The organism is Arthrobacter senegalensis (assembly GCF_059091765.1).
The window spans coordinates 113,346-168,036 of record NZ_JBNHGZ010000002.1 but is presented as its reverse complement, the minus strand read 5'-3'; the positions used below and the strand labels follow the sequence as shown (position 1 = coordinate 168,036).

The 54,691-nt window shown below is 67.8% G+C and carries 53 protein-coding genes and 1 pseudogene (2 of these 54 only partly in view); 21 read left to right on the top strand and 33 right to left on the bottom strand.

The features are described from left to right. Both AC5RVG_RS06205 and AC5RVG_RS06200 read right to left on the bottom strand, forming a co-directional pair. A protein-coding gene (locus tag AC5RVG_RS06205; RefSeq protein ID WP_494013134.1) for an aldehyde dehydrogenase family protein crosses the window boundary here: on the bottom strand, nt 1–1,448 show its 5' portion. Its footprint begins 58 nt before the window's first position; only the first 1,448 of its 1,506 coding nucleotides appear in the window; its start codon is at nt 1,446–1,448; its stop codon lies off the left edge, out of view. 207 nt (nt 1,449–1,655) lie between these two features. Then, nucleotides 1,656–1,838 (bottom strand): hypothetical protein, encoded by a 183-nt coding sequence (locus AC5RVG_RS06200; protein WP_493977043.1) that lies wholly within the window; start codon nt 1,836–1,838, stop codon nt 1,656–1,658. A gap of 78 nt (nt 1,839–1,916) precedes the next feature. Between AC5RVG_RS06200 and AC5RVG_RS06195 the strand changes: the two genes are divergently transcribed. Both AC5RVG_RS06195 and AC5RVG_RS06190 read left to right on the top strand, forming a co-directional pair. After that, a complete protein-coding gene (locus AC5RVG_RS06195) occupies nt 1,917–3,380 on the top strand; it encodes a protein adenylyltransferase SelO (protein ID WP_494013133.1) in 1,464 nt (487 codons plus the stop codon). Between the two features lie 229 nt (nt 3,381–3,609). Next, nucleotides 3,610–4,311, top strand: a complete 702-nt coding sequence (locus tag AC5RVG_RS06190; protein ID WP_494013757.1) for an endonuclease/exonuclease/phosphatase family protein — start codon at nt 3,610–3,612, stop codon at nt 4,309–4,311. 148 nt (nt 4,312–4,459) lie between these two features. Here the strand turns inward: AC5RVG_RS06190 and AC5RVG_RS06185 are convergent. Next, nucleotides 4,460–5,275, bottom strand: a pseudogene (locus AC5RVG_RS06185) (EamA family transporter); the annotation flags it as partial. Between the two features lie 46 nt (nt 5,276–5,321). On the opposite strand from AC5RVG_RS06185, the gene AC5RVG_RS06180 reads away from it, so the two are divergent. After that, complete coding sequence (locus AC5RVG_RS06180; protein ID WP_494013132.1) at nt 5,322–5,816, top strand: MarR family winged helix-turn-helix transcriptional regulator; 495 nt, start codon at nt 5,322–5,324, stop codon at nt 5,814–5,816. A gap of 202 nt (nt 5,817–6,018) precedes the next feature. Continuing rightward, the gene (gene treS, locus AC5RVG_RS06175) at nt 6,019–8,382 is read left to right on the top strand and encodes a maltose alpha-D-glucosyltransferase (protein ID WP_494013131.1); all 2,364 of its coding nucleotides are present in this window, start codon (nt 6,019–6,021) and stop codon (nt 8,380–8,382) included. A 4-nt stretch (nt 8,383–8,386) separates the two neighbouring features. On the opposite strand, the gene AC5RVG_RS06170 is transcribed toward treS, so the two are convergent. From AC5RVG_RS06170 to AC5RVG_RS06160, 3 genes are all read right to left on the bottom strand, one after another. Next, nucleotides 8,387–9,298, bottom strand: coding sequence for a hypothetical protein (locus AC5RVG_RS06170; RefSeq protein ID WP_494013130.1), 912 nt, complete (start codon nt 9,296–9,298; stop codon nt 8,387–8,389). A 96-nt stretch (nt 9,299–9,394) separates the two neighbouring features. After that, nucleotides 9,395–9,742: a GNAT family N-acetyltransferase gene (locus AC5RVG_RS06165; protein WP_494013129.1), complete on the bottom strand. Its 348-nt coding sequence runs from the start codon at nt 9,740–9,742 to the stop codon at nt 9,395–9,397. Nucleotides 9,743–9,776: 34 nt separating this feature from the next. Continuing rightward, a complete protein-coding gene (locus AC5RVG_RS06160; RefSeq protein WP_494013128.1) occupies nt 9,777–10,790 on the bottom strand; it encodes a pirin family protein in 1,014 nt (337 codons plus the stop codon). Between the two features lie 84 nt (nt 10,791–10,874). Here AC5RVG_RS06160 and AC5RVG_RS06155 point away from each other — a divergent pair, with 84 nt between their 5' ends. After that, the gene (locus AC5RVG_RS06155) at nt 10,875–11,498 is read left to right on the top strand and encodes a DedA family protein (RefSeq protein ID WP_494013127.1); all 624 of its coding nucleotides are present in this window, start codon (nt 10,875–10,877) and stop codon (nt 11,496–11,498) included. Nucleotides 11,499–11,542: 44 nt separating this feature from the next. Here the strand turns inward: AC5RVG_RS06155 and AC5RVG_RS06150 are convergent, their stop codons facing one another. From AC5RVG_RS06150 to AC5RVG_RS06140, 3 genes are all read right to left on the bottom strand, one after another. Further along, nucleotides 11,543–12,817 carry an ArgE/DapE family deacylase gene (locus tag AC5RVG_RS06150; RefSeq protein ID WP_494013126.1) on the bottom strand — a complete coding sequence of 425 codons (1,275 nt, stop codon included), beginning with the start codon at nt 12,815–12,817 and terminating at the stop codon, nt 11,543–11,545. A 134-nt stretch (nt 12,818–12,951) separates the two neighbouring features. After that, a complete protein-coding gene (locus AC5RVG_RS06145; RefSeq protein WP_494013125.1) occupies nt 12,952–14,280 on the bottom strand; it encodes an MFS transporter in 1,329 nt (442 codons plus the stop codon). Between the two features lie 186 nt (nt 14,281–14,466). Then, entirely contained in the window at nt 14,467–15,663 is a 1,197-nt protein-coding gene (locus AC5RVG_RS06140; RefSeq protein ID WP_494013124.1) for a helix-turn-helix domain-containing protein, read from the bottom strand. 162 nt (nt 15,664–15,825) lie between these two features. Here AC5RVG_RS06140 and AC5RVG_RS06135 point away from each other — a divergent pair, with 162 nt between their 5' ends. Together AC5RVG_RS06135 and AC5RVG_RS06130 are read left to right on the top strand one after the other, a co-directional pair. Then, nucleotides 15,826–17,529, top strand: coding sequence for an amidohydrolase (locus AC5RVG_RS06135; RefSeq protein ID WP_494013123.1), 1,704 nt, complete (start codon nt 15,826–15,828; stop codon nt 17,527–17,529). Continuing rightward, the gene (locus AC5RVG_RS06130; protein WP_494013122.1) at nt 17,526–18,779 is read left to right on the top strand and encodes a M20 family metallo-hydrolase; all 1,254 of its coding nucleotides are present in this window, start codon (nt 17,526–17,528) and stop codon (nt 18,777–18,779) included. Before AC5RVG_RS06135 ends, AC5RVG_RS06130 begins: the two co-directional genes overlap by 4 nt. Before the next feature lie 27 nt (nt 18,780–18,806). Here the strand turns inward: AC5RVG_RS06130 and AC5RVG_RS06125 are convergent, their stop codons facing one another. From AC5RVG_RS06125 to AC5RVG_RS06110, 4 genes are read right to left on the bottom strand one after another with little or no spacing between them, the layout of a single operon-like run. Continuing rightward, on the bottom strand, nt 18,807–19,247 hold the full coding sequence (locus AC5RVG_RS06125) for an ATP-binding protein (protein ID WP_494013121.1): 441 nt from the start codon (nt 19,245–19,247) through the stop codon (nt 18,807–18,809). Further along, the gene (locus AC5RVG_RS06120) at nt 19,240–19,572 is read right to left on the bottom strand and encodes an STAS domain-containing protein (RefSeq protein ID WP_494013120.1); all 333 of its coding nucleotides are present in this window, start codon (nt 19,570–19,572) and stop codon (nt 19,240–19,242) included. Before AC5RVG_RS06120 ends, AC5RVG_RS06125 begins: the two co-directional genes overlap by 8 nt. Then, on the bottom strand, nt 19,556–21,508 hold the full coding sequence (locus tag AC5RVG_RS06115) for a glycosyltransferase family 2 protein (protein WP_494013119.1): 1,953 nt from the start codon (nt 21,506–21,508) through the stop codon (nt 19,556–19,558). Before AC5RVG_RS06115 ends, AC5RVG_RS06120 begins: the two co-directional genes overlap by 17 nt. Beyond that, nucleotides 21,505–22,617, bottom strand: a complete 1,113-nt coding sequence (locus AC5RVG_RS06110; protein WP_494013118.1) for a response regulator — start codon at nt 22,615–22,617, stop codon at nt 21,505–21,507. Before AC5RVG_RS06110 ends, AC5RVG_RS06115 begins: the two co-directional genes overlap by 4 nt. Before the next feature lie 58 nt (nt 22,618–22,675). On the opposite strand from AC5RVG_RS06110, the gene AC5RVG_RS06105 reads away from it, so the two are divergent. Then, entirely contained in the window at nt 22,676–24,433 is a 1,758-nt protein-coding gene (locus AC5RVG_RS06105; protein WP_494013117.1) for a sensor histidine kinase, read from the top strand. A gap of 221 nt (nt 24,434–24,654) precedes the next feature. On the opposite strand, the gene AC5RVG_RS06100 is transcribed toward AC5RVG_RS06105, so the two are convergent. Further along, on the bottom strand, nt 24,655–25,878 hold the full coding sequence (locus AC5RVG_RS06100) for a glycine cleavage T C-terminal barrel domain-containing protein (RefSeq protein WP_494013116.1): 1,224 nt from the start codon (nt 25,876–25,878) through the stop codon (nt 24,655–24,657). 427 nt (nt 25,879–26,305) lie between these two features. On the opposite strand from AC5RVG_RS06100, the gene AC5RVG_RS06095 reads away from it, so the two are divergent. After that, nucleotides 26,306–26,827 (top strand): CarD family transcriptional regulator, encoded by a 522-nt coding sequence (locus tag AC5RVG_RS06095; RefSeq protein WP_494013115.1) that lies wholly within the window; start codon nt 26,306–26,308, stop codon nt 26,825–26,827. Nucleotides 26,828–26,922: 95 nt separating this feature from the next. Here the strand turns inward: AC5RVG_RS06095 and AC5RVG_RS06090 are convergent, their stop codons facing one another. Together AC5RVG_RS06090 and AC5RVG_RS06085 are read right to left on the bottom strand one after the other, a co-directional pair. After that, nucleotides 26,923–27,606: a pullulanase X25 domain-containing protein gene (locus AC5RVG_RS06090; protein WP_494013114.1), complete on the bottom strand. Its 684-nt coding sequence runs from the start codon at nt 27,604–27,606 to the stop codon at nt 26,923–26,925. Between the two features lie 99 nt (nt 27,607–27,705). After that, nucleotides 27,706–28,758, bottom strand: a complete 1,053-nt coding sequence (locus AC5RVG_RS06085) for an NAD(P)-dependent alcohol dehydrogenase (protein WP_494013113.1) — start codon at nt 28,756–28,758, stop codon at nt 27,706–27,708. A gap of 102 nt (nt 28,759–28,860) precedes the next feature. Between AC5RVG_RS06085 and AC5RVG_RS06080 the strand changes: the two genes are divergently transcribed. Then, the gene (locus AC5RVG_RS06080) at nt 28,861–29,583 is read left to right on the top strand and encodes a TetR/AcrR family transcriptional regulator C-terminal domain-containing protein (RefSeq protein WP_494013112.1); all 723 of its coding nucleotides are present in this window, start codon (nt 28,861–28,863) and stop codon (nt 29,581–29,583) included. A 212-nt stretch (nt 29,584–29,795) separates the two neighbouring features. Here the strand turns inward: AC5RVG_RS06080 and AC5RVG_RS06075 are convergent, their stop codons facing one another. Continuing rightward, nucleotides 29,796–32,390, bottom strand: coding sequence for an ATP-dependent Clp protease ATP-binding subunit (locus tag AC5RVG_RS06075; protein ID WP_494013111.1), 2,595 nt, complete (start codon nt 32,388–32,390; stop codon nt 29,796–29,798). A 211-nt stretch (nt 32,391–32,601) separates the two neighbouring features. On the opposite strand from AC5RVG_RS06075, the gene AC5RVG_RS06070 reads away from it, so the two are divergent. Then, nucleotides 32,602–32,976, top strand: coding sequence for a LexA family protein (locus AC5RVG_RS06070; protein ID WP_494013756.1), 375 nt, complete (start codon nt 32,602–32,604; stop codon nt 32,974–32,976). After that, nucleotides 32,969–34,327: a Y-family DNA polymerase gene (locus AC5RVG_RS06065; RefSeq protein ID WP_494013110.1), complete on the top strand. Its 1,359-nt coding sequence runs from the start codon at nt 32,969–32,971 to the stop codon at nt 34,325–34,327. Before AC5RVG_RS06070 ends, AC5RVG_RS06065 begins: the two co-directional genes overlap by 8 nt. A 108-nt stretch (nt 34,328–34,435) precedes the next feature. Here the strand turns inward: AC5RVG_RS06065 and AC5RVG_RS06060 are convergent, their stop codons facing one another. From AC5RVG_RS06060 to AC5RVG_RS06035, 6 genes are all read right to left on the bottom strand, one after another. Further along, the gene (locus tag AC5RVG_RS06060; protein ID WP_494013109.1) at nt 34,436–34,651 is read right to left on the bottom strand and encodes a hypothetical protein; all 216 of its coding nucleotides are present in this window, start codon (nt 34,649–34,651) and stop codon (nt 34,436–34,438) included. A gap of 75 nt (nt 34,652–34,726) precedes the next feature. After that, nucleotides 34,727–35,206, bottom strand: coding sequence for a hypothetical protein (locus AC5RVG_RS06055; protein WP_494013108.1), 480 nt, complete (start codon nt 35,204–35,206; stop codon nt 34,727–34,729). A gap of 62 nt (nt 35,207–35,268) precedes the next feature. After that, nucleotides 35,269–35,487, bottom strand: a complete 219-nt coding sequence (locus AC5RVG_RS06050; protein WP_494002222.1) for a hypothetical protein — start codon at nt 35,485–35,487, stop codon at nt 35,269–35,271. 82 nt (nt 35,488–35,569) lie between these two features. Then, nucleotides 35,570–36,640: an NAD-dependent epimerase/dehydratase family protein gene (locus AC5RVG_RS06045; protein WP_494013107.1), complete on the bottom strand. Its 1,071-nt coding sequence runs from the start codon at nt 36,638–36,640 to the stop codon at nt 35,570–35,572. Between the two features lie 140 nt (nt 36,641–36,780). Beyond that, complete coding sequence (locus AC5RVG_RS06040) at nt 36,781–38,430, bottom strand: catalase (RefSeq protein ID WP_494013755.1); 1,650 nt, start codon at nt 38,428–38,430, stop codon at nt 36,781–36,783. A 426-nt stretch (nt 38,431–38,856) separates the two neighbouring features. Further along, complete coding sequence (locus tag AC5RVG_RS06035; protein WP_494013106.1) at nt 38,857–40,083, bottom strand: MFS transporter; 1,227 nt, start codon at nt 40,081–40,083, stop codon at nt 38,857–38,859. A gap of 225 nt (nt 40,084–40,308) precedes the next feature. Here AC5RVG_RS06035 and AC5RVG_RS06030 point away from each other — a divergent pair, with 225 nt between their 5' ends. Next, nucleotides 40,309–40,788: a TetR family transcriptional regulator gene (locus tag AC5RVG_RS06030; RefSeq protein ID WP_494002225.1), complete on the top strand. Its 480-nt coding sequence runs from the start codon at nt 40,309–40,311 to the stop codon at nt 40,786–40,788. A gap of 160 nt (nt 40,789–40,948) precedes the next feature. On the opposite strand, the gene AC5RVG_RS06025 is transcribed toward AC5RVG_RS06030, so the two are convergent. Next, a complete protein-coding gene (locus tag AC5RVG_RS06025) occupies nt 40,949–41,305 on the bottom strand; it encodes an iron chaperone (protein WP_494013105.1) in 357 nt (118 codons plus the stop codon). A 71-nt stretch (nt 41,306–41,376) separates the two neighbouring features. Further along, nucleotides 41,377–42,312 carry an NADP-dependent oxidoreductase gene (locus AC5RVG_RS06020; protein ID WP_494013754.1) on the bottom strand — a complete coding sequence of 312 codons (936 nt, stop codon included), beginning with the start codon at nt 42,310–42,312 and terminating at the stop codon, nt 41,377–41,379. A gap of 169 nt (nt 42,313–42,481) precedes the next feature. Here AC5RVG_RS06020 and AC5RVG_RS06015 point away from each other — a divergent pair, with 169 nt between their 5' ends. Then, nucleotides 42,482–43,108, top strand: coding sequence for a malonic semialdehyde reductase (locus AC5RVG_RS06015; RefSeq protein WP_494002227.1), 627 nt, complete (start codon nt 42,482–42,484; stop codon nt 43,106–43,108). Nucleotides 43,109–43,302: 194 nt separating this feature from the next. Here AC5RVG_RS06015 and thiD read toward each other — a convergent pair whose 3' ends face one another. Continuing rightward, nucleotides 43,303–44,136, bottom strand: a complete 834-nt coding sequence (thiD, locus tag AC5RVG_RS06010; RefSeq protein ID WP_494002228.1) for a bifunctional hydroxymethylpyrimidine kinase/phosphomethylpyrimidine kinase — start codon at nt 44,134–44,136, stop codon at nt 43,303–43,305. A 121-nt stretch (nt 44,137–44,257) separates the two neighbouring features. Next, nucleotides 44,258–44,710, bottom strand: coding sequence for a hypothetical protein (locus AC5RVG_RS06005; RefSeq protein WP_494013104.1), 453 nt, complete (start codon nt 44,708–44,710; stop codon nt 44,258–44,260). 199 nt (nt 44,711–44,909) lie between these two features. Here AC5RVG_RS06005 and AC5RVG_RS06000 point away from each other — a divergent pair, with 199 nt between their 5' ends. Further along, on the top strand, nt 44,910–45,617 hold the full coding sequence (locus AC5RVG_RS06000) for a queuosine precursor transporter (protein WP_494002230.1): 708 nt from the start codon (nt 44,910–44,912) through the stop codon (nt 45,615–45,617). On the opposite strand, the gene AC5RVG_RS05995 is transcribed toward AC5RVG_RS06000, so the two are convergent. After that, nucleotides 45,584–45,820 carry a hypothetical protein gene (locus AC5RVG_RS05995; protein ID WP_494002231.1) on the bottom strand — a complete coding sequence of 79 codons (237 nt, stop codon included), beginning with the start codon at nt 45,818–45,820 and terminating at the stop codon, nt 45,584–45,586. The two genes, AC5RVG_RS06000 and AC5RVG_RS05995, sit on opposite strands and share 34 nt — an antisense overlap. Nucleotides 45,821–46,141: 321 nt before the next feature. Between AC5RVG_RS05995 and AC5RVG_RS05990 the strand changes: the two genes are divergently transcribed. The 3 genes from AC5RVG_RS05990 to AC5RVG_RS05980 all read left to right on the top strand — a co-directional run bounded on the left by AC5RVG_RS05990 (nt 46,142) and on the right by AC5RVG_RS05980 (nt 47,877). Then, on the top strand, nt 46,142–46,855 hold the full coding sequence (locus AC5RVG_RS05990) for a TetR/AcrR family transcriptional regulator (protein ID WP_494013103.1): 714 nt from the start codon (nt 46,142–46,144) through the stop codon (nt 46,853–46,855). A gap of 276 nt (nt 46,856–47,131) precedes the next feature. After that, entirely contained in the window at nt 47,132–47,563 is a 432-nt protein-coding gene (locus AC5RVG_RS05985; protein ID WP_494002233.1) for a GNAT family N-acetyltransferase, read from the top strand. Continuing rightward, on the top strand, nt 47,560–47,877 hold the full coding sequence (locus AC5RVG_RS05980; RefSeq protein WP_494013102.1) for a hypothetical protein: 318 nt from the start codon (nt 47,560–47,562) through the stop codon (nt 47,875–47,877). The genes AC5RVG_RS05985 and AC5RVG_RS05980 overlap by 4 nt, the downstream gene beginning before the upstream one ends. A gap of 127 nt (nt 47,878–48,004) precedes the next feature. On the opposite strand, the gene tgt is transcribed toward AC5RVG_RS05980, so the two are convergent. Next, entirely contained in the window at nt 48,005–49,264 is a 1,260-nt protein-coding gene (tgt, locus tag AC5RVG_RS05975) for a tRNA guanosine(34) transglycosylase Tgt (protein ID WP_494013101.1), read from the bottom strand. A 130-nt stretch (nt 49,265–49,394) separates the two neighbouring features. On the opposite strand from tgt, the gene AC5RVG_RS05970 reads away from it, so the two are divergent. After that, a complete protein-coding gene (locus AC5RVG_RS05970; protein WP_494013100.1) occupies nt 49,395–50,453 on the top strand; it encodes an FUSC family protein in 1,059 nt (352 codons plus the stop codon). Nucleotides 50,454–50,495: 42 nt separating this feature from the next. On the opposite strand, the gene AC5RVG_RS05965 is transcribed toward AC5RVG_RS05970, so the two are convergent. Continuing rightward, on the bottom strand, nt 50,496–51,272 hold the full coding sequence (locus AC5RVG_RS05965; protein ID WP_494013099.1) for an SRPBCC family protein: 777 nt from the start codon (nt 51,270–51,272) through the stop codon (nt 50,496–50,498). A gap of 55 nt (nt 51,273–51,327) precedes the next feature. Further along, nucleotides 51,328–52,236: a DUF6707 family protein gene (locus tag AC5RVG_RS05960; RefSeq protein ID WP_494002238.1), complete on the bottom strand. Its 909-nt coding sequence runs from the start codon at nt 52,234–52,236 to the stop codon at nt 51,328–51,330. Between the two features lie 358 nt (nt 52,237–52,594). Between AC5RVG_RS05960 and AC5RVG_RS05955 the strand changes: the two genes are divergently transcribed. After that, nucleotides 52,595–52,846, top strand: coding sequence for a hypothetical protein (locus tag AC5RVG_RS05955; protein ID WP_494002239.1), 252 nt, complete (start codon nt 52,595–52,597; stop codon nt 52,844–52,846). Nucleotides 52,847–52,953: 107 nt separating this feature from the next. Here the strand turns inward: AC5RVG_RS05955 and AC5RVG_RS05950 are convergent, their stop codons facing one another. Both AC5RVG_RS05950 and AC5RVG_RS05945 read right to left on the bottom strand, forming a co-directional pair. Next, nucleotides 52,954–53,493 carry an NUDIX hydrolase family protein gene (locus AC5RVG_RS05950; protein ID WP_494002240.1) on the bottom strand — a complete coding sequence of 180 codons (540 nt, stop codon included), beginning with the start codon at nt 53,491–53,493 and terminating at the stop codon, nt 52,954–52,956. 119 nt (nt 53,494–53,612) lie between these two features. Continuing rightward, a complete protein-coding gene (locus AC5RVG_RS05945) occupies nt 53,613–54,371 on the bottom strand; it encodes a VOC family protein (protein ID WP_494013098.1) in 759 nt (252 codons plus the stop codon). A 79-nt stretch (nt 54,372–54,450) separates the two neighbouring features. Between AC5RVG_RS05945 and AC5RVG_RS05940 the strand changes: the two genes are divergently transcribed. Further along, a protein-coding gene (locus AC5RVG_RS05940; protein WP_494013097.1) for a YdeI/OmpD-associated family protein crosses the window boundary here: on the top strand, nt 54,451–54,691 show its start. It continues 353 nt past the right edge of the window; the window shows 241 of its 594 coding nt (coding positions 1–241); the start codon lies at nt 54,451–54,453; the stop codon falls past the right edge of the window.

Here is a 54,691-nt window from a genome sequence, read left to right as displayed (position 1 = left end):
AACGCGCGGACGCCTTCGATGCCCTGTTCGCGGCCGAAGCCCGAGTGCTTCATGCCGCCGAACGGCGCACGGAGGTCCAGGCGGGTCGCGCCGTGGTCGTTGACCCAGACGTAGCCGCAGACCAGCTGCGAGCCGACGGCATTGGCCTTTTCCGTGTCCGCGGTCCACACCGAGCCGCAGAGGCCGGCCCAGGTGTCGTTGGCCAGGGCCAGCGCTTCCTCTTCGGTGTCGAAGGGGAGGATCGGGATGACCGGACCGAACTGTTCCTGCGTGACCACGCGCAGCTGCGGGTCCGGGTCGACCACCAACGCCGGCCGCAGGAAGTTGCCGCCCTGCAGCTCCGGGTCCGCCGGCAGTTCCCCGAATTCCCGGACGTCGGCCCCAGCGGCCTTCGCCTCGGCGATGAGTTCTTCGACGAAGGTCTTCTGCGCGGGCTGGTGCAGCGGGCCCATGGTGGTGCCCTCGTCGAGGCCGTAGCCGACGACGGCCTTCTCCAGCCGCTCGGACAGCCCGGCGACCAGTTCCTCCAGCCGGGAGCGGTGCACATAGATGCGCTTGGCGGCCATGCAGATCTGCCCCGTGGTGTCGAAGACCGCGGCATACAGCCGGTCCAGGTGCGTGTCGTCCAGGACGGCGTCCTCGAGGACCACCGCCGGGTCGTTGCCGCCGAGCTCCAAGGTGACCCGGGTCAGGCTCTTGGACGCCATCTCCATCATCTTCTTGCCGCCGCCCACGCTGCCGGTGAAGCAGACCTTCGCCACGTCGTCGTTCTGGATCAGGCCGCCCATCTCGCTGTCCTGGCCGGTGACAATATTCAGCACACCCGGCGGCAGCTTTTCCGCCACGCGCTGCACTACCCGGGTGATTGCCAGCGGGGTGGTGGGCGGCGGCTTGACGATCGCGGTGTTGCCCGCCAGCAGGGCGTGCGGCAGCGAGGCGCCCAGGATGGCGATGGGCCAGTTGAACGGAACGATCACCGTGACCACGCCCAGCGGCTGGTATGCCACCGTGGTGGTCACCGGGATGCCCGGAGCCGGTTCGAGGACCTTGCCCTGGTCCACCTCGTCCGCGAGCGCCAGGGCGAGCTGGAAGCGGATCTCGAAGACCAGGGCGTCCACCCAGGCCTCCATGCGGATCTTGCCGTTTTCCTGTGACAGGATCGCCGCGTCCTCGTCACGGAGATCGGCGATGCCTTCGATGGCCGCGCCGAGCTGGGCGGCGCGCTCCTTGGCGCCGAGCGCCGCCCACGCGGGGAAAGCGGATTTCGCGGCGGCGACGGCGTCGGCCACATCCTGCCGGGTGGCGGCCGCCGCGTAGCCCACCACGGAACCGGGCTTGCCCGGGTCCGCTACCGGGTATTTTTCGCCGGAGTCCCGGACTTCGCCGCCGATATAGAGCCCGGTGGTGACCTGGCCGGTTTCGCCGGTAGTGCTTGCTACGTCAGTCATCTCGAAACACCTCTCTGTGTTTTGACCGTTCCGGCCCCATGCCGGAACTGCAGGAGCGACGTTCTTCAGCGTCGGCGCCCCCGGCCGGCTGAAGGCGACAACCTCAGAGCGTGGTGGGCGCCAGTTTCCCCTGCCTTCAGCTTTGCCTATCCGCGGGGGGAGTGCTAGGGGTTGGCGCGCCCTATTTTCCGGCTGGCGCCGCCCGCTTTAGTAGCCGCGGTACGGGTTTTCGTCCGTGCCGCCGCTGCGGCCCTGGTCGTAGCCTTCCTGCCAGGCTTGGTGCACGGAGGCCACCAGCCCGGCGAGCAGTTCGTAGGAAGGGTGGTCCGGTCCGATGTACACCATCTCTTCCCCGGCCCGGTTCAGGATGCTGTGGATGTGCGTGCTCATCGTGGTCTTTCCTTTGCAGTTCCGGGTATCTGCCGGCTGGGGTGACGCCACCCGTGGTGTCCTAGCTATTCTTGGGGGATGAGTGCTCCAGCACAATCAACCCTCGCGTTTGACGGCCGCTTCGCCCGCGAGCTTGCGGAGCTGGCCGTCCCCTGGCGGGCGCAGGAGGTCCCCGACCCGCGCCTGCTGGTTCTGAACGAGCCGCTGGCCGCCGAGTTGGGAATCGAGCCGGCCGCCCTGCGCAGCCCCGACGGGCTGCAGCTGTTGACGGGCAACCGGATTCCCGGTGATGCCACTCCGGTGGCGCAGGCGTACGCCGGACACCAGTTCGGCTGGTACTCGCCCCGGCTCGGCGACGGGCGGGCGCTCCTGCTGGGCGAGTTGACCGATGCGGGCGGCCGGCTGCGCGACGTCCATCTCAAGGGTTCGGGGCCCACGCCATTCGCGCGGGGCGGTGACGGCCAGGCCGCGGTGGGCCCGATGCTCCGCGAATACGTGGTCAGCGAGGCCATGCATGCCCTGGGCATTCCCACCACGCGCTCCCTCGCCGTCGTGGCCACGGGGCTCCCGGTTTACCGTGACACCGAGTTGCCGGGAGCTGTTCTGGTGCGGGTGGCCGGCAGCCATCTGCGCGTGGGAAGTTTCCAGTACGCCCGGGCCACGGGCGACGTCGGCCTCCTGCGCCGGCTCGCCGACCATGCCATTGCCCGCCACCACCCGGCGGCCGCCGAGGCCGAACATCCCTACCTGGCGCTGTTTCGGGCGGTCATAGGCACCCAAGCCGCGCTGGTGGCGCAATGGATGCTCGTGGGATTCGTGCACGGGGTCATGAACACGGACAACATGACGATCTCCGGTGAAACCATCGACTACGGGCCCTGCGCCTTCATGGACGCCTTCGATCCGGCCTCCGTCTACAGTTCCATCGACGAGGGCGGACGTTACGCATACGCCAACCAGCCGCTTGCCGCCGAATGGAACCTCGCCCGGCTCGCGGAGGCACTCCTGCCGCTCCTGCACGACGATCAAGAGCAGGCGGCCGCCCTCGCGTCGGAAGCCCTGGGCGGCTTCAGGGGCGAGTACAGCGCCGCCTGGCTGGCCGGCGCGAGGACCAAGATCGGCCTGGGCGACGGGGTCGATTCCGCGGCGGCCTCCCCGCTCGTGAACGATCTCCTGGCCCTGCTCCAGGCGGGCAAGGTCGACCACACGGCGTTCTTCCGCAGCCTCGGCGCGGCAGCCCGGGGCCAAACAGAAGCTGCCCGGCGCCTGTTTACGGACCCCGCAGGGTTCGATGACTGGCTGGCACGATGGCGTCCGCTCCGGCCGGACGCGGGTTTGATGGACCGGGTCAACCCCGTCTACATTCCCCGCAATCACCTCGTCGAGGAGGCACTCGACGCCGCCACGCACGGAGACTTGGACCCGTTGACCCGCCTCCTGGACGCGGTGACCCGTCCCTACGACGAGCGCCCCGGTCTGGAGCGTTACGCAGCCGCTGCGCCGGAAGACTTTGGCGCGTACCGGACTTTCTGCGGGACGTGAGCGCCGGCAAGACGCCGGCGGGACGGGTGCCGATGCCCGGCAACGCGGCGCCGATGGCCGCGCCCGGCACCTGATTGTCGAAGGATATCGGCCACCGGTTTTTGCCGTCCTTGCGGGGCGAATCCGCCCTTTGGGCCGGTTTGGCGGGCGGCCGCCGAATGTAACCGCGGGGCCGGCTCTGTAATATGGGCGCAGGCTACAGCGACCGCGACGGAAGGGTGATTCTTTGTTGAGAGCTATCAGCTACAACCTGCGGAAACACAGTGCGAGCGCGGAACTCGAGGACCTGACCGACCGCTACGACGTCGACGTGATGTGCCTGCAGGAAGCGGACACGGAGAAACTTCCGCACACGCTGGGACACCTGCGGTTGGCCAATTCGACCAAGGGAAACAGGCTGGGACTGGCCGTCTATTACGACGAGGACCGGTTCTCCGCCCTTGATACCAACACTTTCGAACTCAAGAAGTCGCTGCACGATTACGTGCTGGCGCCGGCCCACGAGCGGCTGCTCGGAGTCAAAATGGTGGACAACGAGAGTAAACACGAAATCGTCGTCGGCGACTTTCACGCCGCTCCGCTGACGGCCACCAACTCCCTGCGCCGGCATCAGATCAAGGCCGGCCACGAAGCGCTGCTGGGCATGGGCGGCACCGGCGAGCAGATGACACTGATGGTGGGGGACTTCAACTACCCCTTCTTCACCAAAAACCTGATCGCGCACCTGAAGGAAACGGGCTACGAGCTCACCCTGAGCAACCGCCGCACCTACACGCGCTACAAGCTGTTCCGTGGCCACTTCGACTTCGCCACGTCCCTGGGCCTGGACATTCAAAGCGTGGAAACCCTGCCGCGCGGCCAGTCCGACCACCTGCCGATCCTGGTGACGGCGGAATACGTGGACGAGAACCGCGAGGCCCGCGCCAGCTGACGGGTTCGCCGTATTCCGCCAACTGGCAATCGGCTGAAGGTCTGCCTGACGAGAACCAGCGGAAATGTATGCGCCGAATGGCTGCCGCGGCGGCGGAGGCCCGCCCGCCCGTTGTCGTGGCCTTGGAATTGGAGGCGACCAGTGTTGCCAAAATCAGCAACGCCCCCGCTGTTTGACCGGGGGCGAGTTCCTGATGAAGGACCAGCCATCCGGTGGCGGTGGCGACGACGGGACTCAACAGTCCCAGTAGCGACACGCTGAACGCCGGCAGCAGCTGCAGCCCGCGGAACCACAACGCGTAGGCCACAGCAGTTCCGATCACCGACAGGTAGATGTAGCCACCGAAATTCGAACCGGTCAGCTGCGGCAGCGGGCCCTCCATGAGGAGGGCCAGCGGTGCCAGCAGCAAACCACCGGCCGTCAACTGCCAGCACGTAACGGCCAGAGCCGTATCCGGCTGCCCCCACTTCTTAGCCAGCACCAGGCCGGCGCCCATGGACAAGGTGCCGCCCAAGGCGGCCGCGACCCCGACCGCGTCGAGTCCGGCGTGTGATTGCAGCACTATCAGCGCGACGCCAAACAAGCCGACGGCCGCTGCAATGACCTTGGGGCCGGTCAGCCGCTCGCCGATCCAACGCGAGGCCAGGACAGCCACCAGCAAAGGCTGCACGGCGCCAATGGTCGCCGCCACTCCGCCGGGCAGCCGATGGGCGGCAACAAACAGCAGGGCGAAGAAAACGCCGATGTTCAGTGCGCCGAGCAGTGGGGCCTTCCACCACCAAGGGCCCTGCGGGAGCCGCCGCACAATCAACAGCAGGAGGAGCCCTGCAGGTAGCGCCCGCAGCGCCGCTGCCAGGAGCGGCTTGTCTGCAGGCAGCAGTTCGGTGGTGACCGCGTAGGTCGTTCCCCAGGTCAACGGGGCGAAGGCAGTGGCTGTGAGGAGGAGCCATCGATTGCTAAGCACTTAGCCAATATAGCTAAGCTCTTAGCGAATCGTCTATGCTGGATGCGTGGAAGACCCGGTAGCGAAAATTTTGGGGCAGTGGGCTGCGGAACGGCCCGACCTGGACGTTTCGCCCATGGCAGTGATTGGACGGATCACCCGCGCGTCGCGGAAGGTGGACGCCGTGCTGGCGGCAACGTTCGCCCGCCACGATCTCGATTCGGCCAGCTTTGACGTCTTGGCGACACTGCTGCGCTCAGGGAAGCCTTACACGCTCAGTCCACGCGAGCTGACCCAGGCCGCCATGGTGACCTCCGCCGCCATCGCCCAGCGCTTAAACCGGCTGGAAGAGCGGCGGCTGGTCACAAGGACCAAAGACATCACGGACGGCAGGGGCAAGCAGGTTACCCTCACGCCAGCAGGGCGGGACCTGGTCAGCAAGGCTCTGCCCGACCATGTGAACACCGAACGCGCCCTGCTTGCCGGATTGACTCGGACGGAACGCGACCAGCTCGCGCGCCTGCTGGCCAAGGTGGAGCAAGCCGCCGAAGCGCGCTGCTAGCCGAACCGGTACGAAGTCGGCTCCTACAACGAGCACGACCGGAACGGCTCCGCGGTCCTCGAACCCGGCGGCGGTCCACTTCCTGCTGAAACCGCCCGGCCCACCGGCGGCCCGGGGTAGTGGTGGCCCCGGCCGTCTGGCAATGTTGGGGGTAGAGCCCGTCTGGAGAATTCCAGCCGTCGAGCACAAAGGAGATGACGCCATGAAGGATTCGGTTCTGGGGCACGATCCCGTCCTTGACCGCACCAACCATGTCGACGGCGGTGCTGCCGCGAGGGCAGACGGGGGTGCTGCCAGGGCAGACGGGGGTGCCGCCGCGGCAGACGGCGGGAACACCGCCGTCGAGCCCCTCGCCGAACCCCAGGCGCCGGACATCAGCTTTGACGAGCAGTTCTACCCGGCCCGTCCCCGCTCGCTGCGCCCCACGGCCCGCCGCCGCCAGTTCGTCCCCGGCCAACCGCCGTTCGAGCCGGACGCGCGCAACAAGGTCTATGTGGAGTGGCTGCGCAACCAGTCCATGCTGGGCGACGCGAAGGTTTTGGGGCGCCAGCTCTCCGGGCAGGCCAGCATGTGGCAGAACCCGTTCGCGTACCCGAATCCGCGGGCGGCGGTGGAGCGGGCCTCGGTCTGGTTCACGGCCTACCCGCTGTCGCTGATCACCAGGCCCGGACAGACGTTCTTGGCGGCGCTGGGCGATGCCGCGCTCTGGGAGGCCTTCCAACAGATCGGCATCAAGGCCATCCACATCGGGCCGGTGAAGCTGGCCGGCGGCCTGACCGGCTGGAACCATACCCCCAGCGTGGACGGGCACTTCGACCGCATCAGCATGGCGATCGACCCGCTGTTCGGCACCGAGGACGAGTTCCGGAGCATGTGCGGGGTGGCCGCCGAACACGGCGGCACGATCGTGGACGATATTGTGCCCGGCCACACGGGCAAGGGAGCAGACTTCCGGCTGGCGGAGATGAACTTCCGCGACTATCCGGGCATCTACCACATGATCGACATCCCGGAGTCCGACTGGGACCTGCTGCCGGATGTCCCCGAGGGCGAGGACTCGGTCAATATCGACGTCGCGACCGAGCGCCGGCTCCAGCAGGCCGGCTACATCATCGGCGAGCTCCAGCGGGTCATTTTCTACGAACCCGGCGTCAAGGAAACCAACTGGAGCGCCACCCCGCCGGTCCTGGACACCGAGGGCAAGGCCCACCGCTGGGTCTATCTGCACTACTTCAAGGCCGGCCAGCCGTCCATCAACTGGCTGGACCCCACCTTCTCCGGCATGCGCCTGGTGATGGGCGATGCCCTGCATTCGCTGGTGGACCTGGGGACCGGGGCGCTCCGGCTGGACGCCAACGGCTTCCTGGGCGTGGAGAAGAGTGCCGAGGAAACGCCGGGCTGGTCCGAGGGGCATCCGCTCTCGGCGGCGGCCAACCAGATCATCGGCAGCATGGTCCGCAAGGTCGGCGGCTTCACCTTCCAGGAGCTGAACCTGTCCATCGACGACATCAAGGAGACCTCCGCCACGGGGCCGGATTTGTCCTACGACTTCGTGACGCGCCCGGCGTACCACCACGCCCTGGTCACCGCGGACACCGAGTTTCTCCGGCTGACGCTGCGCCTGGCCATGGACATCGGCGTGGACCAGGCGTCGCTGGTGCACGCGCTGCAGAACCACGACGAGCTCACCTACGAACTGGTGCACTTCACCACCAAGCACAAGGACGACGTCTATGAGCTCGACGGCGAGGAGCTCACCGGCGCGGAGCTGGCCCACAAGGTGCAGCAGACCCTGCGGGACGGGATCACCGGCGAAGCCGCCCCCTACAACCTGGTCTTCACCGCCAACGGAATCGCCTGTACCACGGCCAGCGTGATCACCGCGGTGCTGGGCATCACCGACCTGGATTCGATCACCGAAGAGCAGTCGGCCGAGATCTGCCGCGTGCACCTGCTGCTGGCCATGTACAACGCGCTGCAGCCGGGGGTCTTCGCGCTCTCCGGCTGGGACCTGTGCGGGATGTTGCCGCTGGAGCGCAGCCGGGTGGCCCGGCTGATGTCGCGGGGGGACACGCGCTGGATCAACCGCAGCGCGCATGACCTGATGGGTTTCGACCCGACAGCCGAGACGTCAACCTCCGGCATGCCCATGGGCAAGGCCCTGTACGGCACGCTGCCCGAGCAGCTCGAGGACGAAGCGTCGTTCGCCCGGCAGTTGGCCCGCATCCTGGCGGTCCGGGAAGAGCACGGCATCGCCAAGAGCGCCCTGATAGATGTTCCCGACGTCTCCCATCGCGGCATGCTGGTGATGGTCCACCAACTGGTCTCGGGCGGGCAAGAGGTCACGGTCCTGAACTTCTCCGGGCAGGAAATCGCCGGTACCGTCCGCTCCGAAGCCTTGGAGCTGGGCTCCGAAGTGACCGACGCGTTCAGTGGCGAAACCATCGGCACAGTGGACGACCTGCACAGCTTCTATCTCCACCTCGGACCGTACGCGGGCACCGCCTTGCTGATCGCGCCGCCGGTTGCCGAGGCCGACGACGACGCTCCCCAGGCGGGTGCCTGATCCGCTAGATCTCCCAGTCGCCGAGCCCCTCGGCGCCGTCGCCAAAGAAACCACCGAAGCCTGCGTTGTCTGCAAAGCCCTCACCGGCGGAGGCGACGGTGTCGCCGAATCCTTCTGCGGCGCCGGCCAGTCCTTCCCCGATGCCGGAGAATCCTTCCAGCAGGGGACCGGCGATGGCCGAGCCGACGAAGCCGGCGGCCACACCGGCCAGCAGGCCGGCGCCCAGACCTCCCGCGGCGCCGGCGGCTCCGGCGGCAAGGCGGCCGCCGCCCCGGCCCGTTCCGCTCCGGCCGAGGATCCGTTCCATGAAGCCCGGCTGCGCCAGTTCGGCGCGGGTGGCGGTCCTGGCCAGCGTCTCGGGCCGGTCGGAGGCGGCCCGCTCTGCGGCGGGGAGCTGGCTGTTGAGCTCGTCCCGGAGCATCGCGCGCTGCTGCGGGGTCAACCGGTTGAAGGCTTCGGCGTGGGCCCGCTCCATGTCCTGGGGCGGTGCAGTCTGCAGCATGTACTTGTATTTCGCGATGGCCGCCTGGTCGGCGTCCCGGCCGGCGGGTTGCCCGGGCCTGCCGTCGCGAGGCTGCGGCCGGGACGGATACCTTTGACCGCCGTCGCCACCGCCTCGGTTGTACCCGCCGTCGTAGCCGCGGTCCTGCCCATAACCACGGTCTTGCCCGTAACCGCGGTCGTAATTACGGTCCTGGCCGTAGCCGCGGTTGTAACCGCCGTCGTAGTTAGGGTCCTGGCCGTATTCGCGGTTTTGGCCGCGCCCGTAGCCTGCATCCTGGCCGTAGCCGGGTCCCCGGCCGGAGTCCTGGGGCCGCGGCGGGCGCTGCTGTCCGGTGCGTTGGGCCAATTGCTCCTTGGCGTACTGGATGGCCTTTTGCTTGCCCTTTTGGACCAGCTTGTCGAACATTCCCATGTTTCCGCTCCTTGCCTGCCCGGTGGAAGCCGGTGCACGGGGTCATCTCTCCCCGTTAAGAACTGTTGGCGACGGCAAAGGGTTCCGGCGGTCTCCCTAGCCCGCGACGCGTTCGACCGCTTTAAGGTGTTCGGGCCGCACCGGGGCGGTCTGGGCCAGGTACTCCGGGTGCTTCTCGACGTAGGCCTTAATGTAGGGGCATACGGTCACCACGGACACCCCGGCAGCGGCGGTGTCATCCAGCGCGTAGCGGGCCAGGCGTCCGGCCAGTCCCTGCCCGGCATACTCTTCGTCAACGGTGGTGTGGAAGAAGACACGCTCGGGGCCCGACGGCCCCTCGAACGGCAACCAGTGGGCCTTGCCGATCACCTTGCCGCCGTCCACCAGTTCGTAGCGGCGCCGTCCGGCATTGCTGCGGACGGCGATGGGGGCGTCGGCTTCCATGGGTCCTCCTGATGATGGGTCGGTCCGGCAGTGCTCAGCCGCGGGGTCGCAGCTGGACGGTCGGCAGTGTCGGGGCGGGCAGCGGTGCGGGCGTCCCGTCGGGGAAGGGGCCGAACCGGGGATACGGGGCGCCGTCCGGATAGGTGCCGTTTTCGGGTTCCGGCGCGGTGTCGACGTCGATCTCGGCCTGCCAGGCGGCGCGGTACGCCACGATCTCCTCATGGCTCCGGCCCACGAAGTTCCACCACATGATGATCTGCTCGCCCAGCGGCTGGCCGCCGATGAGCAGCAGCCGGGCCGGGGCGTCCCCGGCCTCGAGGACGAGGCGCTTTCGCCCGGGGGCGAGGTAAACCAAGTGGTCCACCGGGACGTCGTTTCCGTCCAGCCGGAGGTCGCCGGTATCCAGCAGGACTCCGTGTTCGAACCCGGCGTCCAGGGCGAGTTCCAGCCGGGACCCCGCACGCAGCGTGGCCTCGGCACCGAGCAGCGGAGGGGTGTAGGTGTTGACGGGAGACGTGGAGCCGGCCAGCGAACCGAAGAAGACGCGCAACTCCGTCCCGTCGCCGACGACGGGTTCCGGTGCGTAATGTTCGAACGTCGGCGGCATGTTGCGGGTCGAGTCCGGAAGGGCGAACCAGAGCTGCGCGCCGTGCAGGACGGTGGTGTCCGGCGTCGAAAATTCCTGGTGGGAGATGCCCCGGCCGGCGATCATGAGGTTCACTTCCCCCGGGCGCACGATGGCTTCAAACCCGGCCGAATCCCGGTGCGCGATCTTGCCGGAGAACAGCCAGCTGACCGTGGCCAGGCCGGTGTGCGGGTGGCGGGGAACCTGCATGCCGCCGGTACCGGACACCAGGTCGGGCCCGTAATGATCCAGGAAGCACCAGGAACCGATCAGGCTGCGCCGTTTCTGCGGCAGGGTGCGGCGGACGTTCATGGCCCGGATGCCGCCCAGCGGGACGTCACGCGGCGCCAGGACCTCCGCGTCGGCGGAGTCTGCTTCCAGTGAACAGACAACTTCCCTCGGTGCCGCCTCCAGGTTGCTCATGGCCCCAGTTTAGACGGGCGATTGTAGCGTGTCGCCAGATGCAGCGTTGCACCTGCACCGCCGTGCATCGGGGAGGATGGGGGGATGGAAGAACTCGGCGAACTGCTGCGCAGCCTGGATTACTGGTGGATCTACCCTGCCGGTGCGCTCTCCGTGACCGTTTCCGCGCTGGTTCCTCCGGTGCCGAGCACCACGCTGTTCGTCGCGCTGGGGTCGCTCTCGGTGCACTCGGACCACCTCGACCCTTACGTACTGGCGGCCGCCATGCTGGCCGGTGCGGTAGCGGGTGACGCCGGCACGTTCTTTCTGGTGCGCCGCTTCAACCTCGCCGAGCGGAAGGTGTTCTCCGGGCGACACTGGCAGTCAGGCTTCCGCAAGGCCCGCACCGGGCTGGGGCGCAAGGGGCTGCCGCTGGTGCTGACGTCCCGGTTTGTTCCCATGGGGCGGGTGACGCTTAATGTGGCCGCCGCGATGATTCCCCAGCCCGGCCGCCGGTTCCTGGCCCACTCCGCCCTGGCCGGTGTGCTGTGGTCCGCCTACTCGGTGGGCATTGGCACCGCGTCGGGCGTGTGGCCGCAGCTGTCCACCGAGTTCGCGGTGCTGCTCGCCATCGCAGCGTCCTTGGTGCTCGGGTCGCTGATCAACCACACGTTGAAGTGGTGGGAAAACCGGCAACGGATGGAGTCCAGCGGGAATCGGGGCCGCTAGGCGGTCGCCGGCACCGGCAGGAAGTGCGGGTGCCGGCGACTGCATCAGGCCCGCTCTTCCACGCCGCACCAGTTGGCGATGAACAGAGCGATGCTCTTGGTGATTCGACGGACCGATTCGATGGATACCCGCTCGTCGAAGCCATGGATCGCTTCGGAGACTGGGCCGTAAACAAGCGCGGGCGTGTCGGCATAGAGCGCGAAGACACGCCCGTCCAGGTAGCCGGGAGTGGTGAAACTGCCAAGCTCCTGACCGAAGACCTGCTCGTGCGTGCTCTCCAGCAGGGACTCGGCTTCGCTGCCGGGCTCCAGCACGTAGCCTTCGGAGAAGAATCCGGTTTTGGTGGCGACGGCCTTGATCGGCTCGGGGCCGGCCCCCAGCCGGGCGAGGCATTCCTGCAGTTCGTGCCAGGCCTGCTCGGCCGGGATCCCGGGGTAAATGGCCGCCCGCACATCGAATTCACACCAGGCGGGCACGCTGGAGGGCCAGTCGCCGCCGATGATCTGCCCGAAGTTGAAGTTGATGGGGTGTTCCAGGTCCTCGAAGTAGCGGTGCCGGCCCCGCTCCGCGTTCCACTTCTCCTCGACCTCGCGCAGGGCGGTGATGGCGGTATAGGCGGCGTCGATGGCGTTGAAGCCGGTGCCCATCTCGCGCGGATGGGTCGGGTTGCCGGTGACACGCACCTTGAACCAGAGCACCCCGACGTTGGCCCGGACCAGCATGTCCTCTTCGGGCTCGGGAATGATGACCGCGTCCGCCCGGTACCCGCGCATCAGCGCGGACAGGGAACCGTTGCCCGTGCATTCCTCTTCGACGACGGACTGGAAGTGGATGCGGCCGGCGGGTTCGAGGCCGGCCGCCTTGACGGCGTCGAACGCGAAGAGGTTGGCGGCCAGCCCGGCCTTCATGTCGCCGGCTCCGCGGCCGTACATCCAGCCGTCGATGATGGGAGCATCCCAGGGGGAGCGCGACCATGCCTCTTCCGGCCCTTCCGGCACCACGTCGACGTGTCCGTTCAGGATAAGCGAGCGGCCGGTTTCGGCGGCAGGCCGGTACGTGCCGACAACATTGTCGACGTCGTCGTAGGAGACGGTGACGGGGCCGAAGCCCGGATGCGTGGCGAGCTCGTCGGGATCCAGCTGCCAGCGGTCCATTTCCAGGCCGCGGGCGGCCATCGCCGTGTGCAGCAGGTCCTGCGCGCTGCCTTCCGCGGTCCGGAGCGACGGGTGCTTCACCAGCTCCTGGGTGAAGGCCAGCTGCGCGTCGAACGCGGCGTCGACGGCATCGAGAATACGTTGGGACTGTTCGTCATTGATCATCCGAATGCTCCTTGATATGGCGCAGGGGAGCCGCCCGGCTGGACGGCTCCCCGCGAGGTGGTGAGACGCTGGCTTCCGGAGGCGGTGTCCACCGGAGGCCGGCGCCCGCCCCGGGGTGGGGCGGGCGTGGGGACTTAGCTGTCGGCTACGATCTGCTTGTCCTTGACCCGCAGCCGTTCGCCGAGGAACCCGCCGAGGGCCGTGAGCAGCGCGATGATGGCAAGGATCATGGCCGCGCCCCAGGACTGGCTGCCGGAGACGCCGAGCATGGCGGTGGCGATCATGGGCATGAAGCCGCTGGTCGCGCCGGCGATGTTGTAGCCCAGGGCCACGCCGGAGTAACGCAGTTTCGCCGGGAACAGTTCGGTCAGCAGCGCGCCGTTGACCGCGTACGCCACGGCGATCAGCATGATGCCGAACGTGATGGCCAGGGTGATCAGCAGCGGGGACTTGGTGTCGATCATGGCGAACAACGGGAAGGCCAGGACGGCGGTGAGGATGCCGCCCCACATGGTGACCTTGCCCGGGCCGATCTTTTCCGCGAGCCGGCCCATCAGGATGGTGACGATGATCTGGGCGACGGCGGCGATCAGGGTGGCGTTGACCATCACGTTGCGGTCCACACCCAGGGTGTTGACGCCGTAGCTGACCACGAAGGTGGTGATCATGTAGAAGCCGCCCACGCCCAGCAGGGCGGCGAGCACGGCAACCACCAGGCGGCCGCCGGCGTTGCGGAAGACGTCGAAGGCCGGGACCTTGGAGGTCTCTTCCTGGGCCAGCAGATCCTTGAAGATCGGCGACTCCTCCACCTTGAGCCGGATCCACAGGGCGATCAGGAGCATCGGGAAGGCCAGCAGGAAGGGAATGCGCCAGCCCCAGGCGTCAAAGAAGTCGGACGGGAAGAGCAGCACGAGGGTGAACGCCGTGGAGGCCAGCAGGGTCGCCACCGGCGAGCCGACCTGGACCAGGGCGGCGTACCGGCCGCGCTTCTCGGCCGGGGCGTGCTCGACGGCCATCGTGACCGCGCCACCCCATTCGCCGCCCACTGCCAGTCCCTGGACGAGCCGCAGGACGGCGAGCAGGATCGGGGCCGCCAGGCCGATGCTGCCGAAGTCGGGCAGCAGGCCGATCAGGCCGGTGGCGACGCCGATCATGACGATGGTGGTCAGCAGGGCGGGCCGGCGGCCGTACTTGTCGCCGATGTAGCCGAACAGCATGGCGCCGATCGGACGGGCTGCGAAGCCGACGCCGAAGGTGGCGAACGAAGCCAGCAACGCGGCCGTGGGATCCAGTTCCGTAAAGAACAGGCGGTTGAACACCAACGCCGCGGCCGTGCCGAAGAGGTAGTAGTCGTACCACTCGAGCGCCGTTCCGACGAAGGCGGCCCGGGCGATCTTGCCTGCGTCCTTGCCGGAGACTTTCGGCGGAGCGCCGGGGGTGTTGAGAGATTGCGGCGTCGTCACGTGTTGCCTTTCAAGCTGTGCGGGGCCGGCATCGTTGGAGGAGGCAGCGGCAGCCCGTAATTCCTATGGCCCTGAACGGAGGACATCCCGAGGTAGAGCTGTGAAGTACCTCTCGACTGTAAGGTAGTGCCATTCCCCTGAACAATGACAATACTCACCGGCTTGACAACGCTTACTTGTGCCTTTTCACAACTTGTGCCCGTTTTTGTAGTCCGCGAGCGCCACGAGTGCGAGCGCTGCCTGCGCCGGAACCGTCATGTCCAGCCCGATGACTTCCTCCAGCGAATGCAACCGGTTGACCACCGTGTTTCGGTGGCAGTAAAGTTCCTCCGCGGTTTCCTTAATCGAACCGGTGCGGCCGTAACTTTGCGCCACCTGCAGCAACCGCTGGCGCTCATGCGGCGTGCAGTGGTCCAGTGCCGTGGTGACGGGGAGCGAGAATCCGGGGAGCGCCTTCTCCAGGAGGTCCCGGGCAATGGACATCCAAGTGCCCGCGATGGTGGCCAGCCCCGTATCGGCACCGTTCTTAGCGGCCAAAACCAAAGCCGCCGCTGCCGCCTGCGGAATCGCGGCCAGGCCCTCCACGCCGGGCATATAGCCGGCCGGAAATTCGGGCGGATCGTCCTGCCAGGTCCGTCCGGCTCGGCTTACCCGGAAAAGGAAGAGGGCGCCGGCGCGTTCGTAGGAGAAGGTGTGACGGTCGGCCGCCGGCTGATCCGGCAACTTCGCCGCGGCCTCCTTGGTGACCGCAATCAGTTCAAACACGTCCGAGCTTTCTACTTCCAAGCCGGCGGCGATGTCGGAGACCTCGCCGGTGTTTTGGGTGTCGGTGTTAAAGAGCCGCGAAAGCAGCCGTTGCCGGTGCAGCTGCTTGTCGCGGGCAAGCAGGGCTTCTTCTTCCGAAAACGCCTGCTGGATGCTGCTGACATATCTCTCCACAGTGTCCAAGACCCGGTCCATGTTGGCAACGAGCACGTCGGTGCCGTGCCCCCGCGCAACGCGTTCAAGGCCTTTCCACAGGACCCGGAAGTCGTTGCGTACCGCGCTCAGGAAGGCCTCCAGCGGAACCCCCTGGCGTGCCCGGCGGGAAGCCACATCCCTCGGCAGGGACCGAAGATCGGGCGGCAACTCGAGGCCGGCCATCTGGAACAGAAACATCTCCATCGTGTCCACCGCTGTCCGGCGGACATCCTCGTCCGGAACCAGTGCCCCCTCATAGGAGATGGCCGCAAAGCGCTCCAGGAAGTCGCTGACCAGTAAATCGCGTTCCTGCCACAGGCGCCGGATAAGTTCGGTCCACTGAGGTTCGGCCGACGGGTCGGGATTGAAGTCCCAATGCCGGCTGGCGTCGTGGGGGAAGGGCTCTACGCGCGGCTCGCTCATGCATCCATCTTATGCATTTGCCTAATCCTTCCGCCGGAGATGGCGTCTTTTGTCCATTGAGCGTGACATTGCTCCAGTGTTGAAATGGAGGCGGCGCCGGGCACGGCTGGCTGCGCCATCTACCGCTCCGGGCACGCCGCAGCGAAAGCACGAAGAGGACTCATGCTCGTCGATCTCCTGATCCGCAACGCCCGCATACTGACCCAGGACCCCGGACATCCGGTGGCAGAAAACCTGCTGATCCACGACGGGAAGGTGCTGGCACTCGACGTCGACCCGCAGGCCGCGCCCCGGGCCGGGAGGGTCGTCGACGCCGCCGGTGCGGTCATCGTCCCCGGCTTCAATGACGTGCACGCCCACAGCGTCTGGTTCGGGCTCGGCCTGATGGAAGCGAATTTGGGGACCGTCGCCAGCCTCGATGAGGCCTATGCGGTGATAGCCGACGCCGCGTCCACGCTGGCGGAGGACGAATGGGTGGTGGCCTCGGGGTACAGCCCGCTGCTGCACGGCGGAGCCCAGCCTGACCGCGACCGGCTCGATGCTGCCGCCGGCGGCCGCCCGGTATGGATCAAGCACTCCTCCGGCCACGCCTGCAATGTCAACGGTGTCGCACTCGATCTCATCGCCGCACGCGGCGCCGACCTTGCCGCGCCGATCGATGGCGGCGTCGTTGTCACGGATGCCCAGGGCCGGCCCACCGGGCTGCTGGAAGAGAACGCCATGCGCCTCGTGCAGGACATCATGCTGCCCTACCCGCTGGCGACCATCGAACGCGCGCTGGACCTCGCGACCACCCACTATCTGACCGAGGGCATCACCAGCGTCACCGACGCAGGCATCGCCGGCGGCTGGATCGGCTACTCACCGCGCGAGTTCGGCGCCTACCAAAGTGCACGGGACAAGGGGCTGCTGAGCGTCCGGATGCAACCCATGCTGGTTCTGGATGCCTTGCACGAGGTTCGGGGGCACGACGCAGACCCGGTCTCGCGGGGCCTCGATGCCGGCATCCGCACCGGCCTGGGGGACGACTGGCTCCGGCTGGGACCGGTGAAAATCTTCAGCGACGGATCGCTGCTGGGCAGCACCGCCTACGTCACCGAAGAGTATGTCGGCTGCCCCCACAACCACGGCTACCTTCAAATGGACGCCGAAGTGCTGCGCGCATCGTCCCTCGAGGCGTACCGCGCCGGTTGGTCCATCGCGATGCACGCGATCGGGGACCACGCCATCGACCACGCGATCGACATCATCACCGAAGCCCAGGAAACCTACGGCCGCAGGCCGCTGCCCAACAGGATTGAGCACGGCGGCGTGATCCGGCCGGAGCAGTTGGACCGCATCGCCGCGGCCGGCATCGTCCTGGTGCCGCAGCCGCATTTCATCACCGAGTTCGGCGACGGCATGGCGCGGCTGCTCGGTCCGGAGCGGACGGCCACGTCCTACCCGGCCAACAGCCTGCTGCGGCGCGGCGCCACGTTGCCGGGCAGCTCGGACCGACCGGTGTCCAACGGCCGTCCGCTCGACGTGATCCAATCGTTCGTGCAGCGGCTGACCCCGTCCGGCGAGGTATACGGCCCCGACGAGCGGATCACCGCGGCCGAGGCGCTGGCCGCCTACACCGTCGGTTCCGCCGCGGCGACGGGAGCGGGGGACACCAAGGGCCGGTTGGTACCGGGCATGCTGGCCGACCTGGTCTTCCTGGACCAAGACCCCACTGCCGTCGAGCCGTCGCGCATCGGCGCCACGCAGGTGCTGGCCACCATGGTGGGCGGCGACATTCGCTTCGGCGCGGAGAAATTTCCGGCACTGGACTTCGCTGATGCGGCGACGGCGTCGACGGCGTCGACGGGGGAGGAAACACGATGAGCACGACCGGCCAGGAATTTCTTGACGACTTCGGTGCCATGTCCGGGTTCGGCGCGACCGCCGGCGGCGGCGTGGACCGGCAGGCCGGTAGGCCGGAGGACCATGCCACCCGCCGGTGGTTCGGCGAGTGGCTGGCGCGGCACGGCTTCACCGAAACGGTAGACGCCGCCGGAAACCAGTTCGGGACCCTTGAACTTGTTCCCGGTGCTCCCTATGTCTTGCTCGGCTCGCACCTGGACTCCCAGCCGTTGGCCGGGCGGTACGACGGCGCCTACGGCGTGTTGGCCGGGGCCCACGCCGCGGCCCGCGTGGCGGCCGAAGCTGCCGCGGGCGGGATCGACCCGGTCTACAACGTGGCCGTGGTCAACTGGTTCAACGAGGAAGGCAGCCGCTTCACGCCCAGCATGATGGGCAGTTCGGTTTTCACGGGGAAGCTGCCCCTGGAAGAGGCGCTGGCCACCGCGGATCCGGCCGGGACGACGGTTGCCGCGGCCTTGGCCGCCGGCCACCGCACCGCCGACGACGGCGCCCCCCGGCTCGCCGACGTGGCCCGTTACGCCGAGATCCATATTGAACAGGGCCGGAGCCTTGAGGAAACCGGCACGCAGGTCGGAATCGTGGACCGCACGTGGGCGGCGAGCAAGTACCGCGTCACGGTCGACGGTGAGCAGTCGCATACCGGATCCACCCGAATGGAGGACCGCAGGGATGCCCTCTACGGAGCCGCCCTGGTCATCTCCGCCGCCCGCGACCTCGCCGCGGAGTTCGCCCCCGGGCAGCTGCACACCTCGGTCTCCGAGATGTACGTGTTGCCCAACTCGCCGGTGACCATTGCGCGACAGGCCGTCATGAACCTGGACCTGCGGTCGCCGGACGAGGACGTCCTGGCCCGCGCCATGGAATTGATGGACAAAAAGATCACCGAGGCGGAGGCCGTGTCCCGCACGACGGTCGGCTTGGAGCTGACCCACCGGTGGGGACTGGTGTCCTACCAGCCCGCGGGCGTGGCGCTCGGCATCGCCAGCGCGGAGCGGCTCGGGTTCAGCCACACGGAAATCATGACCGTGGCCGGCCACGACTCGACCAACCTGAAGGACGTAGTGCCGACGGTTATGCTCTTCGTTCCCAGCGTCGAAGGGATCTCCCACAACGAGGCCGAATTCACCCGGGACGACGACGCCGTGCGCGGCGTGGAACTGCTGACCGAGGTCGCGCGGCGGCTGGTCGCCGGGGAGCTCGCGGCCGGCTAGGAGCCGGTCAGCAGCCGGACGGCGGCTTCAGGCGCTGTCCTCGGAGGCGTGGCGGCAGAGGACCCAGACGTTGTCCTCGCCGTGGCGCTCGAAGGTGACGGTGCTGACCAAGGCATGGATCAGGTTGAGTCCGCGCCCTGACTCCGACTCGTCGTCGACGTCGTGCCCTTGCGGGTTCGAGATGCCCGGGCTGGAAGGTGCTGCGCCGATTTCGGAAATGCGTGCTTCCAGCCGGCGGGACCAGATGGTGACCTCAACGCCGAGCTGGAGGGGAGTTTCGGAAGCAGGGACGGCGTGCTGGACCACATTGGTGGCGGCCTCGATCACGGCAGTCGAGAAGGCCATGCGGTCCAAGTCCGGAACGAAGTCGGCTTTCGTCCACAGCGCCTCGAAGTCCTCGTGCAGGGCCTCGACGGTTTCTGCCGTGGCCAGCCCCTGGCGTGTCGTTCGGGCGAGGACCTCAGTCATCGGAAAACGCCGCGTCGACGCTCTGGTAGGGAGTCAGCACGCGGTGCATGCTGGTCAGCTCCAGCACCATCCGCACCTGCGGCTGCACGTTCGCGATGCGGAGGTCGCCGCCGGCTTGCCGGGCGATCTTCAGGCAGCCGATGAGTGCCCCGAGGCCGGAGGAGTCCATGAACTCAGTACCCGCCATATTTACCACCACATGGTGGTTTCCTTCAGCCACGACGGCCGCGACAACTTCCCGGAGGCGGGGTGCTGCGACCATGTTGAGCCGGCCGCTCCCGTTGACTTCGGTGTAGGCGGGCGTGGTTTCAACGGTGAACTGCATCCACGTTCCTTTCGTCGGGCTTGAACCCTTTGTACCTGACCGCCTTGACCAGCACGCCCAGAATCAGCAAATCAAACATAACCCAGGCCACGTTCACCAGCGTGCCCACGGGCTCGTTCAGGCCCGCTGCCAGTCTTGCCGCGCCCGTCAGGAGGGCAGCAACCAGCAAAGCCATGGTGACCAGCTGGGGTGTGATCAGGTTCCAGCTGCTCCCCCCGGACTGGCGGGCTTTCGGAGTAACGGCAAAGCCGAGGGGTCGTCCCAGCCACACGTTGCGGGCCGCCGTCGTGCAGGCCTTGATCCAGGTGGGGAAGAGGGCGAGGCTGTACTGCTGCCCGCGCCAGGTGCTGACGCCCTTGCCCACCACGGCGAACAGCAGTTGGTTGACCACCATGAACGGGATGAACCGGATGAAGAAGTCCGTGCTCAGGCTGTTGACGGGGAGGATGCCCAGGGTGAGGTAGACGATTGGCGCGGCGAAGTAGATCACCGCGGCAAAGCCACTGAGGTAACTCCACATCGTGGAGAAGTACATCAACCGTTGGCCGAGCCTCAGCCCGCGTTGCGCCAGCGGGTTCTCGCGCAGCATGACCTGGACGGTGCCCTGGGCCCAGCGCAGCCGCTGGGTCAGCATGGTTTTGAGGTCCTCCGGGGCCAGGCCGTGGGCGAGTACCTCGTGGTGGTAGACGCTGTGCCACCCCATCGAATGCAACCGCATCGAGGTCGCCATGTCCTCTGTCACGGAGATGGTGGCCAACGGCATCACCGGCTGGGCCTCGTCGGGGCGTTCTATCGAGACGGCGTCCAGCACCGCCTGCACTGATCCCAGCGCCCCCAGCGGGGACCAATCCCGCCGGGACATCCGCTCGAGCGCGCCGTCCAATTCGTCCGGCTCGGGCACACCGGCCGTGCCCCCGAGTTCCATGGCGGCGATCTCGGCCAGGTCCGCTTCCACGGCCGCGAAGTTCTCGGCAACCAAGGACCGCACGGCGTCGTCGACCTTCTTCCGGAGGTCATAAGTGATTTCGCTGAGCGACCCGCCGCTTCGGAGGCTGGCGCGGGCCGTGTCGGTGGCGGCCTCCACGTCGTCGAGCAGCATTGCCACGAGTGGATCTGCCGCCTCCGGGGACCTTCGGGCCTTGCGGATGGCACTTCGCGCCCCTGCGAGCGCGCGGTGAACCCCGCGGTCGACTTCGGTGACATAGCCGGCCAGGCCCAGCTGCATCAACGCTTCGCGCCGGAGCAGGGCATTGGAACCGCAGAAGAACGCTGCGTTCCAGCCGTCCTTGCCTTGCTGAATGGGCCCGTAGAACAGCGGGGCCTGGCTGCCCAGCGGATCGTCGGCCGGAACGTTGCTGAAGTACTGGGGGGTCTGGACGAGGGCGACCCTGCGCTGGTTGAAATACCCCAGCGTCTTGTCCAGAATGTCGGGCCGGGGGACCTGGTCGGCGTCGAGGATCAAGAGGAATTCCCCGTGGGTCATCATCAGCGCGTTGTTCAGGTTGCCCGCTTTGGCGTGCCGCGGCTTGTCCGCCCAGTCACCGGTGCGGGTCAGGTAGCCCAGCCCGTGGCGGGCGGCCAGTTCGCCCAGTTCCGGCCTGGCGCCATCGTCCAAAATCCAGGTGCTGTGGGGGTAACGGATGTCCCGCGCCGCCAGCGCGGTAGCCATGACGAGGTCCAGCGGCTCGTCGTAGGTGGTGATGAAAACGTCGACGGTGGCGTCCGCAGGCGGTGGCGGCGCATTGCGCTCCCGGAACCGCCAGACCGTTAAACCAAAGAGTCCGACGTCGATCAGGCTGTAGGTCTCGGCCAGCACCAAGGGGACGGCTATCCACCACGCCGACCAGTTGAGCGAGTCGAGCCATCGCCACGCGAGGTAGTTGGTTCCGAGGATGACCGTCAGAACCACCAGCAGCCGGATGGCGAAACGTTTCACGAGCTAACCGGGCTGTCTGCCGGGCATCGGCGCAGCATCACGGCGGTGATGTCGTCCGCCACCGCGGCGCCGGCCAGGTCCAACACCGCATCGCAGACGTCTTGGACATCGTCACCGGAGCTGGCAACGGCGGCCACCGCGTCCATGGCTGCGTCCACCGAGTCGAAGGCGTCGAGAAGCCCGTCGCTGAGTACAAGGAGCGATTCGCCGGGCTCCAGCAGCAGGCGGCTTGCGGCCCACGTGCTGCCCGTGACGGCACCGACGGGCGGGCCACCCGAGGGCAGGCGGCGCAGGCCGCCGTCGTAGAGGTGCAGCCCAAGCCCGTGCCCCGCGTCCACGTAGTCGACCGTAGAGTTCCCGGCGTCCAGCCTGGCATGAAAGATAGTGACGAAGGAGTCGGACTGGGCCAGGTCGCTCTCGAGCGATTGGCTCGCCGCCTGGAAGGCCGGGACGATGTCCGCGTGTCCGTGGGAGGCGCGCAACACCGCGCGGACCGTCGCGGCGATAAGGGCAGCGCCCATGCCCTTGCCCATGGCATCGGCGACCGTCAGTTGCAGCCCGTTTTCCGTGGCGCACCAGTCGAAAAAGTCCCCGCCCACGCTTCGGCTGGGCCGGCAACGGCCGCCGATCTCATAGCCTTGAAGTCTCAGGGGCTCGGCCGGCAGAAGGCTGCGCTGGACCTCGGCTGCGCGTTTCTGGTCTTCGCTAGGAATCGCCTCAACGGGTTGGGATCGCGGGCGGCGGAAAAGCGCTCCGATTCTTGCCTGGAGCTCCCGGGGGCTGAACGGCTTGCTGATGTAATCGTCGGCGCCCGTGTTCAACCCGCTGAGCCGGTCCAGCTCCTCGGCGCGCGCGGTAATCATCAGTATGTAGGCGTCGGAAAAGGTCCTGACCTGCCGGCAGACTTCAATGCCGTCCAGATCGGGCAGGTTCAAATCCAACGTAATGAGATCGGCGCCGCCGTTGCGGACCAGCTCGAGGCCGTCCCGCCCGTTTTCTGCCTCCGCCACCGTGAAGCCTTGGTCGGAGACGATTTGGGCCAGCAACCGGCGGATGTCCGCGTTGTCCTCGACTATGACGGCACGGCGGTTGCTGGGGGCAGCTGGCATGCTTTCATTAAGGCGGTTATCTTCCCGTTTGTCACATCCGTCACTGCAGAATCCGCCCGTGACGACGATATTGGAGTTCGCCGCCATGGAAAAAATCCTCGACCTGCTGACCCTGCATCGGGTGAAGTTCCACGACCTCTCACTGCGCGGGCGGGTAGTGATGAGCCAGTTGCCGCTGTCCATCACCATGCTGTTCCTGGGGGTGGGCACGTGGCTTTTTTCTCCCCCGCTCCTGGTGAATCCGCTCTTTGAACTCAGCATGGTGCTCAACGCGGTACTGCTGGCGGCGTGTTTCCTCGTTCCGTGGGAGAAGCTGCCGTACCCGTCGTTCCTGATCATCCCGCTGCTGGATTTCATTCCGATCGGCCTGCTGCGCGAAGGCGCCGGGTCGCTCCTGACAGGGGTAGGGCTGCTGGCCGCTTTCCCGGTGATCTGGCTGGCGGCCTCCGGACAACTGCCGCGGCTGTCCGTCATCGGGGGCGCGCTGGCCGCCCTGGCGATGGTGTGGATTCCGGTGTTCCTCAAGCAGCCTGCCGTCACTTTCGATGCGTTAATCCACCCGCTGCTCATCCCCTTCATGATGCTGGCCATCGGAATCACCGTCCGGGTCATGACCGCGAGCATGATGGAACAGCAGCAGGTGGTCGAGGCCAAGGACGCAAGGCTCCGCGCGCTGCTGGAAGCCAGCGACAAGCGCGAACGGCTCCTGTCAGCCGTCGTCAACGCCGTGGACGTGGGGGTCCTGGCCGTCGATGAGGACGGCAACCCGACTCTGCGCAACCGTCGGCAGGAAGAGCTGCGCCGCCTGGCGCTGCCGTCGGGCGACGAGGACGCGCCGGAATCCAGGCTCGAGCTCTATGCCGACGGAGGCAAATCGCTCATGCCCGTCCAGGATCGGCCCATCCGCCGCGCACTGCGCGGCGAGTCGTTTGCCGAATACCTGGTCTGGTTCGGCCGGCCCCCGCGGCAACGGGTACTCTCCGCGTCCGCCCAGGCGATGGTCGACGGCAGCGGCCGGCGCGAAGGCTCCGTCCTCGCCTTCAACGACGTCACGGAACTAGTGTCCGCGCTGGAAGCGAAGAGTGATTTCCTGTCCAGCGTGTCCCACGAACTGCGAACTCCGCTGACCTCCATCCAGGGGTATGCCGAGTTGCTGGCGCTGACGCCGGACTTGCCGGAGAACATGGCGGCAGGCCTGGACACCATCCTCCGCAATTCGCAGCAGTTGCTCGCCCTGGTAAAGGATTTGCTGGGGACGGCCGCCGGCTTCTCCGAGCTGCAGCCGGTTCCTGCGGATCTCGGGGATATTGTCGCGCAGGCCGCCGCAGCAGCAGAACCCCGGGCCGCCGCCGGCGGCATCACGCTCGCCGTACAGGCGCCGCCTCCCCTGCGGGTGGTCTGCGACCCGGCGCGGGTCCGGCAGGTGTTGGATAACCTGCTGTCCAACGCCATCAAGTATTCCCCGCAGGGCGGTGACGTCACGGTCAGCTGCACCGGCGGCGACGAAATGGTTCGATGCGAGGTAGCGGACCGGGGCATGGGGATGGGTGCCGAGGAGAGCCGCAACGTCTTCACGCGGTTTTTCCGCAGTCCCGCCGCCCGCCGTAGTTCCATCCCGGGGCTGGGCCTCGGACTTGCCCTGTCCAAGGACATCGTGGAACGGCACGGCGGCAGCATCAGCTGTGAGAGCGAGCCCGGCCGGGGCAGCGTCTTCACGTTTACCCTGCCCGTAGCCGGTCCGCCCCGGGACGATGAATCCGAAGCCGATAAGACCAGCGTCCAAGGCGCCACCGTCGGCGCCCGGCAAGAGCCGTAACCCCGCCGCCCTGCCGCAACCTGATCGTGCAGACCATCGGGCACGCCACCACGCCACCACGCCACCACGCTGCCCGCCAGCTGCCGGGTCGGCTTCTTCCCGCTCAAGCTCACCGCAGCGGGCGGCGCCCCTGTGCGCGACGTCGCCTGGACGTAGCTGCGAACGACGGCGGGGCCCGCCTTCTACAGGTGGGCTCCGCCGTCGTTGTGGTTTTGGCGGTTTCAGTCCTTGGGTGTGGATTTGGCGGGGTCGACGAAGGGCTTTTGGACGACCTGGCCGTCGCGGACTCCTTCGGGCGTGTGGATGGACAGCGTGGTGCCTTCGCCGCTGAGGTCGATCGGCACCATGGCCAGGCCGATGTTCCGGTCCAGCCGCGGGGAGTGGCAGGCGCTGGTGACCTCCCCGATGGGGGAGCCGTCGCCGACCGAGACCGGGAACGGCTCGATCATGGAGCCGTCGTTGTAGCTGCCCAGCGGCTCGCCGCCGATCTCGACGCCGACCATCAGCCGGTCGATGCCCTTCTCCCGGATGCGGCCGAGCGCTTCCTTGCCCACGAAGTCCGCTTCCTGGTCCAGATCCACCATCCAGTTGTAGTCGTAACCAACCTCCAAGGGGTTGGTGCCGAGGGTGATGTCGCACCCGTAGGCCAGCATGCCCGCCTCGATCCGGCGGATGTGGCAGGGGCCGATAACCCGCAGGTCGTGCGCCTGCCCGGCTTCCCAAACCGTGTCCCAGAGGCGCCCGGCGTTTGCGGTGGCGTTGTAGAGGTAGATCTCGTAGCCGACTTCGCCGGTGTAGCCGGTCCGGCTGACCACCACGTCCATGCCGTTGAGGGTGTGGTGCTGCATGTAGTAGTACGGCATGTCCAGGATCTGCGGGCCGAACAGGTCGGACATCAGCCCCTTGGCCTTCGGGCCTTGGACCTGGACGGGTGCCACGTCCACCTCTTCCACGGTGACGTCCCAGCCGCCGGCGTGCGCCAGGCCCATGGCCCACAGGTGCACGTCGCTGTCCGCCAGCGAGAGCCAGAACTTGTTCTCCTCCACGCGCAGCAGGATGGGGTCGTTGATGATGCCCCCGTCGGCGGCGGTGATGAAAGCGTACTTGCACTGGCCCACCTCGCACTTGGTCAGGTCCCGCGGGGTGAGCATGTTGGTGAAGTCGAAGGCCTGCGGGCCGCTGATCTGCAGCTGCCGCTCCACGCCGACGTCCCACAGGGTGACGTCGTTCAGCAGCGACCAGTACTCGCTGACCGGATCGCCGTAATGGCGCGGGTGGTAGGTGTGGTTGTACACGCTGTAGGCCGCGACGCCGTGCTCTCGCGACTTCCAGAAGTAAGGGGACTTGCGCAGCCGCGTGTAAAGGGTGACGGCCGGGTTGGGGTTAACGCGGGACGAATCGGTGCCGTTGAACTGGGCGGAGCCAGAATCGAGAATCTCCGACATGGGGGCTTTCTCCTTCGAGGTTCTGGCGCCAGCCGGACCTGAGGAGTTGCGCATGATGCGCAACTTTGCGCCATGTGAGACTGCCATGGTGGCAGTCGCTCCGCCGGGGAGTCAAGGGGCAGCGCCATCCGGTTGCGCGGCGCCGGGCGTCCCATCTGCCGCGCGGGCCCACGGCCGCGAGGGGTCCCACCGTTTGGTATTCCCAAGGACATCAGGCGCACGCGTGAGATAATTGAGGCAGCCAAGCTCGCGGGTTTGGGCGGGTCCATCCGCATGGATCCGAGCCGGTCCGCGTGCTCACAATATCGAAGCTCCGGTCTGCTGGCCGCGGTTTCGATCCGTGGGACGACCGTCTGGCGCGAGGGCCCCGGGGCGCTCCGTCCACTGATGTCGAGTGTGGCGCTCGTGCGAATCAGAGGACTCTCAAATGCTGTTTGCTGAAGGTCAAACCCTTGTTCACCCACACCACGGTCCGGCCGTGGTCCGAGGCATCAAAACCCGGCCCCTGCGGCAGGACGCGGAATGCCGCTACGTCATGCTGGAAGTCAAGAACTCGAACCTGACGGTCGGTGTCCCGCTGGAGCGTGCCGAGCAGGTCGGCCTGCGGCCGGTCTTCGATGAGGGACAGCTGGAGGCACTGTTCGACGTGCTGCGCGCCGCCTCGCGGGAGGAGGATCCGCAGTGGTCCCGGCGCTTCAAGGACAACCAGGAACGGCTCCGCACCGGCGACATCTTCGTGATCGCGGGACTGGTCCGCGACCTCGCCCGGCGGCTGCACGCCAACGGCAACATGTCCCACGCCGAGAAGGACATGCTGCAGTACGCCAAGAAACCGCTCGTCACGGAAATTGCGCTGTCCAAGGGCATTGATCTGCAGGAAGCCGAAGAGGTCCTCGAGTCCGTGGCGACCGGTTCGGGGCCGGAGGTGGAGCACCTGGCCAGCGCCTGAACGACGACGACGCGCGCAGTGCGACCGCGGGCTCGACGTCGGGGGGCGGAGCGACGGCGACGACGTGCCCATTGCCGCCGCGCGCCGCCGAAGGGTCAGGCGCGGACCAGTCGGGATGTCGCGGCCAGGTCATGGATGGCGTGGTCGTACGCGATGGTGAGCGCGCCGCCGTCGTGCTGGAACTCGTGGTTGGCGCCGTCAAGCACGCCATACGCCCCGTAGTTTTCCTCCCACGAGCGGTTCAGTGCGAACTTGAAGTTATACCGGCCGGCGGGCAGCTCGGCGTCCAGCTTCCACAAGCCGTCCGTGGCGTCGAAGCGCATCTGCACCGCCCCGTCGGCCGGGTCCCAATCCTGGTCGGCGCCGAGCAGCACGCCGAAGTCGCCCACCACGGCGACTCCAGCAGGTTGGTCGGCGGGCAGGGCGGGCTCCGCCGCCGGCGGCGACGGTTCCGGCAGCGGGGTGCCCGCCGCGAGGGCTGCGGCCAGTTCGGCGCCATCGGGAAAGGCGGTGACCGCCCGCAGCCCGTCCTCGGTGATGGCCCACCCGCCGCGGTCCTTCGACATCCAGCCGGCTTTCACCAGCCGCGCGGTCGCCGTCGTCAGGTTTTTGAAGCCGCGGGGCACACCGCCGCTCAGCAACTCCTTCTCGTGCGCGGTCGGCGGTACGCGCCGCAAGGCCTCGCTGATGACGTCCCTGGCGTCAGGCCGAGTGCCGGTTGCGGCTGCCGCCGCCAGAATCTCGAGGACAGGTTTGAGACGCAGATGGGTTTTAAGCATGGCCGTGGCTCCTTCGCGGGGCTGCCGGAACTGGTGACGCTCCCAGTCTGTTACCCGGCCGTGCCGAGCACCACTATTTGGCGTTGTGTGTCGGCTCCCCTAGACCTTGATGACCACCTTGCCCCGCACCTCGCCGGCCTCCAGACGGCGGAGTGCTTCCGGCATCTGCTCCAGCGGATAAGTGTGGTCGAGCACTGGCTTCAGCTGCCCCGAGACGATCAGCTCACTCAGCCGTCCGAGGTCCGAAGCCGCCTGTCGGGCCATGAACATGACAACACGCTGCCGGTTGAAGAGGGACAGGATCATTCCGCCCAGCGGCCTGAACAGGCCGCCCGTCCAGCGGTCGCCATGCTCGCCGCCGACGATAACCGCCGTGCCGTCCGCTGCAATGGATCGGCGCACGCGCGACAGGGACGGGTTCCCGGCGATGTCCACGATCACGTCATACTTGTGTCCTGCTGCCGCAAAGTCTTCGCGGGCGTAGTCGATGACGGTCCCGGCACCGAGGCTCCGCACCAGCTCCGCCTTGGCTGCGCTGCAGACGCCGGTGACCGTGGCGCCCAGGGCCGTGGCTATCTGCACGGCGTAGGTGCCGACGCCGCCGGAGGCCCCCGTGATGAGTACGCGGTGCCCGGCCTGTACGCGGCCGGCGTCCCGCAGCGCCTGCAGCGCTGTCACGCCGGAGACCGGAAGGGCCGCTGCCTGCTCGAAAGTCAGGTCTGCCGGCTTTCGGGCCAGCAGCGACTCCGCTGCCACCGCAAATTCCGCGAAGGAACCCTTGCCGAAACCGAAGACTTCGTCTCCGATCGAAAATTTCGTGACGGCACTGCCTACCGCCGCTACCGTTCCCGCGACGTCAAGCCCGGGGACCGGGTTCTTCGGGGACTTCCACCCGGAGACGGCGCGGACCGGGTACGGCAGGCCGGTGGCCATGTGCCATGTCCCGCGGTCCAGGCCTGCGGCGCGGACCTTGATGAGGACCTGGCTTTCGCCGACCTCCGGTACTGCGATCTCTTCGGGGTGCAGGGCATCGGTGATCCCGTACCGGGTCTGCACTATGGCGCGCATCGTGGGTCTTATGGGGTCCGGGGAGCCGCTGCCGGGAACCGGCTGCGTGTTCGCGGCCGAAGGGGTGGATTCTGTTGGTTCCATGGGACTTCCTTCTCGAGGACGTGGATGACGTGGAGCCCAAGTACTTCGTACAATGTACGAAGCTACCGTACAAAGTACGAGAATGCTATAGTCGCGGGAACAATGATCAAAAAACCGGGCAGCGCCCCCGCGCAACGCGAGCCACTCAGCAGGGAACGGGTGCTCCGCGCCGCCATGGACATCGCCGACGGCGGCGGGCTGGCCCGCCTGACCATTCGTTCACTGGCCCAGGCACTGGACGCCAAACCGATGTCGCTCTACCACCACGTGCGGAACAAGGACGAGATCCTCGACGGCATCGTCGACGCCGTCTTCGAAGAGATAGAACTGCCGGTGCCGGGCCGGGAGTGGAAGGCGGAGTTGAAGCGGCGTGCCGCCTCGGCCCGCGATGTGCTGCGCCGCCACCCGTGGGCCATAGCCTTGATGGAATCGCGCACCGCGCCGGGACCGGCAAACCTGCGCCACCACGATGCGACCCTGGGGACCCTTCGGGCTGCCGGGTTCTCGCTGCCGCTGGCGGCCCACGCCTATGCGGTGCTCGATGCGTACGTTTACGGGACGGCTCTCCAGGAGGCATCGTTGCCTTTCGACGGGCCGGACAGCCTGGCGGAGGTCGGCGGGCCGATGGTGGAGATGTTCACCGTCGAGGACTATCCACACCTGCGGGAGTTCGCCGTGGAGCATGTGCTGCAGCCCGGATACGACTTCAGCCACGAGTTCGACTTCGGCCTCGACCTCATTATCGGCGGCTTGGCGGCGTCGCTGCAGGGCCGCTCCGGGACTGGCGAAGAGACACCAGAGCGGGCCGAGGCGCCCTCGCCCTGAACCACCGGGTCGCGGGCGAGGCCATGGGCCCGGAACCCTGGAACGCGATTGCAGGCAGGAGGGCCCGTGAGGCCCCGCCTTTATTCCGCATTGTCGTTGGCCTGAACCGGAGCGGCGGGTCACCCCACTCCGGTGGAGTGCCCCGCCATCGCTCCGGGGTTGCGATTGGTGCGCGCGGGCACATCAACCGCGCCCGGCGTCAGTCGCCGCCGCTATGCCGCAGCGGACATGCTATCTGCCGCGACGCGCAGCCCGTCGTCGCCGGCGGCCACGCGGATTCGCCCGCCGTCGGCAACGGCCTCGGCCACCAGCAGGTCCGCAATCCGGTCATCAAGCTCGCGCTGGATCACGCGGCGCAGGGGCCGGGCGCCGTATTCGGGCTCGTAGCCGGCCTCTGCGATCCAGGCCACGGCGTCCTCGCCAACCTCCAGCGCGATGCCCTGAGCCGCCAGCCGGACTTCGGTCTTGCGCAACTGCAGCCGCACGATGGAACGGAGCTGCTCCTGGTCCAGCTTGCGGAACAGCACGATCTCGTCGATCCGGTTCAAAAACTCCGGCCGCATGGTTTCGCGCAGCCGGCCCATCACCCGGGCGCGCAGATCCTGCTCGCTTCCGAAGCCGTCCACCCCGTCGTTGGCGGTGAAGCCCAGCGCTCCGCCCTTGCTGGCCAGAAACTCCGAGCCGAGATTGGAGGTCATGATCACAACGGTGTTGCGGAAGTCCACGGTGCGGCCCTGCCCGTCGGTAAGGCGTCCGTCGTCGAGGACCTGCAGCAGGAGATTGAAAACGTCCGGGTGGGCCTTCTCCACCTCGTCCAGCAGCACCACAGAGTACGGGCGCCGGCGGACGCGTTCGGTCAGCTGGCCGGCCTCGCCGTAGCCGACGTAGCCCGGAGGGGCGCCGACCAGCCGTGAGACGGTGTGGCGCTCGCCGTATTCGCTCATGTCGAAGCGCACCATGGCGTCCTCGTCACCGAACAGCGACTCCGCCAGGGCCTTGGCCAGCTCGGTTTTGCCCACACCGGTCGGGCCCAGGAACAGGAAGCTGCCGACGGGCCGGCCCTCGTCCCCCATGCCGGTGCGGTTGCGCCGCACGGACCTGGCGATAGCGGCCACCGCATCGTCCTGGCCAATCACCCGGGCGTGCAGGTCCTCCTCCAACCGCGCCAGCCGCTGCCGGTCGCCCTGGGTCAGCCGGGCGGCCGGAATGCCGGTGGCGCGGGAGATGATCTCGGCGATCTCGGCCTCGCCCACCACATCGGAAGACGCGACGCCGGGGCGGGCCCCGCCGTCGTGATCTTCCGTGGCACCCGGGGCCGACTGCTGGGCGGAGGCGGCTTCCAGCCGGGCCTTCAGCTCTTCGATTTCGTCGCGCAGCTTCGAGGCGTCCTCGTAGCGTTCCTCGGCGACGGCGGCGTTCTTGGCCGACTCCAGCTCGGCCAGCCGGCCGCGCATGGCCTCCACGTCAACGCGCGGGCCGCGTCGCAGGCTCAGCCGTGCGCCGGCCTGGTCGATCAGGTCGATCGCCTTGTCCGGCAGGAACCGGTCGGTGAGGTAGCGGGAGGACATCTCGACGGCGGCCCGGATCGCTGCCTCGGTGTAGGCCACCTGGTGGTGTTCTTCGTAGCGGTCCTTGAGGCCGGACAGGATGCGGACGGCGTCCTCGATCGAGGGCTCTGAGACCATGACGGGCTGGAAGCGCCGCTCCAGGGCCGGGTCCTTCTCCACCTTGCGGTACTCGCCCAGGGTGGTGGCGCCGAGCACGTGCAGTTCGCCGCGGGCCAGCCGGGGCTTGAGGATGTTGCCGGCGTCCATGCCGCCCTCGCCGCCGCCACCGGCGCCGATCACGGTATGCAGTTCGTCGATGAACACGATCAGTTCGCTGCTCGCGGCGCTGATCTCGTCCAGGGTCTTGGTCAGGCGTTCCTCGAAGTCGCCGCGGTAGCGGGTGCCGGCCAGCATGCCCGGCAGATCCAGTGACACCACACGCTTGCCGCGCAGCTGTTCCGGGACGTCGCCGGCCACGATGGCCTGCGCCAGCCCCTCGGCGATGGCGGTCTTGCCCACGCCGGCCTCGCCGATCAGCACCGGGTTGTTCTTGGTCCGGCGCGCGAGGATTTCGATGGTCTGGGCGATTTCGTCCGCCCGGCCGATCACCGGGTCCAGCCGGTTCTCCCGGGCCTGGGCCGTCAGGTCGGTGCCGAACTGGTCCAGCATGGGGGTTTCCGACTCGGTGCCGGTGCTCTGTTGCGGGCCGGTTGCAGGGGTGGGGCCGTCGGGCTGCGCCGCAGCTTTCTCCGCCGCCTGCTGCAGTGCCTGCGGGGTGACGCCCGCGCCGCCCAGGATTTGGCCGGCGGGGGTCTCCTGGTTCAGCACGAAGGCGGCGAAGAGGTGCTCGGGGTCGATGTAGGTGGAGCCGAATGCGCGGGCGACCTGGTGGGCGTCCAGCAGGGCACGCTGCGCCGACGGCGTGAGCGACGGCGTTTCCCGGGTCGGGCCGGTCTTTTCCGGCAGGCCCTGCTCCGCGGAACGCGCGATGGTCTGCGGGTCCGCGCCGGTCAGCTTGATCTGGCTGGCGGCCGGCTCCTGGCCGACCATGACGTGCAGGATGTGCAGCGCGTCCACCTCGATGTGGCCGAGGCTTGCGGCAAACCGGGCTGCCTGCGCCAGCACTTCATGGGTGCGGCGGCTGAGCAGCCGGGTGAGGTCGACCGTGCGGGATTGGGCCGCCCGCTGGCCCTGCAGGTAGCGGGCCAGGAACTCGTCGAATGAACCGTTGCCGGAAGCTGGTCCGAAGAACAGTGGCATGGATAATCCTCCTGTGGAACGTGAGTGCCTTCGACTCATGTTAACGCCTCTACGACAGGATTATTCCAGAAGTTACCCAAACTTGAGTGGAGCTGGCTCATATGTAGGCCACGGCGGGCCGGTGCTAGTGTTGTTTTCGAAGCTTTGTTCGAAGACGGGGGTCGGGATGTTCGGTGTAGAGCAGCCGTCGGGTGCTTCGGCGGGCCCGGAGATGGGCAGCGGAGCGCCCGAGGAGGCGCGCGGTTTCCCGTCGCCGGCCAGGGACTACTTCCACGGCGGCATCGATCTGAACCGGCACCTGATCCGCGACCGCACCAGCACCTTTGTGATGCGGGTGGCCGGAAACTCGATGGCCGCGGCCGGGATCAGTGATGGCGATGAGCTGATAGTGGATCGCTCTTTGACCCCGCGCGACGGTTCGGTAGTGGTCGCGGTGCTGGACGGGGAACTGGTGGTCCGGCGCCTGCATCTCACCGCGGACGGCGTGCGCTTGCAGGCGGACGACGGCGGCGTTCCCACCGAAGTGGGCGAACTCGCCGACCTGAGCATCTGGGGCGTCGCCACCCGTTGCCTGCACCATGTCTAGCGCCCCGGTGCCAGGGGCAGGCGGGGCGGCCTCCGGCCGGCCGTCCGGCTCCGGCGGGGCGACCTCCGGCCGGCCTGGCGAACGGATCGCGCTGGTGGACGTCAACAATTTCTACGTCTCCTGCGAGCGGGTCTTCGATCCGTCCCTCGAGGGACGGCCCGTCGTCGTGCTCTCCAACAATGACGGCTGCGTGGTGGCGCGCTCCGAGGAGGCCAAACAGCTGGGGCTGAAGACCGGGACGCCGTGGTTCCAGGTGGCGCCGCGGGCCAAGGCCTGGGGGCTGGTCGCGCGGTCCAGCAACTACGAGCTGTACGGGGACCTAAGCGCCCGGGTGATGGAAGTGCTCGGCCGGTTCGGGGCCTGGCAGGAGGTCTATTCGATCGACGAGTCGTTCCTGGGCCTGCCCGGCGACGACGCCCAGTTGCTGGAGACTGCCGGCCGAATCCGTGCCGCAGTGATCCGGCAGGTGGGCGTGCCGGTCAGCGTCGGCGTGGCGCAGACCAAGACCCTGGCGAAGTTCGCCAACCACGTTGCCAAACGGAATCCCCAGATGGCCGGGGTGTGCTCGCTGGGCTCGATGCCCGCTTCCGACATCGCCTGGATCCAGTCACGCGTCCCGGTCACCGGGCTGTGGGGCGTGGGCGGACGGACGGGGAAACGGCTGAACGCCCTCGGGATCGAGTCGATCGCAGACCTCAAGGCCGCCGACCCGCAGGCAATCCGCAAAAAGTTCTCCGTGGTGCTGCAGCGAACCGTGCTGGAGCTGAACGGGACGCCCTGCATCCCGCACGCGGAGGAGCGGGCCGACAAGCAGCAGATCATGTTCTCGCGCAGTTTCTCCACGCCGGTGACCACCATCGAGGAGATGGACCAGGTGATGGCGGTCTATGCCCAACGCGGGGCGGCCCGGATGGCGGCCGAGGGACTGCGCGCCTCGGTGCTGACGGTGACTGCGGGGACCAGCAGGTTCGCCGGCGGCGAGGCATCGTTTCCCGCGGCCAGCGTCAACCTGGCGACGCCCACGCAGGATCCGATCCAGCTGACCAAGGCTGCCGTGGCCGCCATGCGCGGCTGCCTGACTCCGGGCGCCCACTATGTCCGGGCAGGGGTCCTGCTGTCGGGGCTGGAGCCCGCGGCCGGCCAGCAGACCTTCGACCCCTTCGTCAGCGATTTGGAACAGCGGCACATCGGCGACCTGCTGGGCGCGGTGCGTACCAAGTTCGGCGAAGCCTCGATCGGCCTCGGTCAGGGCGGGCTGGCGGCCCCCGCGGCGTGGTCAATGAAACGCGAATTTTCCTCGCCACGCTACACCACCGAGTGGAGCGACCTGCCGGTGGTCAAGGCGGATTAACCGGCTGTGCACCGGGTCGCGCCGCAGCGGCGCAACGGGCACGACGGCGGCCGAACAGTGGCACGGCAGCGGCCGTATCTCGACGGCCGCTGCCGTGCCCGCGGTGGATCAGTCGCTCGGGCTCGTGTCGGTGGTGAGCCCGCGGTCGTCCGGCGTTTCCTGGTCCTTCTCTTCAGCCGGCCCGGGCGCGATGTTCATGCCCTCCTTGCCCTCGGGCTCGGGGGCGGAATCGGCCGTTTGCTGCTCCTGAGCATCCGGCGGATCTGCCGCGGTGCCCGACTGGTCCCGCGGACCTTTGACCTGGCCGGCGTCGTTCTCCGTCATGCCAGTCCTTCCCTACTGCCGTCGATGCAGGCGGAGCCCCGGCGAGGGGCCCGGCCCGCCAGAATCCCGGGCGGGTTACACTCCGGGCGGGCGCAGGTCGTCGTCCCTGTTGAGGGTGGCGGGTCCGTCCGGCATGGTGCCTCCCTCGCCCGTCCAGCTCTGCCCGAGTTCGTCGTTCTGCGCCGGATCCGACATCGTGGTGTCGCCCAGGGTGGTGCCAGTGGTGTCGCCGAGGGTGCTGGTGCCCGTGGTGCCGCCGGCGGTGGTGGTGGGGCCGGTGGTGCCGCCGTCGTCCTTACCCGAACCGTGGTTGCCGGGCAGCTTGGAGGTTGCCGCGGACCCTGCCTTCTTGGCCGCTTCGGTAACACGGTCGGCGACGCCTGGTGCCTTTTCCTTGACCAGGTCGGTGGCTTCGTGCACTTTTTCCTGGACCGCTGGGTTCTGCCAGAACTCCTGGCTCTTGGCCTTCAAGGAATCGTAGGCGGACCTTCCGGATTTCGAACCCAGGACGAATCCGAGGGCGATGCCGGCGCCGAATGTGAGTTTCCCTTTCACAGCGTGCTCCTGTCTGTAGACGGTTGATGGGCGGTGCTAGGTGGAGGTGCGGGCGGTGCCAGTCAGCCGGGGAAAGGCGCGTTGGGCGCGTCCCCGCGGCCGTCCTGGTCCTTGTCGCCGTAGGCCTTCTTGACCAGGTCGTCGGCGAGTTTCTCGTCACCGTGGACCGGGATGTGGGCCTCGTTGACTTCCTTGTCGATGCCGCCTGCGTCGGCGGGAGTCAGAGTGTCGTCATTCGCGTCGTCCGGGTGTTCCGGGCGCCGCTCCTCGTTCGGATTCATCAGGTCCTCCTTCTCGAGCGGGTCGTCCTGTGGGATCAGACCGGGCAGCTGCGCTCTTCGCGCGGCTTCCCATGGGGCCACACTACGCGCCGGTCTCCGGCTTCGCACGGGTCCAGCGGCTGCGCGGGCGCATCGCGGGGGATTCGGTGACACCTCCGGCCCCGGCCATTCCCGCCAGGACTTCACGGATCGCCGACAGCGAATCCACCTGCGGTGTCCAGCCGAGTTCGTCCCTGGCCCGGCTGGTGTCCATGACCGGAGCGTAGCGGGCCATGTCCACCCAGCCGGGGTCGCTGGCCAGCAGCCGGAGGGACCACGCGGCGCCGACCAACTGCCGCACCAGCGGCACGGGAACGGGCAGCCAGCGCCGGGCACCGAACAGGGAGGCGACGAGTCCGGGCGTTACCACCGGTTCGGCCGCCACGTTGAAGGCGCCCCTCGCGCCCTGGTCCAGCACCCGCCAGTAGGCGTCCGCCACGTCGTTGGCATGCAATGCCTGGAAGATGAACTCCTCGGGGAACGGGAACAGCGGCAGCCGCAGCCGGTTGACGAAGAACTTGGGGATCCACCGGCCCACAAAGTAGCGGCCGATCTGGCTGCCGGCCTCGGCTTGGAAAATCAGGCCGGGCCGCAGCCGCGCCACCTTAATTTCCGGGTGATCGTCGGCGAACTCGTCCAACAGCGCTTCCTGCTGGCCCTTGAACCGGCTGTAGTGCGAGCTGGCGATGCCTCTGGCCGGCCAATCCTCGCGGACGCGGGAGTGCTTCGGGCCGGGGCTGTACGCGCCGACCGACGAGGCGCAGACTACTTGCCCAACGCCGGCGTTGGTGGCAGCGGCGAGCACGTTCGCGGTGCCGTCCACGTTCACCCGGCGCAACTGCCCTTCATCGTGGTTCGGTTGCAGCAGCCACGCGAGATGGACGACGGCGTCGCATCCCTTAAACGCCTGCGTCAACCTTTCCCGAGCATCGCGGGAGGCGATGTCCAGCGAAACCCACGTGACGCCGTCGTACGGTTCCGTCGTGGCATCGGGCAGCCGCCGCGCGATGCCGACGATCTCCACGTCGTCCGCGCGTTCGCCCCGCGCCTTCTGCAGCCGGCGCAGCACTGCTGTACCGACGTTCCCGCTGGCTCCGACCACGGCGACTCGCATGGACAGACGCTACCGCGGATGCCACGGCTTGGCGAGGGCCCGGCTGGGCGGCCGGCCGCCGGAATCCGGGCTGGATTCGGCCGCCGTCCGGGATTTCCGCAGGTCAGCCGCCGCTTAAACGTGGAGGTCGCGCGGTACGGCTACCGCTCCACTTTGACGCGTTCGTTGGGCACGCAGTGCGTCATGGTCAGCCCGGAAACGTCCCGCGGCCCGTTCTTGCCGAGGTTGGCCATCCACTGCTGCTCCGCTTCGGAAAGGTTCTGGCTGGCCAGAGGCCCAAGGTCCTTCACCTCGTCCAGCGAGATGCCGATGCCGCCGCCCACGCCCTGGCCGAGCTCGTCCGCAATCATGTAGAGGTGCCAGAGCATGCGCTCCTGGATCGGCCGGTCGCACTGCGCCAGCGCGTTGGTCAGGTTGGTGATCAGGTCCTCGCGCTCCCAGTCCTCTTGCAGGTAGAACCGCTGGCCGGCCTGCAGGTAGTCGTTGGTCCGCTCGATCCGTTCCCTGGTCAGCCGGCCGCCGATCTCGGGACCGACGGCGTGGTGGTAACCGGAATCCTTCGCCGCCTCCTGCAGCCCGCCGGTGATAGTCGGCTCGTAGTTCACGTGCGGGTTCTGGCCCGGCGCGGTGTCCACAAAGTGCGTCAACTGGCCGTCCCGCTGGTTGGTGGCCACCGGCACCTTCGGGCTGTTGACCGGAAGCTGCAGGTAGTTCGGGCCCACCCGGTGACGCTGGGTGTCGCTGTAGGAGAACGTGCGGCCGACGAGCATCTTGTCGTCGGAGAAGTCGAGGCCGTCCACCAGCACGCCGGTGCCGAACGCGATCTGCTCGCTCTCGGCGAAGAAGTTCTTGGCGGTGCGATCCAGCACCATCCGGCCGACCGGCCGGGGAGGGAACTGCTCCTCCGGCCAGACCTTGGTATCGTCCAGCGGGTCGAAGTCGAGCTCGGGATGCTCGTCGTCGGACATCATCTGCACCACCAGCTCCCACTCGGGGTAGTTGCCGGCTTCGATGGCGTCGTAGAGGTCCTTGGTGTGTGACCCGAGGGTCTGCGCCTGCACGTTCGCGGCGTCCTCGGCGGTCAGCGACTTCACGCCCTGCTTGGGCATCCAGTGGTACTTCACCAGCACCGTCTCGCCGGCGGCATTGACCCACTTGTAGGTGTTCACGCCGAAGCCCTGCATATGCCGGTAGTCGGCGGGGATGCCGCGCGGGCTGAAGACCAGCATGACCATGTGCATGGATTCAGGGGACTGGCTGAAGAAGTCCATCGCCCGGTTCGGCACCGACGCCTCGAACGTTACCGGGTCCGGCTTCTGCGAGTGGATGAAGTCGGGGAACTTGATCGCGTCGCGGATGAAGAACACGCCCAGGTTGTTGCCGACCATGTCCCAGTTGCCGTCCTCGGTATAGAGCTTCACGGCGAATCCGCGCGGGTCGCGGGCCACCTCGGAGGAATCACGGCCGCCGGCCACGGTGGAGAAACGGATGGCGAGGTCGGTGCGCTTGCCCGCTTCCTGGAACAGCTTGGCGCGGGTGAACCTGCCGATCGGCTCGTCCCCCCACTTGCCGTAGGCCTCGAAGTAGCCGAAGGCTGTGGTGCCGCGCGCATGCACCACGCGTTCGGGCACGCGCTCGCGGTCGAAGTGGCTCATCTTCTCCAGGAACTGGTAGTTCTCCAGGGTCGCCGGGCCGCGGGCGCCGATGGTTCGCGTGTTCTGGTTGTCGTAGACCTTGTGGCCCTGGCGGTTGGTCAGGGGCTGGTCCGGGGACTGGGCCGCATCGGTCATCACTGATCACTCCTGGGGAAAAGGGGGAGGCCGCTTGCCGTGATTCCAGCTTCCTCCTCGGCCGCGGCGAGGGCAAGAGTCCGACGAAGACGCGGCCGGGCTTCGCGGAGGAGTGCCCGTGGCGGTGCGGCGGGAGCTTCGCGGGAGCGGCCGGGGCGGTGCGACGGGAGCTTCGCGGGAGTGGACGTGGCGGTGCGGCGGGAGCTTCCCGGGAGTGGACGGGGGCGGTGCGGCGGGAGCTTCGCGGGAGTGGACGGGGGCGGTGCTTTTCGCTCCCACGTCTTGGCGGCGGCTCCCGACGTTTCGCCTAGTCAGCGCGCTTTAGGGGTAGCCAAAGATGGGCAGTTACTCCGATACATGGGAGCGAACACACCGGACGCCCGGTCCGGACCCCCGGGCCCGGACCCGGCCCCGCCCCGCCCGGACCTACCGGTGGGCGAAGCTAAGCCCCAGGCGTTTCTCGCTCAAGTACACGCTCAGGCCAATGCCAAGGGCCGCGAACGCGCAGGTCATCCACCAGGTGGACTGCCAGCCGCCGGTAACCGTGGCCAGCCAGGCGATCATGGCCGGGCCGGTGAAGTTGCCGACGTTGAAAATCTGCTGCATCAACCCCATGGCGGCCGGCGGGGACCCGTCCGCCGGCGCCAAGTCCACGGCCATGCGGGTGAGCGTGGACGGGATCACCGAGCCCACCATGGAAAACAGCGACACGCAGGCGAACTGGATGGCCATGCCGCCCGGCGCAACGGTCCAGTCGATGCCGAAGGTGAGCACCGTCGTGGTGCCCATCAGGATGAAGGTGGGGATCATCAGCAGCCGCGGGGGGACGCCGCGCTGCAGCAGGGGAGCGGCGCCGATGGCCCCCAGCGCGTTCAGGCCGCCCACCACCGCGGACAGGATGCCCGGCCAGATCCCGGTGACCCCGTTCTGCTCGTAGATGGTGGGCAGGAAACCGACCACGGCCATCCACTGGACGGTGTAGCAGGCGAATACCACGCCGGCGATCCACGGCTTGGGGGACCGGACGGTGCGGCCGATGCGACGGGTGGCCGCGGGCAGGCCGGAACCGTCGCGCCGCGGGTCCTGTGGCACGAACTTCAGCACCAGCGGGATCGGAATGAGCGTCAGGGCGGCCATGATCCACCACCACGTGTGCCAGCTGGTGGCCTGCAGGATAAGCGCGCTGGCCACCAGCCCGGCGAAGGTCGCGAAGCCCTGGTACGCGCTCCAGAAGCCGACCGCCAGGTTGACGCGGACCCCGGGCGTGTTCGCCCGGATGAGCCCTGGCGCCACCACCGTGGTCAGCAGGAAGCCCGCCCCTTCAAGTCCGCGGCAGGCCATCAGCACGGCGGCCGAGTCGGCGAACCCCCCGATGACCGATCCGATGATGAGCAGCCAGAGGCCGGCCAGCAGGCAGCGGCGTGCGCCGATCATTTCCGCCAGCAGGGAAACCGCCAGGCCACCGACCATGCCGGCCACCTGCACCACGCCCAGCAGCACTCCGGCCTGCACCAGGGACATGCCGAGCTCGTCACGGATCACGGGAATGGCCGACGGCAGCTTCCAGATGTGCATGGCGGCCGTGACGCCGGCCAGGACGACGACGATCCATGCCGCGTCTGCCCGCGGCCGGATGGCGCTGGTGGTGGCCACGCTGCTCCTTTCCGGCGGGTTCGATTAGTTGCCCGTACAGACTATCCGCGGCCGGAGAAGGGGGACGCGCGGCACGTAAGACGGGCGCCGGCGTCGTAATAGTTGACTACGATATGGGCGGAGCCGGGCGGGCTCGGCGCACCATGCCGAGGCGCGGCGGCACCGCACCGCCGTGGATAGACTGGCCAAGGCGGCAAACCCGCCGGGGAACTACGGGAGGGCAACATGTTCGAACCTGGGGCGCCGATCGACGAGGTCGAGCGCGACGTCGAAGCGATCATCATGGAATTGGTGCACGAGCTGGGCGAGCGGGCCGACGCCGATCCGGAGCCGCTGGGCGCCGAGGAGCGCGCCTACATCGCGGCGTTTTCCGACGCCAGGGCCAACAACGACCGCAACCAGACGGCGTTGCTGTCGACCGCGATACGGCAGCCGAACCTGGCCGAGTCGCTGGTCTACCTTAACCAGCGGCTGGACCGGCAGGATCTCGACCCGCGCGAGCCCGTGGGCATCATCGGGATCATCGTCCGGCTGGCGATGGACGGGCTGTGGGTCTCCGACATGCTGGACAGCACGCGGTTCAAGCCGGAGGACCGGCGCCGGATCACCGACGTGCTCACCGGCATGACGTACCTGACCGACGCGCGGCTCAAGGAACTGCTGGCCGAGCTGGCGCCGAAGGGACGGGCGTCGCAGAAGGACTGACCAGCGCCGGCCCGCTGTCGTAGGGGTGTTCCCGTCGTCGTAACCGGGCCCGCCCGCAGCTTAACCGCTGGGGGCGGGCCGTCGCTGTAACCGGCCCGCCGCAGCTCAACCGCTGGGGGCGGGCCCGTCGTCGTGAGGGGTCCGGGCCGTCCGAGGGGAACTAGGCGTCGGTTGCGTCGTGGCCGCGCTGCCGGGCCAAAGCCTTGGCCACCCGGGTGATCAGGTCGTACGGAACGGGCCTTCCCAGCGGAAACTTCAGGGTTCCCTTGGCCGCCAGATACGGTTCCATGTCGTGCTGCAGCGCCGCATCGGCTTCCGGTACGGGGTAGAGCGAGACGTGGTGTTTCCAGCCGGCGAAATAGACCAGATAGTGTCCCTCAAACATGATGGTCGGTATGGCGTAGCTGATCTTCTCTTCAGCCCCCGGGACGGCGCTGTGGATGGTCTGCCGGATGCCCTGCAGGATGATCCTGACGTCCTCGGGGGAACGACGCGATGTAATCGTCGATCGTCGCAAACTGCTCCGCCATCCTGACCCACCTGCCGCCTTCCGGCCTTGCCCTATCAGACGTCCTATCCGGCCACGTCCTAGCCGGCGTGTCCCGCAAACGGCGTCAGCACGATCTTGCCGGACGCGTGGCCCTCCTGGCTGTAGCGCATCGCGTCCGCGGCCTGATCCATCGAAAACGTGCGGTCGAGGTCCACGGTGAGCTTGCCGGCGTCGGCCAGCGCGCTCAGCCGCGCGAGTTCGGCAGCGTCCGGGCGTACCCAGATGTAGCGGCCACCGTGCTTGGCTGCGGTCGGATCGGCGATCGACGCGTGCCGGCCGCCGTTGCGCAGCACGGCCAAGGTTTCCTCCAAAACCCCTCCCGCGAAGTCCGCCACGGCGTCCGCGCCCTGCGGAGCGAGCCCGCGCACGCGGTGCACCAGCCCGTCGCCGTATTCCACCGGTTCCGCGCCGAACTCCCGCAGCCGTTGGTGGTGTTGCTTGGAGGCGGTGGCGATGACCCGGAGGCCGCGCTCGGTGGCGAGCTGGATGGCGATTCGACCGACGCCGCCGGACCCGTTGTGGATCAGGATTGTCTCGCCGGTTGACGGGGCCAAGGCGTCCAGGGTCCGCTGTGCTGTCATGCCGGTGAGCGGCAGCCCGGCGGCCTGCTCCCAGCCCAGCGATTTCGGCTTGCGCGCCACCATGGATACCGGCAGCGCCACGAACTCCGCGTAGGTTCCGCCGCTCACGGTGTCCCGGCGGCCGTAGGCGTAGACTTCGTCGCCGGGAGCGTATTCGGGGGTATCCGGTCCCACCTCCTCGACGACTCCGGCCACGTCCCAGCCGGGAATCACCGGGAAGTGCACGTCCAGCATCGCGTCCAGTCCGCCGGCCATCACTTTCCAGTCCACCGGGTTCACGCTGGCCGCTTTGACCCGGATGAGCACCGCACCCGGTGCCACCTTTGGCCGCCGAACCTCCGACTGCTCCAGGACCTCCGGCCCGCCGTACCGCGAGTAGGTCATGGCCTGCATGGTCTTAACCAACGAATGCCGCCTTCCTGTTTTCGCTCCACCCTAGCGGCGGGTTGCAAGCCTTGCCTATGCAGAGGGCCGCGTAACGAACCTCACAGGCCCGCAGGAAATTCCGGCATGGAGGGGCGGTGTTCAACCCTGTAGACCCATCCCGCAACTAAGGAGTCACATGAGCGTCGAAACCGTTGACGTCAGCCTCGAGAACGAACTGGCCGTGGACCGCGAGGCCGCGAACCAGCTGTTCCTGGAAGCCCGCACCGCGAACACCTTCTCCGCCGAGCCGGTCTCGGACGAGCAGCTCGCCGCCATCTATGAGCTGGCCAAGATGGGCCCGACCATGATGAACAACCAGCCGCTGCGCATCACCTGGGTCCGGTCCGCCGAGGCCCGCGAGAAGCTGGGCGCCCGCATGGCGGAGGGCAACCGCGCCAAGACGCTGACGGCTCCGATGGTCGCCGTGCTCAGCTACGACGCCGACTGGCACGAGCACTTCGAGACGTTCTTCCCGCACGCTCCCGAGCGCAAGGCAATGTTCGACGACAACGCCGAAATGCGCGCCGAGGTCGCCAAGAACAACGCGTGGCTGCAGGCCGGTTACTTCATCATGGCCGTCCGCGCCGTGGGCCTGCACGCCGGCCCGATGGGCGCGTTCGACGCCGCCGGCATCGACGAGGACTTCAACGCCGGAACCTCCCACCGCACGTTCATGGTGGTCAACATCGGCACCCCGGGCGAGAACCCCTGGTTCCCGCGGCTGCCCCGCCTGGACGCGGAAATCGCCGTGCAGACGGTCTGATCCCGTCAAACCGCTGACGACGGCGGTGCCCACCCACCGGGGGCTCGCTAGCTTCCCGGGGGAGGGCGCCGCCGTCGGCGTTTAAGGGTGGCGGGCGAGGGCCGCCACCGGAAGGACAGCCAGGACAGCACAGTGCCTGCCGGTCATGACAGCGCGCGCCCCGCCGGACAGGGCGCCACGGCGTCGCCGGCCGGTCAGGACAGCGCGGCGCCGCCCTGCCAGAGTGCGTCGAACGGGGCGTGGGAGGAAACCCGCGCCTTGATGCCCTCGGTGACGAAGTGCTTGGCGGTCTTGGCCGCCTGCAGCGGGGTGGCGCCCTTGGCCAGTTCGGCGGTCACCGCGGCGGCCAGCGAGCAGCCGGCACCGGAGACGGCCACCTCGCCGACCTTCGGCGCGGAGAGCACTTCGAGGGTTTCGCCGTCGTAAAAGACGTCCACCGCGTCCGGGCCGGCGAGGCGCACGCCGCCCTTGGCCAGCACCGCGGCGCCGGAGGCCTCATGGATGATCTTGGCGGCCCGTTTCAGGTCCTCGACGTCGTTGATCGTGATCCCGGAGAGGGATTCGGCCTCGAAGTGGTTCGGGGTGACGAAGGTGGCCAGCGGCAACACCTGGGCCTTGAGGGCCTGGTCGGTGTCCAGCGCGTGGCCGGGTTCCTGCCCCTTGCAGATCAGTACCGGGTCCAGCACGATGTTGTCCCATTCCTGGTTCTGCAGCGCCGCCGCGACCGTGTCGATGGTCGCGGGCGAGCCGAGCATGCCCAGCTTGACCGTCTTCAGCGAACCTTCGTAGCAGGTTTGGATCGCCTCCAGCTGATCGGCGATGACGCCGGCGTCCACCGGGACAAAGCGGTGGTTCCAGTTGTCCTGGGGATTGAAGGACACGATGCAGGTCAGGGCGGTGATGCCGTAGGTGCCCAAAGCCTGGAAGGTCTTCAGGTCGGCCTGGGCTCCCGCGCCTCCGGTGGCTTCGGAGCCGGCGATGGTCAGCGTAATGGCGGGCCGGTTGGTTTCGGTGATGGAAACAGACATGCGGTTATTTTCCACTGACAGACCCTCAGGCTCCTAATGACGACGACGGCGGTGCCCACCGCCCGGCGACTGCGCGGTGGCCATCCGCTGAGCCGGCTGCCGCACTCAAGCGCACGCTGGCTCAGCGGATGTCCACCATCCGCCATACGCTAGACCGGCCGATTGCCGCGGCCAGCCCGATCAGCGCTGCCAGTTCCAGCGTGCCAAGCGGGTCGCCGCTGGAGAGCGAGACCAGGATCAGAAAAGAAGCAGCCGTCATGACCGCGAAGAACGCCAGCACGTGCAGCCATTGGTTAGCCACCGGCCGGAGCAACATGCCCAGCACGAAGGCGATGGGTGCACCGATGACCAGCCCGATGCCGCCGGCGTACAACCCGACGACCAGCGCCAGGAGCGCGGCCGACGCGAATTGGTGCCAGCTAAGCGGGCCGCCGGCCAGGGTGAGCAGCAGGGCGCCCAGCGCGAATACGGAGACGGCCACGAGGAATCCGACTACGAAGGCCCCGAACCCGAACGTCACCCGGTGGCGCGGGTTGTCGTCCTCGAAGTCGTCGGGTTCGGGCTCCTCACTCATACAGCCAGAATAGGACGGCGGCGCCGTGGAGCAGTCGGGCATCGCAGGCGCCGGAGCGCGAAGCCCCGCGCGCATGGGAGAATGGTAGGCGGTCCGGGTGGCAGACGGACCCCTAGTGCTAATACAGCGGACGTTTCTTCAGGTCACCGTGAGGTGCGAAACGTTGCGCGAACCACTACTACGAGGGTGAACACCACTGATGACTGAACTGAAATCCCGCACGCCTGCCCGCTTTGCCTCGATCGGCAGCCCCTACTTCGGCGTCATGCTTGCCGTAATGGCGGTGGTCCTGATCCTGTCCAACATCGGCGCCTCCAAGGGCGTGGCCCTGGGCCCGATCATTACTGACGGCGGATTTTTCCTGTTCCCGCTGGCGTACATTCTGGGCGACGTGATCAGCGAGGTCTACGGCTTCAAGGTGGCGCGGAAAGCCATCCTCACCACCTTCGCGCTGTCGGTCTTCGCCTCGCTGTGCTACTGGGTGATCATCGCGCTGCCGGGCTTTGACGACGAGTTCGGGCAGATGAAACAAGAGGCACTTGAAGGTGCGCTCGGCCCGGTGCCGCTGATCGTGCTGGCCAGCCTCCTGGGCTTCCTCGTGGGGCAGACGCTGAATTCCTGGGTGCTGGTGCGCATGAAGGAGCGCTGGGGCGAACGCCGGTTGTGGGCGCGACTGATGGGTTCGACAGGTGTGGGCGAGTTCGCGGACACGCTCATTTTCTGTTCCATCGCGGCCTCGGTGATCGGCATCGGCGATGTCCCCACGTTCATTAACTACGTGGTCGTCGGCTTCGTCTACAAGACCGCGGTGGAATTCCTCTTCGTTCCCGTCACGACTGCCGTCATCGGGCGGGTGAAGAAGCGCGAACCGTCCTACAGCGCGGCGCCTTCTTCGTCCGCCGGCTGATCCTCGGCGGCGAGCGCCGGGACGCGTTCACTGAGCTCCGTCGGCGACAGGTTCGCTGCCCCGCTGATCTCCTCCGGGGCGGCCCCGGCCTTGAGCGCTTCGTCAATTGCAGAGTCCAGGATCGTCTCCGCCTGGTCCATTTCGCCCTGCAGCGTTTCTACAGCCGCGGAGGCGGTCCAGACCTGTTTCAAGTGCTCATCCATTGCTCTACTTCCTATCTTGCCGAGGGATGAATCCCGCCCGAAGGGCATGTCGGCATCGGTGGTGCGGAGTCCGGGGCCCGGAAGCCCCAGCTTACAATGTAAGCCCTGGGGAAATCGAGCCCCGCCGCCGATTTTGTGGCGTCTTCTGCCCAAAACTTTTCATACTTTCGCCAACGGCGGCAAAACCGCGGGTTACCGCGGAAAATCACGTACTTTTGGTACCGGATTAACCGGCTGCCGAGGGGGCTCCGGCCGGTCGGCGGGAGGACAGGGCTGAGCCCGGCGCGTAGGCTGGGGCGCGAATGCAGGAGGGAGCGGTCAATGGTCGAACCCGAAACATCTTCGACGGCTGATGCGGGCCATGGCAGCCACGACAGGCAGCGACTGGATCGACAGCGGATCCTGGAGGCGGGCGCGGCGTTCATCGAGCAGCACGGGGTCCGCCAGTTAAGCATGCGGCGGCTCGGCGCGGAGCTGGATGTCGAAGCCATGTCGCTTTACCGCTACGTCCCGTCGCGGGAGCATCTGCTCGACGGCATCGTGGAGATAGTGGTCGATGAGCTGTACAGCGACCCGGAAGTGTATGTAGAACCCCGCCACGGGTGGCAGGACTACCTGTTGCGGCTGGCCCACGGGCTGCGGCGGCTTGCGGTCAAGCATCCCGAGGTGTTCCCGCTGATTGCCACGCGCCCGACGGAGGCCCCCTGGGTCCAGCCGCCCTTGCGCAGCCTAAAGTGGGTGGAGTCGTTCCTCAAGGCCATGACCGGCGCGGGCTTCAGCAATGAGCAGGCGGTGGAGGCCTACCGGGCCTTCAGCAGTTTCCTTATTGGCCACTTGCTGCTGGAGGTGGCCGCGCTCGGTGCCGACATAGGGCCGGTCGAGGAGGGCACGCCACCGCCGCCCGGCCAAACCGATCTCACCGACTATCCGCTGCTGCAGAAACTGCAGGGCCTACTTTCCCAAGACCGCGCCAAGCAGGAATTCGAAGCCTCGCTGGATTGGCTGCTCGAGCGCCTGGACAGCCAGCTTTCCTGAGCGCGGATACGATCCACGCCGTGCCGCGGCGGCGCTTCCGCCGTCGTGCACTATCCCTTCGCCACCGTGCCGCGGCGCTTCCGCCGTCGCACGTTATTGCGTCCGTAGTAAGGCAATTTAGCTGCGCCGTTTTGCAGATTGATAATAAGCATGCTTTGCTTACATTGTAAGCATGATTACCGTTTGGTCCGGCACCGCCGGACCGAGGTTCCCAGCCAGGGGTCCGGTCGGGCCACGCCCGCGCCCTCCGGTTGGAGACGCTAAGTGAGGAGAGGCATGCAGGTCATACGCAACAACTACGACGCATCACGCTTCGACGCCTATGTAGACGGAGAAGTAGCGGCGTCGCTGCAGTACAAGATCCAAGACGGTGAGATGTGGCTTCTCCAGATTGACGAAGACCGTTTGCACCGCGGGCTTGGCCTGGCCGACGAATTGGTGCGCCGGGCATTGGTTGAAGCCCACCGCCGCCGCCTGCGCGTATTGCCGTTCTGCCAGGAAGCCCGGCAGCAGGTCTTTAACCATCCTGTGTTCCTCCGGCTGGTACCGCAGGAACAGCGCAGCCGCTTCCATAAGTCGTGGGCCTTGGAGAGCAAGGCCGGGGCGGGTCGTCGCCGGCGCCGGGTGTCCTCCGGTGTGGCCCGGAATTCCACCGCGCCGAAGGCAACGGCCCGAAGTTCCGCTGCGCCGAAGGCAGCGGCCCGATGAGTGGCAAACTCAAGGTCACGGTCCGGGTCGACCTGGAGTGCTCGGCCGCGCACATCGAGGTACGCGGGCGCGTCGACGAGCGGAACGTTTTGGCCGTCTACTCTCTGGCCAGGCGGGCAAACTCGCTGGCGTCAGGACTTCAGATAACCATTGACCTGCAGAATGCCTCCGTGGACGGGGCAGTCCTGGCAGACCTGCAAGGATGTGCGGAGGCCGGAGCGCTGCCCGCATATGCCGACCCCGGGCAGTCCGACTGCTGGCTGAGCATTCTGGCTCCGGCCACCGAGCTCTCCGACGTGGCGCTGGCTGCCTGATACCCGGCCCGCACCAAGACACGGAAGGCCGCCGTCGTTCTCACGGAAACGACGGCGGCCTTCCGCCTGCCCGGACCTTGACCCGCCTCCGGCCTGCCGAAACCCTGTTCCGGGCCGCGCCGGTAGATCAGGCGTAGTAGCGGCCGAGCACCTCGGCCTTGAAGTCAAAGAAGGAACCGTCGTCGATGGCCAGCCGCGCGTCGTCGACCAGTTTTACCGTGAAGCGCTCATTGTGGATGGAGATCAGCGTGTGGCTGACCATCTCGTTTGCCTTGTAGAGGTGGTGGATGTAGGCGCGCGTGTAGTTTCCGCAGGTGTAGCAGTCGCAGCCGTCCACCAAGGGGGTGAAGTCCATTTTGAACCGGCGGTTGGACAGGTTCTTGCGGCCGTCGGGCGTGTAGAACGCGGAGTTGCGCGCCACCCGGGTGGGGGAGACACAGTCGAAGGTGTCGGCGCCGTTCTCGATCGCGGTGAAGATGTCGTCGGGTTCCGAGATGCCCAGCAGGTGGCGGGGCTTGTCCTCGGGCAGCTCCTCGGTGCACCAGCGCACGATGGTGCCCAGGTTCTCCTTCTCCAGCGCGCCGCCGATGCCGAAGCCGTCGAAGTTCATCGCTCCGAGGTCGCGGCAGGCCTTGCGGCGCAGGTCTTCGTACTGGGCGCCCTGAATAACGCCGAAGAGTGCCTGATACGGCCGGTGGGAGCGCTCCTCGGTGAGCCGCTCGTGCTCGGTCACGCACCGCTCGGCCCACCGCCGCGTCCGTTCCAGCGACTCCTCCTGGTAGCCGCGCGAGTTCATCAGCGTGGTCAGTTCGTCGAAGCCGAACATGATGTCCGCCCCGAGCTGGTGCTGCACCTGCATGGAGATCTCCGGCGTGAAGCGGTGCCTGTCGCCGTTGAGATGGGACTTGAACCAGACGCCGTCGTCGTCCACATGGGCCAGGCGTTCCTTGCCGGGTGCCACCCGGTCGTCGGAGCCGCTGCCGGCCGCGGCCGCGTCCATGCTGATGACCTTCTTAAAGCCGGAGCCCAGGCTCATCACCTGGAAGCCGCCGGAGTCGGTGAAGGTGGGCCCGTCCCAATTCATGAACCTGCCCAGCCCGCCGGCCGCATCGAGCACCGCCGCCCCGGGCTGCAGGTACAGGTGGTACGCGTTGGCCAGCAGGGCCTGCGCGCCGAGCTCCTTCATCGACTCGGGGAGGACGGCCTTGACCGTGGCCTTGGTGCCGACGGCGATGAAGGCGGGGGTCTGTATCTCTCCGTGCGGCGTGGTGATGGTTCCGGTCCGGCCCTGGAACGCGCCCCCGTTGTCTTCTACCTGGGCGGGGGCGGGGCTGGCGGTGTCGGACAGGCGGCTGCCGACGCGAAAGGAAAAATCAGACTGGGGCACCCCACCATTTTGCCTTACCGGGCGGCGGCCGGACTCCGGGGCACTGGGTGCGTGGGCGGTGCGTGCGTGGCTGCGCCCGATGAAAGACGGGAGCAAGGTAGCTACAGTAGGCAACCGAAAGGCGGAAGGCATGCTGAAGCAGCACGTGCGCGAGTTCTTCCGGGTTGGTCCGGCGCGCCAAGACCATATTGTTGCCACGCGTTGCGGCCTCAGCGTGGGCCTGCCGCTGCTTGCCCTACTGGCGTTCGGCCGGTTTGACCTGATGGTATTCGCCGCCTTCGGCGCCTTCACGGGGATCTACGGCCGCGGCGAAGCACACGGCTCCAGGCTGCGGCACCAAGGCTGGTTTGGCGTCCTGATCCTGATGGTCATGTTCCTTGGCGCGCTCACTGCCCAGTCCGACGCCGGACCCTGGGGGATCGTGTTCGGCACCACCGTGGTAGCCGGGTCGTGCTCCCTGGCAGTCAACTACCTCCGGCTGCGGCCGGCCGGGGTCATCTTCTTCACCTTCGGTTATGCCGCCATCGGCTCGATTCCGCCGACGGCGCCGTTGTGGCAGGCGATGCTGACCGGACTGGTGAGCGTGGTGCTGGCCATGCTGATCGGGATCAGCAGCCGGTTGGTGCCGTCCTGGCGGACGTCCATGGCCGCGCCGCCGAAACAGGAACTGACCGCCGCACACTGGCGGGAATTCGCGGTGGAGGCCGGCGCGAATGCCGTCGCGGCGCTCGCGGCCGGGACGCTCGCCACCATGGTGGGTCTGGGGCACAACTACTGGGCGATGGTCGCCGCGGTGGCCCCGATCGCCGGCCCCAGCCTGGTCCAGCGGGTGAACAAGGGCGTGCACCGCATCCTGGGCACCTTTGCCGGCGTGGCGGTGGCCGGGGTGCTGCTGGCCCCGCACCCGGCGCCGTGGGTGCTGGTGCTGATGGTGGTGGCGCTGCAGTTCGCGGCCGAGATGTTCGTGCTGCGCCACTATGCCCTCGCGCTGATCTTCATCACGCCGCTGGCCCTGATCATGACCGAGCTCGCTGCCCCCACGGATCCTCAGGAGCTGATGGTGGACCGGGCTTTGCAGACCGCGATCGGTGCGCTGGTAGGGCTGAGTCTGGTGTACCTGATGCACCAGCGCACCGTGCGCATGAAGAACCGGCGGCGCTTCCAACGCAAGCACCGCGGCGAGGGATGAGCGGGGTTCGCCCGCCCGCCCTCCGGGCTGGTGCGGGGTGGTCTAGTCGGCGACCGGCCCCGCGGTGCTGCCGAGCACCAGCGGGTCGGCGACGGGCAGCGCGCTGCTGCGCCAGCCGTCCCAGGCTTTCCGGATTTCGGCGAGCCGGCGGGCACCAAGGCCGTAACAGCTGATCAGCACCTGGCAGCCGCCCTCCGGCCGGCCCTCCGGATGCGGCGGCGTCGTCGCAACAATCAGGAGGCCGCCGCCATGGTCGGCGTATGAATCCACCGTCAGCCCGAGCTGGCGCTCCGACCGGAACCACACCTTGCCGGACAGAGCCTCACCGGTGGACAGCGTGGCGGAGTACGGCTCGTCCGGCTCCGGCAGGTTGTCGAGTCCCAGGCTGGCGAGCAGGCCGCCGGGCGGCAGCGAGTCCGCGCCGAGGTACGTGGTCTGGCGTGGGTCGTTGGGGTGCCGCTCCAGGGCGAACCGCAGCTGCTGCAGGAAGGTCAGCCAGCCTTCGGTGACGTCCTCCCACCACTCGTCGGACTTCTCGCCGGACTCCCGGCCGCGCTCGAGGCTCAGCTGGACGCCGTCGCCCACCGGCTTCAGGATAAAGGCATCGCCGTCGCTCAGCCTGAGTTGTTTGTGGTCTTCGGATTCGGTGGCACCGGTGAAGTAGATCTCGCGGATCTCCTCGTCCAGGCCCTTCATGTCCCAGCCGTGCCACTGTGCAATGGACCTGGGCTCGCGCAGCATGACCCAGACCTGGCGGGCGTCCGCATTGATGTGGACGCTCAGGGGACCGGTCGCCGGTGCAACGCCGCTATCCGTCATGCGGCCGACTCTACCCGCGGGGCCGCAGGGGTGGCCAGAGTCGGGCGGAACGGGTCTAGGAGTTCCGCTGCTGGGCGTCCAGTGCGCGGATCGCCACCAGCTCGTTGCTGATCCGGCGGTCCAACTCGACCGGCTCCAGGGTCTCCGATCCGCCGTGCGTGCGCAGGTACAACAATGAGCTCAAGCGCAGTTCGCGCCACTCACGCTCCACGTCGCGGTCGGCGGCGGCCATGGCGCGGTGGATTTCCTTGTCGTAGAGGTTCGGCTCGTTCAGCTGGCGCTGGCGGACCTCCGCGTTGACCTTCGCGCGGAACGGGTCCTCGTCGGCGTCGTCGGGGGTGCGCAGCGCCTCGGCCAGCCTCCGGGCTTCCTGCTGGTCCTCCTCGTCGCCGGACTCGCGCAGCATGTAGGCGGCCATGGCCATCGCCGACTGAATCCATTTCCACCGGCCGAAGTTCCCGTCGAACGGCTGGTCGATGATCAGCCGGCAGACTGTGAGTGCGCGTTCGCGATCGTCCAGCTCCACGAACAGGATATGGGCCAGGTCCCGCACGTCCTGCAGGTGGCTGCCGGCCTTGGTGTTGAGGCCCCGGCTCAGGCGTGCGGCCAGCCGCTGCACCCGGGCATTGCGTGCGTGTGCCCGCGCCACCTCGACCACCACCGCCTCGGGAGTGCCTTCCTCAGCCGGGATCAGTTCCAGTTCAGCCAGCGCCAGCGCGCCGGGCAGCGGCGCGGGCCGGCGGGAGGAAGCCACGCGGATGCGCGAGCCGTGGGCAATGCGCACCTTGCTGCCGTCTTCCAGCGTGGCCACCACCAGCGCCGGCGTGCCGAAATCGTCGGGTACGACGGCGGTGCTCGCCACCGGCGCCGAGTGCTCGCCGGAGCGGGTCAGGAACCGGGCGCCCGCGGCCACGGCCTCGGCCTTGACATGGTGGATGTATGTCTCGGCCTGCTGTTCCGTCATGGGTAAATCCTTAGTCACGCTCGCGATCGTCTGAACAGTATATGAATTCGTTATCTTTTCGGGGGGAGGTGCGGCCCGGTGTCCAGCCCGCAGACCTGATGAAACGATGGATTGTGAGCGGCCTCTCGCGCTGTCCAAATCCTGGGAATAGGGACGGTTCGCCCGGGCGTTGATCTCGGCACCGGAGACCGCGGGCCCAAAAAATCGGTGTCCGGCTCGGGATCGAGGACCAAAGATGACCGCGATCGCCGATAGCGTCAAGACATCGAAGTTCCCGCCGGAACCGTACCTCGTCGGTTGTTCCGACGAAGCACCTCACGCACAGCAGCCCTACATCCTTGTGAAAGCTGAACCAGCCATGAGCATCATTCTTGCCCCGGAGGCCCGCCTTGGCGAAGCGCCGACACACGCCCCCGTGTACCCCGAGCAGTTCCGCAGCAGGAGCCGTTTGACCGTGCTGCTGCATGCCGCCGGCGCGGCCCTGACGGATCTGGCCAACCGCCGCAGCCAGCGGCCGGTCCAGCTGAAGCGGCTGAGCTACCAGGACCAGCACCGGGAGGAGTCCCGGGACCTCGCCGCCCAGATGTACGTCTGGATGCTGCCGAAGTAGCCGGGCGGTCAAGCCGCCGGCACTCGGCGGGAGGCCTGCGCCGGCACTCGGCCGCGGTCAGCCCGCCGACCCACCGGGCGGTAAGCCCTCCGACATCCGGGCGGCGGTCAGCGGCACCAGCCCGCGTGAGCCAAGGCCTGGCGCAGCAGGTTGCCGCGGCCGCCGATGAATTCGGACTGGACCGCCTGGCTCAGCGCATCTTCCGGCGTCATCCAGCTCAGTTCCAGGGCGTCCTGGCGCGGGTTGCATTCCCCGGTGACCGGGATGACGTAGGCCAGGGCCACGGCATGCTGCCGGTCATCGGTTAGCCCGGTCTCGGACGGCGAGGGGAAGTATTCCGCCACCGTGAAAGGCACCGGGCTGGCCGGCAGTTGCGGCAGGGCCAGCGGGCCGAGGTCCTTCTCCAGATGGCGCAAGAGGGCGGCCCGGACCGTCTCGCGGTACATGACCCGGCCGGAGACGAACGTGCGCACCATCTCGCCTTCGTCCGAAGCCTGCAGCAGCAGGCCGATCTCCGTGACATATCCCAGCGAGTCCAGCCGCACCGGCACCGCCTCTACGTAAAGCATCGGCAGGCGTTGCCGCGCCTCGTGCAGGTCCTCGTGGGACAGCCAGCCGGGATACGGGTCGGGAGTACGTACGCTCATGTACTTGTTCTACCGCACCCCTGCGACGCCAGTCACGCCGGCCGCCCCGCCCGGCGCGTCCGTTCCAGTGCAGCCCAGCCACGGCCGGACCCGCCAGAACCGCGGAACCGCCGGTCCCGTCAGGGCCAAAGCGTGCCCGGCAGCGGGTGGTCTCCAGCCGAACCGTTTCGCGGGGCGCTGAACCGCAGGTACCCTCCGCCGGCCGGGTCCGCGCCGTCAGGATGCCCCACCAGCAGGACCTCCCGGCCGTCCTCGCCCGCCCGGGAACAGTCGTGACCGGCCGTGGCGAGGCGCCCCCGTAAGGCGCACAGGTCGCCGTCGTACTCAAAGGCCAGCCCAAGCTGCTCCGTACCGCCTGGCTGTACCTCGACCAGCCCGCCGTTCTTCGCCGCGAAGACCACGCAGGTGCCGTCGCCGCTGAACCGGGGACGCGCGCCGATTCCGCGGAGGGTGGCCGCAGCACCGGATACGTCCGGCGTCACCCAGACCGGCATGACGGTTAGCGCCGGATCGGGCGGGTGGTGCCCGGCGTCGTGCCCGAACGCCGGCGCGGCGGCCCGTGCCAGGAAGCTGAGGCCCGAGGGTGCGGTGATCCGCGCGGCCCGGCCGTCGCCGGCCTCCTCGATTTCCGCCAACGTGCCGTCGGCCACGGTGCGGCGGACAAATTCGTCGAGGTCGCGGACCTCGAAGCCCAGTTCCACGCGGGCGTCGGCGGCGTCGCCGTGATCGGCCAGGCGCAGGTCCAGCCGCCCCGAGCCGGCGGCGAACTCCAGCCGGGCACCGCCGTCGTGGGCCACGCAGGCCAGCCCCGCCTCGGTCAACAAGTCCCGCCACGGCCCGATGCGGGAGGTGGACAATACGGGACGGACGCGCAGCATTTGGGTTCCTCCTTGGGCCGGCACGGGACGATACCCCAAAACACTAGACGGCGCGGCCCTGCCGTGCTGCCATGAGGGCATGGCCGTTGAGCTTCCGGAGTTGCTGGTGCCAGACGCTGCCGCGTGGCGGGCCTGGTTGGAGGTGAATCATGCTACGTCGGCCGGCGTGTGGCTGATCCTGGGCAAGAAGGGCGGCACGGTCACAGCCTTGGATTATGCCGCCGCCCTGGACGAGGCGTTGTGTTTCGGCTGGATCGACGGGCAAGGCAAGCGGCGCGACGCGGAAAGCACCTTCCAACGCTTCACCCCGCGGACGAAGC

What these genes read in the sequence shown, in the direction of transcription:
- AC5RVG_RS06200 (WP_493977043.1), bottom strand. Translation starts at nt 1,838, where the DNA reads ATGAGCACGCACATCCACAGCATCCTGAACCGGGCCGGGGAAGAGATG.
- AC5RVG_RS06195 (WP_494013133.1), top strand. Translation starts at nt 1,917, where the DNA reads ATGAGTGCTCCAGCACAATCAACCCTCGCGTTTGACGGCCGCTTCGCC.
- treS (WP_494013131.1), top strand. Translation starts at nt 6,019, where the DNA reads ATGAAGGATTCGGTTCTGGGGCACGATCCCGTCCTTGACCGCACCAAC.
- AC5RVG_RS06170 (WP_494013130.1), bottom strand. Translation starts at nt 9,298, where the DNA reads ATGGGAATGTTCGACAAGCTGGTCCAAAAGGGCAAGCAAAAGGCCATC.
- AC5RVG_RS06165 (WP_494013129.1), bottom strand. Translation starts at nt 9,742, where the DNA reads ATGGAAGCCGACGCCCCCATCGCCGTCCGCAGCAATGCCGGACGGCGC.
- AC5RVG_RS06160 (WP_494013128.1), bottom strand. Translation starts at nt 10,790, where the DNA reads ATGAGCAACCTGGAGGCGGCACCGAGGGAAGTTGTCTGTTCACTGGAA.
- AC5RVG_RS06155 (WP_494013127.1), top strand. Translation starts at nt 10,875, where the DNA reads ATGGAAGAACTCGGCGAACTGCTGCGCAGCCTGGATTACTGGTGGATC.
- AC5RVG_RS06150 (WP_494013126.1), bottom strand. Translation starts at nt 12,817, where the DNA reads ATGATCAATGACGAACAGTCCCAACGTATTCTCGATGCCGTCGACGCC.
- AC5RVG_RS06140 (WP_494013124.1), bottom strand. Translation starts at nt 15,663, where the DNA reads ATGAGCGAGCCGCGCGTAGAGCCCTTCCCCCACGACGCCAGCCGGCAT.
- AC5RVG_RS06135 (WP_494013123.1), top strand. Translation starts at nt 15,826, where the DNA reads ATGCTCGTCGATCTCCTGATCCGCAACGCCCGCATACTGACCCAGGAC.
- AC5RVG_RS06130 (WP_494013122.1), top strand. Translation starts at nt 17,526, where the DNA reads ATGAGCACGACCGGCCAGGAATTTCTTGACGACTTCGGTGCCATGTCC.
- AC5RVG_RS06125 (WP_494013121.1), bottom strand. Translation starts at nt 19,247, where the DNA reads ATGACTGAGGTCCTCGCCCGAACGACACGCCAGGGGCTGGCCACGGCA.
- AC5RVG_RS06120 (WP_494013120.1), bottom strand. Translation starts at nt 19,572, where the DNA reads ATGCAGTTCACCGTTGAAACCACGCCCGCCTACACCGAAGTCAACGGG.
- AC5RVG_RS06110 (WP_494013118.1), bottom strand. Translation starts at nt 22,617, where the DNA reads ATGCCAGCTGCCCCCAGCAACCGCCGTGCCGTCATAGTCGAGGACAAC.
- AC5RVG_RS06100 (WP_494013116.1), bottom strand. Translation starts at nt 25,878, where the DNA reads ATGTCGGAGATTCTCGATTCTGGCTCCGCCCAGTTCAACGGCACCGAT.
- AC5RVG_RS06095 (WP_494013115.1), top strand. Translation starts at nt 26,306, where the DNA reads ATGCTGTTTGCTGAAGGTCAAACCCTTGTTCACCCACACCACGGTCCG.
- AC5RVG_RS06090 (WP_494013114.1), bottom strand. Translation starts at nt 27,606, where the DNA reads ATGCTTAAAACCCATCTGCGTCTCAAACCTGTCCTCGAGATTCTGGCG.
- AC5RVG_RS06085 (WP_494013113.1), bottom strand. Translation starts at nt 28,758, where the DNA reads ATGGAACCAACAGAATCCACCCCTTCGGCCGCGAACACGCAGCCGGTT.
- AC5RVG_RS06080 (WP_494013112.1), top strand. Translation starts at nt 28,861, where the DNA reads ATGATCAAAAAACCGGGCAGCGCCCCCGCGCAACGCGAGCCACTCAGC.
- AC5RVG_RS06075 (WP_494013111.1), bottom strand. Translation starts at nt 32,390, where the DNA reads ATGCCACTGTTCTTCGGACCAGCTTCCGGCAACGGTTCATTCGACGAG.
- AC5RVG_RS06070 (WP_494013756.1), top strand. Translation starts at nt 32,602, where the DNA reads ATGGGCAGCGGAGCGCCCGAGGAGGCGCGCGGTTTCCCGTCGCCGGCC.
- AC5RVG_RS06065 (WP_494013110.1), top strand. Translation starts at nt 32,969, where the DNA reads ATGTCTAGCGCCCCGGTGCCAGGGGCAGGCGGGGCGGCCTCCGGCCGG.
- AC5RVG_RS06060 (WP_494013109.1), bottom strand. Translation starts at nt 34,651, where the DNA reads ATGACGGAGAACGACGCCGGCCAGGTCAAAGGTCCGCGGGACCAGTCG.
- AC5RVG_RS06050 (WP_494002222.1), bottom strand. Translation starts at nt 35,487, where the DNA reads ATGAATCCGAACGAGGAGCGGCGCCCGGAACACCCGGACGACGCGAAT.
- AC5RVG_RS06045 (WP_494013107.1), bottom strand. Translation starts at nt 36,640, where the DNA reads ATGCGAGTCGCCGTGGTCGGAGCCAGCGGGAACGTCGGTACAGCAGTG.
- AC5RVG_RS06040 (WP_494013755.1), bottom strand. Translation starts at nt 38,430, where the DNA reads ATGACCGATGCGGCCCAGTCCCCGGACCAGCCCCTGACCAACCGCCAG.
- AC5RVG_RS06030 (WP_494002225.1), top strand. Translation starts at nt 40,309, where the DNA reads ATGTTCGAACCTGGGGCGCCGATCGACGAGGTCGAGCGCGACGTCGAA.
- AC5RVG_RS06020 (WP_494013754.1), bottom strand. Translation starts at nt 42,312, where the DNA reads ATGCAGGCCATGACCTACTCGCGGTACGGCGGGCCGGAGGTCCTGGAG.
- AC5RVG_RS06015 (WP_494002227.1), top strand. Translation starts at nt 42,482, where the DNA reads ATGAGCGTCGAAACCGTTGACGTCAGCCTCGAGAACGAACTGGCCGTG.
- thiD (WP_494002228.1), bottom strand. Translation starts at nt 44,136, where the DNA reads ATGTCTGTTTCCATCACCGAAACCAACCGGCCCGCCATTACGCTGACC.
- AC5RVG_RS06005 (WP_494013104.1), bottom strand. Translation starts at nt 44,710, where the DNA reads ATGAGTGAGGAGCCCGAACCCGACGACTTCGAGGACGACAACCCGCGC.
- AC5RVG_RS06000 (WP_494002230.1), top strand. Translation starts at nt 44,910, where the DNA reads ATGACTGAACTGAAATCCCGCACGCCTGCCCGCTTTGCCTCGATCGGC.
- AC5RVG_RS05995 (WP_494002231.1), bottom strand. Translation starts at nt 45,820, where the DNA reads ATGGATGAGCACTTGAAACAGGTCTGGACCGCCTCCGCGGCTGTAGAA.
- AC5RVG_RS05990 (WP_494013103.1), top strand. Translation starts at nt 46,142, where the DNA reads ATGGTCGAACCCGAAACATCTTCGACGGCTGATGCGGGCCATGGCAGC.
- AC5RVG_RS05985 (WP_494002233.1), top strand. Translation starts at nt 47,132, where the DNA reads ATGCAGGTCATACGCAACAACTACGACGCATCACGCTTCGACGCCTAT.
- AC5RVG_RS05980 (WP_494013102.1), top strand. Translation starts at nt 47,560, where the DNA reads ATGAGTGGCAAACTCAAGGTCACGGTCCGGGTCGACCTGGAGTGCTCG.
- AC5RVG_RS05970 (WP_494013100.1), top strand. Translation starts at nt 49,395, where the DNA reads ATGCTGAAGCAGCACGTGCGCGAGTTCTTCCGGGTTGGTCCGGCGCGC.
- AC5RVG_RS05965 (WP_494013099.1), bottom strand. Translation starts at nt 51,272, where the DNA reads ATGACGGATAGCGGCGTTGCACCGGCGACCGGTCCCCTGAGCGTCCAC.
- AC5RVG_RS05960 (WP_494002238.1), bottom strand. Translation starts at nt 52,236, where the DNA reads ATGACGGAACAGCAGGCCGAGACATACATCCACCATGTCAAGGCCGAG.
- AC5RVG_RS05955 (WP_494002239.1), top strand. Translation starts at nt 52,595, where the DNA reads ATGAGCATCATTCTTGCCCCGGAGGCCCGCCTTGGCGAAGCGCCGACA.
- AC5RVG_RS05950 (WP_494002240.1), bottom strand. Translation starts at nt 53,493, where the DNA reads ATGAGCGTACGTACTCCCGACCCGTATCCCGGCTGGCTGTCCCACGAG.
- AC5RVG_RS05945 (WP_494013098.1), bottom strand. Translation starts at nt 54,371, where the DNA reads ATGCTGCGCGTCCGTCCCGTATTGTCCACCTCCCGCATCGGGCCGTGG.